Below are 55,798 nucleotides of genomic sequence, written 5' to 3'. Positions count from 1 at the left end.
GGCTTCGACCCCAGGCTCCAGTTCGTCCACGAGGCCGACGTCGTGCGCTCCATCGCCTACGTCCTCGACAACGAGGTCCCGGGCATCTTCAACGTCGCCGGCGACGGCCTGCTGCCGTGGAGCGAGGTGGCGGCCATCTGCGCCAAGCGCCGGGTGCCCATGCTCCCGGTGGGCACCTCTCTCGCCACCCTGCCACTGAAGGTGCTCGGCGGCGCCGACTTCAACCCCGAGACCATCGACCTGCTCAAGTACGGCCGAGGCATCGACAACCGCCGGCTCGTCAGCACGGGGTTCCGGTACAACTACACCTCGGCCGGGACCGTCGCCGCCTTCGCCGAGGCCATGCGCCTGCGCAACACCATCGGCGAGCACGAGCCGGGTTACCGCTACGAGAGCGACGTCGAGCAGTTCTTCCGCCACTCCCCCGCGGTCGTCCGCGAGCACCCGTAGCCACCCACCAGCAAGGCGCCCCATGACCTACCTCCAGGTCGAGGTGACCGACGGCGTCGCCGTCCTCACCCTCGACGACCCGCCCCGGCGCAACGCCCTCAACCTCACCCTCGTGGACGAGATCGTCCAGGCCCTCGACGACGTCGAGGCGCGCCACGACGTCGGGGCGGTGGTGGTCACCGGCGCCGCGCCCGCCTTCTGCGCCGGCGCCGACCTGTCGGATCTCGGCGACTCGCAGCGTGAGGGCCTCAACCGCATCTACCAGGGGTTCCTGCGCTTCTCGCGCTCCCCGCTGCCCACCATCGCCGCGGTCAACGGGGCGGCCGTCGGCGCCGGCATGAACCTCGCCCTGTGCTGCGACGTGCGCCTGGCCGGCGCCTCGGCCCGCTTCGACACCCGGTTCCTCCAGCTCGGCATCCACCCCGGCGGCGGTCACACGTGGATGCTGCGCCGGGCCGTCGGCGCGCAGGCGGCCGCGGCCATGGTGCTGTGCGGCGAGGTGCTCGACGCCGCCGAGGCCGAGCGCGTCGGCCTGGTGTGGCGAGCGGTCGCCGACGACGAGCTCCTGCCCACCGCCCGGGCCATGGGGGCCAAGGCCGCCGCCGTGCCCCACGACTTGCTGCGCCGCACCAAGGCCACCCTTGCGGACATGGCCACCGTCGACGACCACGACGCCGCCGTGGCCCGCGAGCTCGAGACGCAGGTGTGGTCCATCGGCCAACCCGAGTTCAAGGCCCGCCTCGAGCAGCTCCAGGCCAGGATCAGCTCCAAGCCCCAGCCGTAGCGCTCGCCGGTCGGGACTCAGTCGATCCAGGCGGCGAGCAGCTCCTCGCGGCGTTCGACCCACTCCTCGCGGGTGATCGCGTAGCGGACGTGATCCTCCCAGACGCCGTTGATCTCGAGGTAGCGCACGGCGATGCCCTCGTCGCGCAGGTCGAGCTTCGCCACCACGCGCCGGCTGGCGGTGTTCCGCGGGATGATGGCGATCTGGATGCGGTGCAGGTGCAGGTCCTCGAACACGAACTTGGCCAGCGCCACCACGGCCTCGGGGACGTAGCTGTTGCCGGCGTGGCGCTCGTCGATCCAGTAGCCGACGTACGCGCTCTGGAACGGGCCCCGCTGCACCGCGTTGAGGTTGATCTCCCCCGCGAACTCCCCGTCGACGAAGATGCCGAAGCCGTAGCCGGTTCCGAGCTGGCGCTCGCGCTCGCGGGCGCTGCACCGCACCAGGAACGCGTCGCGGTCACGGGTGGTGTCGGGCTGGCCGGGGAGGCGCTGCGGCTCCCACTTCGTGAGCCACTCCACGTTGCGCTGACGGACCTCACGCCACGCCGCGAAGTCGTTGGCCCGCAGCGGGCGCAGGACGATGCGCCGCCCGATGAGCGTGGTCACCTCGGCTGCTCGGGCGCGCGCCCTGCCGCCATCAGCGCGACGCACCGCGGCGTTGCCGGCGGGTCGGCTTGTCGACGGTCACGACCTGCAGCCCGCCCAGCATCGAGCTCAAGAGGTTGAAGATGATCACCGCGACCACGTTGAACGCGGTGCCGGCGACGACGAGGACGAGTGCGATCCCCCACACGCCCGAGAGCATCTGGCTCGGGACGAGCTCGAAGTTCCGGTACCCCGTGTCCTCGACGAAGCTCTCGAAGGAGTCCACCGACCCCGTGCCCACGAGCATCGCCCACAAGAGCACGAGCAGGCCGACCCCGGTGGCGATGGTGGCGAGGTAGAAGGGCAGGGAGACCTTGGCCACGGACCAGGGGTCGATGCTGTAGACGACGGCGCGGTGGTGCTCGAGGGCGCGGTCCTGGCGGCTCATCGTCCTCACAATAAGCTGAGGACGAGCCCGTCGAGGATGTCGGCCTCCGACACGTGGCACTCGTCGAAGCCGAAACGGCGCATGATGGCCACCAGGACGCAGCAGCCGCCGACGATGACGTCGGCCCGCTGCGCCTCCATGCCGGGATTCAGCTTTCGCTGCTCGACCGTCTCGGTGGCCAGCGTGCGGAACACGTCCTCGGCCGCGGCGCGGGTCAGCACGAAGTGGTGGATCTTCTCCGGGTCGTAGGCCGGGAGGCCCTGCTCGACCGCGGCGACGGTGGTGACGGTGCCCGCGAGCCCGACGAAGCGCCGGACGTCGCGGACCTGGGGGATCTCGCGCTCGAGGTCGTCGAGGTGGGCGTCGACCACCGACAGGGCCGCGCTCAGCTCGGCGGCCCGCGGCGGGTCGTGGTGCAGGAACTTCTCGGTGAGGCGCACGCAGCCCATGTCGAGCGACAGGACGCCTTCGACCGAGGTCGTGCCCACCACGAACTCGGTCGAGCCGCCGCCGATGTCGGCGACGAGGAACGGCCCGTCGGCGGGATCGAGGTCGGCGGTCGCCCCTCGGAACGAGAGCTCGCCCTCTTCGTGACCCGCCAGTAGCTCGGGACGGGTGCCCACGATGGTCTCGGCGGCGTCGAAGAAGACGTCGCGGTTCGTGGCGTCACGCGCCGCCGACGTCGCGGTGATCCGGACCCGCTCGACGCCGTGGCGGTCCATCGCCACCCGATACCGGCGCAGCGTGTCCAGGGTGCGCTCGATGGCTGCGGGGTCGAGCGCACCGGTGGCGTCCACCCCCTTGCCGAGGCGGGTGATCTCCATGAGGCGCTCGACCGGACGGCCCTCGTCGTCGGCGACCAGCAGGCGGGTGGAGTTCGTCCCGCAGTCGATGCCCGCGTTCATCCTCACACTGACTCCTCCTGCGTCGGAGCGCCTTCGGCATGCGGTTCATCGTCGAGCGGCTTCGCTCCGCTCCGCCACGGCGCCCCTGTCGTCGTGCTGCTCTCGGCGTCGGGCAGGTGGTCGGCCACCCAGCGGCCGACGGGGTCGTCGCCGCCGGCGAGGTGCCAGGCGTAGTGGGCGTGGAGGCACTTGACCCCCTGGCGGGTGCCACCGACGCCCCCGTAGGGCCGCGGCCCGTCGTGATCGGCGGGCAGTGCGGCGTCCCGCTCAGCGGCGTACCGGGCATGGGCGTCGGCGAGCGCGTCCGCGTCCACCTCCCGTTCGGCACGACGCACGCCTCCGTCGGCCTCCAGGCGACCGACGAGCGTGCGCACCCGGGCCCCGACGAGCCAGTAGCGAGTCGGCATCGGGGTCGCGTCGTCGAGCAGCGGAGCGTTGCGGATCACCACCGGGCCGCCCTCCCCGTCGACCACCACGACCTCGTAGGCGCCCTGGGGCTCCCGCCCGAGCAGGTCGGCCACGGAGGGGGCCGGGTGCTCGTCGGTCAGCTCCATCGTTCGAGGTCCTCCGGGGTGTCGATGTCGACGGGATCGCCGGGGCACGGTACCTCCACGACCAGCTCGGGACGAGATCGCAGGAGCACCCGGGCCCCCTCGTCCCCAGCATCAGGCAGCAGGGGCCAGACCGCTCGGAGCAGACGTACGGGCGGGCGCCGGGAGCCGGCGAACGTCGCCGTGGCGATCGCCGCCTCCGCGGGCGCCGCCGCCACTCGCCGCCACGCCTCCGTCGGCACCAGCGGCTGGTCGGCCAGGCCGACCACCACGGCCTCGTGGCCGGCCGCGTCTGCCGCGGCGATGGCGACGCCCAGCGAGGAGGCCTGCCCGGCGGCCGGGTCGGGGTTGCGCAGCGCCCGTGCGCCGGCGGGCCGGAGGTCGGCGAGGTCGTCGTCCCCCACCACCACGAGGAGCTCGTCGAGGCCGGACCCAGCGGCCGACTCGAACGCCCACTGCACCAGGGGCCGGCCCCGGAACGACACCCGCAGCTTGCCGGGGAAGCGCCGACCGAGCCCGGCGGCCAGCACCACCGCCGCGGTGGTCAACGGCTGCCGGTGAAGGGCCTGGTGCGCACGGTGACCCCGCCCAGCACCGCTCGCGTCTCGACCCGCACGACGGGGACGCCGGGTCGCAGCGGGGCCTTCTTGACCCGGTAGTCGCGGCTGCCGAACACGGCGAAGCCGCCGAGGTCGACGTGGACGCCCTCGGGAACGAGGATCTCGATGCCGCCGACGATGGCCCAGGCCCGGATGACGAGGTCCTGTTCGACCACGGCGTCGCACAGGTCGATCTGGGCGCTGCCGAACACCGCCACCGCGTCGAACGACTGCGCCGGCCGCCACCGGCCGCACTGGCGCGCCCCGCTGAAGACCCCGATGGCGCTGGTGCGCTCCGTCAGCGCGGGCGCCGCGATGAGCGCCGGCAGGTCGGCGGTGGGCCGCGTGACCTCGGACCAGGTGCGGGCGGCGTAGACCTCGCCGACCCGCTCGGCGAACTCGTCGAGGGTGAGGCGACCGTCCGCCGTGCACTGGCGCAGGCGCTCGATCTCGTGCTGGCGTTCGACGTCGCCGATCAGCTCGTCGGGCGCGGGCATGCGCCAAGGGTACGGTCTCCCGCATGGATCTCGGACTGCAGGGCCGGGTCGCGGCCGTGGCCGCGGCGTCGACGGGGCTGGGCCTCGCCAGTGCCCGCGCCCTCGCCGCCGAAGGGGCCCGCGTGGCCATCTGCGGCCGTCACGCCGACCGCCTCGAGGCTGCGGCGGCGAACATCGCCGACGGGGTCGGTGGCGAGGTGCTCACCGTCGTGGCCGACGTGAGCGTCCCCGAGGACGCTGCCCGTTTCGTGGCCGAGGCCGCAGGGGGCCTCGGGCCGGTGGACATCCTCGTGGCCAACGCCGGCGGGCCTCCCGGCGGCACCTTCGCCTCCACCGAGCTCTCGGGCTACGAGGAGGCCCTGCGCCTCAACCTGCTCTCGACCGTCGCCCTGTGCCAGGCCGCCGTGCCGGGCATGCAGGAGCGCGGTTGGGGCCGGGTCGTGGCCATCACGTCGGTCGGTGTCCGCCAGCCCATCGGGCGCCTCATCGCCTCCAGCACGGCCCGGGCCGGTGCCACCGCCTTCCTCAAGGTGCTCGCCACCGAGGTCGCCGGCGACGGGGTCACCGTCAACTCGGTCCAGCCGGGGATGCACGCCACCGACCGGCTCACCCACCTCGGTACGGCCCTCGACGATCTCGCCCGACAGATCCCTGTCGGTTTCGTGGGCGACCCCGGCGACTTCGGCGCCATCGTCGCCTTCCTCTGCTCCGAGCAGGCGAAGTTCATCACCGGATCCGCCCTGCCCATCGAAGGCGGCGCCGTCGGCGCCCTGCAGTGAAAGGCCCCCGATGATCCGACACATCGTCCTTCTGCGCTGGACGCCCGAGTCCACCCCGGATCAGCACCGGGCCGTCCTCGACGAGCTCACCGCGCTGCCCACCGCGATCCCCGAGATCCACAGGTACCGCCTGGGTGAGGACCTCGGCCTGGCCGACGGCAACGCCAGCCTCTCGGTCATCGCCGACTTCGCGTCCGTCGCCGACTACGAAACCTACCGCGACCACCCCGAACACCAGCGGGTGATCGCCGAGCGCATCAAGCCCATCCTCGCCGGCCGCTCCGCCCTGCAGTACGAGTACGACCCCGCCGACGAGGCCTGATTCCGCACGAGTCGCCCGTCCGTCAGCCGGTGGCGAGCTCCCGGAGCTGCGGGGCGAGGTCGTCGTAGACGCAGCCCGCGATGGCGTCCGCCCCCCGCTCGTTGTGGTGGACGTCATCCCAGTAGACCTCGGCGTCGAGCGCGTCGAGGCAGTCGGCGACGTCGTGCACGGCCGGATCGAGCAGCGCCCGCACCTGGTCGTAGAGGGCACGGTCGTCGGAGACGTCGCCCAGGTTCGCGTAGGTGATGACGTCGTCGTCGACCGGCAGATCACGGGTGTAGAGGTTGGGCTGGAAGTAGGTGACGATGGGCACGCCGTACGAACCGGCGATCCGGTGGCTGAATTGGACCCCCTGGTTGTAGATCCGGGCGGCGTTCTCCGGTGACGGCACCTGGTTCACCGGGCGGTCGTCCGGCAGGAAGCGGGCGCCGGCGTCGATGAGCGCCTGCTGGACCTCCGAGCCGAACTGGGTCCAGAGGTGCTGGGGCTGGCCCGGGTACACGTAGTTGCCGACATCGTTCTTGCCGTCGTAGAAGACGATCAGGTCGGGCGGCGGGCGCGTGGTCAGGAGCTCCGTGAGCCACTCGGCCTCCTGCCAATTGGTGTAGGCGACCACCCCGAAGTTGCGTGCGTCGATCGGGATCCCGTCGGCCTCGGCGCGTTCGACGATGCCGGACACGATCGTGTGGTCGTCACGCTGGCCGTAACCGAACATGGTCGAGCCGCCGAAGAACCAGACCTCGAGCGGGTCGGCGCCGAGGTTCGCGGGGACGTAGGACGCCCGCGCCCCCTCGTGGACGTTCACGTACTGGCTGGTGTACTCGGTGGGGCCCCGCCACCCGAGCACGGCGTCGTACCGTGCCTGGGTACCCCCCTGGTCACGCTGCAGGTCGCTCTGCCATGGGGCATCGGCGAAGGCCCCCGGGTACGGTCCCGACGCGAGGAGGCCGCCTGACGTCGCCGGCGGCGTCGCCGCCGTCGGCCGGAGCCTGACCACCGCCCCCCACGCCACCATCGCCACCAGCACGACCGGGACGACCACCACCACCAGACCGTGCACTGCGGTCCACCCACGACGCCGGGGCTCGAGGGCGAAGAGCCGCCGGTCGAGCTTCCTGGGAGCCCGGCGAACGGTATGAGCGTCCCACTGGCCGCGCTGGGACGGGGCCGGTTGCAGCGCGTCCCAGCGCAACACCCGCCCCACGAGCCAGACGGGCAGGATCAGGAGGAGGGTGAGCATGCCGAGCAGCACCACGGTGAGGACGACTCCCACCCAATGGGAGACGGCGTGGAGCACACGACCCGCCCGGCGATCGAACGCCGGCGACCGGTGGCGCGCGACCGTGAGGCCGACGGCCAGGACGGCGACCACGACCGCAGGCACCACGAATCCACGCCACGCGAAGAAGGCGACGACCACCGCGGCGGCCCCGAGGCCCACCCACGCCGACGGCTGTCGGCGCTCCGCGGGGGATGCGCCCCGCTCCGCCCACTCCTGTGCCCGCTCCACCGGTGCCCAAACTAGACGGTCCCGCCTTGCGGTGGGCCGCGGCTCAGCCTTCGGCGGCCTCGTCGAGGGCGCGTCGGACCAGCACGCGGGCGAGGTGCTCTCGGAACTCGGAGCTGGCGTTGAGGTCAGCGGGCGCCTCGGTGCCCTCTGCGGCCAACGCCGCCGCTTCCGCGGCGTCGGCCCCACCGGCGAGTGCACCTTCGACACCCGTGGCCCGTAGGGGCGTGGCGCCCATGTTCACCAGGGCCACCCCGGGACCGCGGCCGCCGCCGGGCTCGCCCGCCTGGGCGGCCACGCCGACGATGGCCCAGTCACAGGCCCGCTGGGTGAACTTCTGGAACGACCAGCCGAGGCCGGCGAGGCGCGGCACCCGCACCTCGGTGAGGAGCTCGTCCTCGCCCACCGCGGTCTCGAGGAAGCCGGTGAACAGCTCGGCCGCGGGAATCGAGCGCTCGCCGGACGGGCCGGTGACGATGACCCGGGCGCCGAGGGCGAGCAGCACCGCGGGCAGGTCGGAGGCGGGATCGCCGTGGACCAGGGAGCCGCCGATGGTGCCACGGTGGCGCACCTGCGGGTCGCCGACCTGGCCGGCGGCGTGGGCGAGCAGCGGCACCTCCCGAGCGAGCAGCTCGCTGGTGTTGACCGTGTGGTGCCGGGTGAGGGCGCCGATGGCGATCTCGTCGCCGTCCTCGCGGATGAAGGCGAGGTCGGGGAGGCGGGCGATGTCGACGAGCACGGCGGGCGTGGCCAGGCGCAGCTTCATCAGGGGCAGCAGCGAGTGGCCCCCGGCGATGAGCTTGGCCTCGTCGCCGTGCTCGGCCAGGAGGCCCAGGGCGTGGTCGACGCTGGTGGCCCGCTCGTAGTCGAAGGCGACGGGGATCACGACCCCACCTCCGTGGCGCCGGTGGTGGCGCCGCTGAGGGTGGGCGCCGTGGTCGAGCCGGGCCGGACCGTGTCGAGGATGGCCACCGACTGACCCGAGGCGGACAGCACCGCCTTGACGATGTTGTGGTAGCCGGTGCAGCGGCACAGGTTGCCCTCGAGACCCTCACGCACCTCGCGCTCGGTCGGCTGCGGGTTCTCGGCCAGCAGCGAGACCGCGGCCAGCACCATGCCCGGGGTGCAGTAGCCGCACTGGAGGCCGTGTTGCTCGCGGAACGCCACCTGCACGGGGTGCAGGTCGTCGCCCGCCGCGAGGCCCTCGATGCTCGTGACGTCGGCACCCTCTGCCTGCACGGCCAGGACCGTGCACGACTTCACGGACTCGCCGTCGACCAGGACCGTGCAGGCACCGCACGACGAGGTGTCGCACCCGATGTTCGTCCCGGTGAGCCCGAGCACCTCTCGGAGGTACTGGACCAGCAAGAGGCGGGGCTCCACGTCGTGGCTCGCGACCACGCCGTTCACGGTCATCGTCACCTGCATGGGCAGATCCTGTCAGGTCGGCAGCCGCTCAGCGGACCAGACGCCGGAATCCGCTCAGCGCCCAGGTGCCGAAGACGACCAGGCCGGCACCGATGGCCACCAACCCGGGCCACACGTCGTCCCACGTGATCTGTCCCACGAAGCCGGCCCGTGCCATGTCGATGATGTAGGTCAGCGGGTTGAGGCGGGCCACGCGGGGCAACCAGCCCTCCTGGAGATCGATCGGGGTCTGACCGACGGAGAGGAACATCGTCACGAAGATGCCCACCTGGATCAGCGCGCTCGACTTCTGGTTCTTCACCCGGTACACGACCCCCAGACCCCAGAGCCCGGCGATCAGCGCGAACCCCTCGGCGGCCACGAAGAGGGTGACGAGGCCGAGGAGACCGTCGGTGAGCCGGGCGCCGGCGGCGAAGCCCACCACCGACACCGTGACCACCGGGAGCAGCACGCGCACGGCCGCCGCCATCATCGGGCCGAGCACGAGGCCGGCCCGGTGGGTGGGCGCCATCAGGAGACGGTCGTAGAAGCCGTTCTCGAGGTCGCGAGCCACCCCGAAGCAGATCCCCATGCCGGCGAAGGCGGCCCCCTGCATGATGGCCCAGGGCATGAACCAGTTCAGCGGGTTGTCGGTGGGGAACCCCGGGATCTCGGTGAGCGCGCTGAAGGCACCGCTGAAGGCCACGATGAAGAACAACGGCATCGCGATGGTCGGCACCACCGCCGAGGGCGTCCGCGCGATGTTGACCAGGCTGCGCTGCGCGAGCCCGCGTGCGACCGACAGCACGTGGCCGCCGGGCGCACTGGTCGTCGGCGCCGCGACAGTGGTCATCGGTCGCGCTCCAGGCGCTTCTGCATCTGGCGGACGGCGACGGCGATGGTGACCACCGAGATGGCGGCGGGCACGGCCACCGCCTCGAAGGCGTCCGACCAGTCGAAGCCGAAGATCACGAGGCGGCGGGCGGCGTCGATCATCCACGAGAGCGGGTTGTGCAGGGCCATCCACTGGAACCAGCCGTCCATCAGCTCAGCCGGGAAGAAGGCGGAGCTCATGAACAAGAGGATGAAGATCAGGGGGAAGGCGGCGTCGACGGTCTCCTGGCTGCCGGTGCGGATGCCCACCGCGGCGGTCACGCCGCCCACCATCAAGGTGACGGCCACCGCCATGGCCATGAGGGCCAGCACCGCGAGCGGGCCGCCTTCCACCCGGGCCCCGAAGACGGCGAAGATGACCACGAAGACCACGGTCTGGCAGGCCCCGAGGAGAGCCCCACCGGCGAGGCGCCCGACGAGGATCGCTGGGCGGGCCACCGGCGACGCGAGGAGCCGCTCGAAGAATCCGTTCTCGATGTCGAGGGCGAGGTCGGAGCCCCCGGACACCGCCCCGAACATCACTCCCTGGACGATGGTGGCGGGCAGGAGGAACTGGAGGACCGAATCGACCGGCGGGAACCCGGGGAGGTTGACAGCGCGCGCCATGGCCGAGTTGTTCACCGCAGCGATGAGCAGGGGGAAAATGAGCGACGGCAGCCACATCTCGGGCTGTCGGGCGGTCGAGCGCGCCGAGCGGGCCGCCAGGGCGAAGGCCTGGGCGACCGGGCGCAGGTCCCGGTCGTCGCCGGCTCGGCCGGTGGCGCTCGTGGCGACGGCCATGGTCAGGCCGCGGGCTCGTCGGCCCCGTCGGCGCCGACGTCGGGATCAGCGGCGTCGCCGGCACCCTCGAGGCGGCGCCCGGTGGCCTCGGCGAACACGTCGTCGAGGCTGGGCGCGTTCAGCTCCATGTGCTCGATGACCACCGCCGCCTCGTCGAGCGCTCGGACGACGGCGGTCATCTCACCGGCTCCGCCTTCGAGACCGATGGCGATGACCCCTGCCCGATCGGGCCGCTCTGGCCCGAAGGGCACGAGCGCAGCTCGCGCCGCGGCCTCCTGGTCGTCGCGGACCTCGAGGCGCAGGGTGGGCGCTCCGACGGCGGCCTTGAGCGCACTGGGCTCGCCCTCGCGCACGATGCGACCGCCGTCGATGATGGCGATGCGGGCGGCGAGCTGGTCGGCCTCTTCCAGGTACTGGGTGGTGAGGAACACGGTGGTGCCGTGCTCCTGGTTGAGCCGGCGCAGCTCGTCCCAGAGGTTGAGGCGGCTGCTGGGGTCGAGACCCGTGGTGGGCTCGTCGAGGAAGAGCACCTCGGGCTCGTGCAGGAGCGACAGGGCCAGGTCGAGGCGCCGGCGCATGCCTCCGGAGTACTTGCCCACCCGGCGGCCGGCAGCGGCGGTGAGCCCGACCCGCTCGAGCAGCTCCGCGGAGCGGGCCTCGGCGCGCGCCCGGGGCAGGCCGTAGAGCACGGCCTGGAGGCGCAGCAGCTCACGCCCGGTCATGAGGGGGTCGATGGCGGCGTCCTGGAGCGCCACACCGATGGCCCGCCGCACCTGGGCGGCCTCGGCGACGACGTCGAAGCCCGCCACCCGGGCGGTGCCGGCGGACGGCGCCAGCAAGGTGGTGAGCATGCGCACGGTGGTCGACTTGCCGGCGCCGTTCGGCCCGAGGAACGCGAAGACCTCACCCGGCTCGACCCGCAGATCGACGCCGGCCACGGCCTCGATCTCGCCGAACCGGCGCACCAGCCCCACCGCCTCCACCGGGATGGTCATGTGGTCCCCCTGAGTCGGTTCAGCGCGATGCCGCGAACAGCCGGGAGTAGGGCCATCCGGAGGGCACCTCGACCGGCGACGGCGCCGCCGGCAACAGGGTGACGACCTCCTCGCCCGGGCGGGTCATGGCGTAGTCCTCCCGGGCCCGCTCCTCGATCTCCTCGTCGGTCTGGAGATCGTCGATCTGGCCTTGGAGCTCGGAGATCTCGGCGTCGAGGGCGGAGAGATCCGACTCGGCGCGGGCCGTGGCGGACTGCTGGCGGAAGTAGGTCCGCGCCGGGAAGGCACCGAGGAAGGCGACGCCGGCCACCACCGCCGCCACCACGCCCATCCAGAACAGGCGGCGGCGCCGACGGGTGCGGTCGACGGTGGCGGGGGTGTCGTCGACGGGGTTGCGCCCGCCCTTGCCCTGCGCCTGTCGACGCACGGCCGCGGCCTCGTCGCGCGCGCGGCGCTCCTTCCGCGGCGCCATCAGCCGCTGCCCCTCGACAGCGCGTCGCCACCCCAGAACGCCGCGGCCTCGCCGAGGTCCTCCTCGATGCGCAGCAGCTGGTTGTACTTCGCCACGCGATCGCTGCGCGCCGGGGCGCCGGTCTTGATCTGGCCGCAGTTGGTGGCCACCGCGAGGTCGGCGATGGTGGTGTCCTCGGTCTCGCCCGAGCGGTGGGACATGACCGCGGTGTAGGCGCTGCGGTTGGCGAGGGCCACCGCCTCGAGGGTCTCGGTGAGCGACCCGATCTGGTTGACCTTGATCAGGATCGAGTTGGCCACGCCGGTGTCGATGCCGCGCTGGAGGCGCTCGGTGTTGGTCACGAAGAGGTCGTCGCCCACGAGCTGGACGCGGTCGCCGACGGCCTGGGTGAGCGCAGCCCAACCGTCCCAGTCCTCCTCGGCCATGCCGTCCTCGATCGACACGATCGGGTAGCGGCTCACCCAGTCGGCCCAGAACTCGGCCATCTCGCCACCCGAGAGGGTGCGACCCTCGCCCGAGAGCACGTACGAGCCGTCCTGGAAGAACTCGGAGGACGCGGGGTCGAGCGCGATGGCGATCTGGTCGCCCGGCGTGTACCCCGCCTGCTCGATGGCCGCGATGAGCACCTGCACGGCTTCTTCGTTGGAGGCGAGGTCCGGGGCGAACCCGCCCTCGTCGCCGACCGCGGTGGACAGGCCGCGCTCGTGGAGGACCTTCTTGAGCACGTGGTAGGTCTCGGTGCCCCAACGCAGCGCCTCGGTGAACGAGGCGGCGCCGACGGGCATGAGCATGAACTCCTGGAGGTCCACGTTGTTGTCGGCGTGGGCACCGCCGTTGAGGACGTTCATCATCGGCACCGGCAGGACGTGGGCGTTCGCGCCGCCCACGTAGCGGTAGAGCGGGAGCGCGAGCTCGTCGGCGCCGGCCTTGGCTGCGGCCAGTGACACGCCGAGGATGGCGTTGGCGCCGAAGTTGCCCTTGTTGGGCGTGCCGTCACCATCGATCATCCGGCGGTCCAGCTCGCGCTGGTCGAGGCCCTCGAGGCCCACGACCAGCTCGCGGATGGGGCCGTTCACGTTGGCGACGGCCTTGCTCACACCCTTGCCGGCGTAGCGGTCGCCACCGTCGCGCAGCTCGACCGCCTCGAACTGCCCGGTCGAGGCGCCGGAGGGCACGATGGCCCGGCCCCGGGCCCCGGACTCGAGGAGGACCTCCACCTCGACCGTCGGGTTCCCACGCGAATCCAGGACCTCACGGCCCACGACCTGTTCGATGGCGCTCACGTCCCGTGAGCCTAGTGGGGCTGATGTTGCTCTTGTGACCAATGTGGTGCAGCACTCCGAGCCCGGCGCCTTGAAATCTCGGAGTTCTCCTCCGAGATTTCAAGTCATCAAGTGAGATGTACTCCAAATCTCGCTGACGGACCTCTCGGCCGCTGTCAGCCGGCGAACTTGCCCTTCGCCATGCGTTCGGCCTCCATCAGCTCGAGTTCGTGCGCGCCCGAAACGACGATGCGCGGGTCGGGGACGAAGTCCAGGTCGGCGGACCGCTCGGCGTAGGGGGCGGCGTTGAGGATCACCCGCATGGCGTTGAGGCGGGCGAGGTGCTTGTTCTCCGAGCGGATGATGGTCCAGGGGGCGTCCGCGGTGGAGGTGCGCTTCAGCATCTTGTACTTGGCGTCGGTGAAGTCGTCCCAGTGCTCCTGGGCCTGGACGTCGATCTCACTGAGCTTCCACTGGCGCAGGGGGTCGTCCCGCCGGCGCTCGAACCGCCTCGCCTGCTCTTCCTTGTCCACGCTGAAGTAGAGCTTCACGAGGATGGTGCCCTGACGCACGAGGTCCTTCTCGAAGCCGACGACGCCCCGCATGAAGTTCTTGTACTCGAGGTCGGTGCAGAACCCGAAGACGGGCTCGACCATGGCCCGGTTGTACCAACTGCGGTCGAACAGGACCATCTCGCCGCCCGTGGGGAACTGGGCGACGTACCGCTGGAAGTACCACTGGGTGCGCTGCTCTTCGGTGGGCTTGCCGAGGGCCACCACCCGGTAGTGCTTCTCGTTCATGTAGCGGGTGACCCGGCGGATGGTGCCGCCCTTGCCGGCCGCGTCCCGGCCCTCGAAGAGCACGATCATGCGCTGATGGCTGGCCTCGAGATGGCGCTGGAGCTTGAGGAGCTCGACCTGGAACGGCTTCAGCTGCTCCTCCTGGCGTCGGCGGCGGACCGCGCCCTTCTCCTCCTTGCGCAGACGCTGGAGCTGGAGCTGCTCGGCCTCGTAGCGCTCGACCAGCAGGGACACGGGCACCTGCTCGCCGGCGACGGTGACGAGAGGTTCCGCGGCTTCCGACGCGGGTCCGGCGTCGGCCACATCGGTGGCGTCGTCGTCGGACGGGACGCCGTCGGCGCCGGTGCCGTTGGTGGTGTCGAGGGACATGGGGTTCCTTTCCGCCCTGCGGTTGCGGGCGAGGCTACCGGTCGGGGGTGGTGACGAGGACGGGCACCTCGACGACCGGGGGAACGCCCCACCCCGGCTCGTAGGCGAAGACGTCGCGTGCCGAACGGGCACCGGCGGCGGCGTCGACGAGCTCGAGGCAGTCGAGGTCGACGTAGGCGGGATGGGTGCGGCCACAGGCCCGGGCCAGGCGCAGCACCTCGTGGCGGAGGGCGCGCAGGTAGTTGGCGCAGCGCACCGATTTGAGGTCCGGGTCGAGACCGCGCTCCAGCCAGGGGGTCTGCGTGGCCACCCCGGCCGGGCAGCGGCCGGTGTGGCAGCGCTGGGCCTGGATGCAGCCGATGGAGAGCATGGCCTCGCGCCCCACGTTGACGAGGTCGCACCCGAGTGCCATCGCCATCAGCGCGGTGGCGGGCAGGCCCAGCTTGCCGGCGCCGATGAACACCACGTCGTCGGCCAGTCCCGCCTCGGCGAACGTCCGGTACACCCGGGGGAAGCCGATGCGGAACGGGAGCGACACGTGGTCGGCGAACACCAACGGCGCCGCGCCGGAGCCGCCCTCGCCACCGTCGATGGTGATGAAGTCGGGCCCCTCCTCCCGCTCGGCCATGCGGGACGCGAGCTCGTCCCAGAACGCCTGCTCCCCCACTGCGGACTTGATGCCGACGGGGAGCCCGGTGGCGCCGGCGATGCGCTCGACGAAGTCGATCAGGCCGTCGACGTCGGCGAATTCGCGGTGGTAGGGCGGGCTGATGCAGTCCTCACCAGCGGGGACGCCACGCATCTCCGCGATCTCGTCGGTGACCTTCTCGCCCGGCACGACGCCGCCGAGGCCCGCCTTGGCCCCTTGCGAGAGCTTGATCTCGATGGCCCGGACGGGTGACCGATCGACCTGGGCCACGAGCCGATCGAGGTCGAACCCGCCGCGCTCGTCACGGCACCCGAAGTAGCCGGTCCCGATCTGCCAGATCAGCTCGCCCCCGTGTTCGTGGTGGCGGGACACGCCACCCTCGCCGGTGTTGTGCAAGCAGCCGGCGATCGCCGCACCCCGGTTGAGTGCCTCGATGGCGGCACCGCTGAGCGACCCGAAGCTCATGGCCGAGATGTTGACGATCGAGCGGGGGCGGAACGCGCGCGGGCGATCGTGGGCGGCGCCCAGGACCTTGGCGCAGGCCACCTCGACGTCGTGGGGCGCGGGCGCGGCGTGGGCGGGGAAGGCGGCGTGCTTGACGATGAGGTACTCGGGCGTGGTCTCGAGGTCGTTGTCGGTGCCGAAGCCCGTGAGGCTGTTCTCCTGCTTCGACGACGTGTAGACCCAGCGTCGCTGATCCCGGGTGAAGGGCCGCTCCTGGTCGTTGTCGGTGACGATGTACTGGCGCAGCTCCGGACCGACGGCCTCGAGCAGGAAGCGGAGGTGGCCCACCACCGGGAAGTTGCGCAGGATGGCGTGGCGGCGCTGGAGCAGGTCGTAGGCGGCGAGGCCGCCGAGGCCGGCGGCGCCGAGTGCTGCGAGTCGACCGGCACGCGTGCTCACAAAGGCGACGGTAGGTCGCCGTCACCAGCTGTTCACAGGGTCCAAGGTCACCACGCACCGGGCCGACCGTCGGTCACGAAGGACGGTCCGGCGGCGGCACCTCCGCGTTCCGGGTACTCCCCTGGGTTCTCCACGACACACGGGAGTACCCGGAACGAAGGGCCGGTGCGGGATGTCGAACCCACCCGTCGGTCACGACGTGCCGGCGGGCGTGTGACACTGCGGGCCATGGCCGACGCAGGGGACGAGACCGTGGCAGACGACCGGTACGACGTGGTGGTGATCGGCGCCGGCTACGGCGGCGCCACGGCGGCTGCGCTGCTCGCCCACGCCGGCCGTCGGGTCGCTCTCGTCGAGCGGACGCCACGGGCGGGCGGCAAGACCCAGACCCTCGATCGCAAGGGCTACCGCTACGAGATGTTCGGCGCCGTCGGCATCCCCGCGGTCGACTCCCGCTTCCACGAGCTCGTCGACCTCCTGGGCCTCGACGTCGAGCTGCTCATCCCCGAAGGCGAGCAGGCGGCCGTGCGCTACCGGTCCCCCGACGGGGAGTGGCGCCTGCTGCGCAGTGCCCTGCGCCAGAGCGGCGCACCTGAGGAGCTCGAGAACCTGAAGCGGGTGTTCGGCGCCACCGACGAGGACGTGGCCGCCCTCGGCGAGTTCTACCTGGGCATGCTCGCGCTCACCGACGACGAAGTGGCCGCCCTCGACGAGGTCGGGATGGCGGACTTCATGGCCCCCTACGGACTGGCGCCGGGGCTGCAGTCGCAGATCTTCGCCACCCTCAACATGCTCTTCGTGGTCGCGGTCGACCGCCTCGCGGCGTCCGAGGCGGTGCTCGTGCTGCGCAACATGGTCCTCGGCGGCGCCGGACGGTTCCACAAGGGCGGCTACGGGCGGGTGGCCGAGGCCTGCGCCGACCTCGTCACCGCGCGGGGCGGGCGCTACCTGACGAGCACCCGGGTGCGGCGGATCGTGACCGATGGCGGGCGCGCGGTCGGCGTCGAGACCGACGAGGGCGTCATCCGGGCCCACGCCGTGGTCTCCAACGCCGGCATCCAGCCCACCGTCCTCGGCCTGGCCGGGGCCGACCACTTCCCCGCCGACTACGTCGAGCGGGTGCGTGGCCTGGAGCCGAGCTGGTCGATCGCCGGGATCCGCTACGTGTTCGACACCCGCGTGTTCGACGCCGCCCTCACGCCGGTGTTCTCGGACCAGAGCTGGCTCGACCAGGCCCGCTTCGACGCCATGTGCGCCGGCGAGTGGCCCGACGTGCCCCTCATCGCCATCGACGTCGCCTCGGAGTTCGACCCCTCGCTGGTGGCCGAGCCCGGCCACCAGGTGGCCAACATCCAGGTGTTCGTGCCGCCCGACCCGGGGGACGGGCGAGGCGCCGAGGTCACCGCCGAGGCCGTGCGCCGGGCCCAGGCGGTCCTCGACGAGCTGTACCCCGACCTGCGGGCCCACACCATCCGCACCGAGCCCTACGGCCCCCGCCAGATCTCCCGCATGACCCGGGACTCGGTCGTCCCCGGCGCCGGCGGCGAGGCCGTCGGCCTGGCCCAGGTCGTCGGCCAGGTGGGCCGCTCGAAGCCCGACGCCCGCACCCCCCTGCCGGGCCTCTACCTCGTGGGCTGCGACGCCGGCGGCCGCGGCTCGGGCACCCACCAGGCCGTCGACTCCGGCTTCAACGTCGCCGCCTTGGTCGACGCCGACCTCCCCTGACCCACCTCTCCTGACCCACGTTCGTTGGAGGAAATAACCCCCGCAGAGCGGGGGTATTTCCTCCAACGAGATCATCTGGTAGACCACGGGCACTTCCTCCTCTCACCCGTCTCCGAACGTGGAGGAAGTCATGCTCGACAGCACCGTCGCGGAGCTCGCCGCGACCCAGTACGGCGTGTTCGCCCGGTTCCAGCTCCTCAGCCTGGGCATCTCGGACAAGCAGATCGAACGGTTCCTGAAGTCCGGCGTCTGGATCAGACTGGCGCCGGGTGTCTACGGATACCCCGGGCACCGCACCACATGGGACCGCCGCCTGTGGGTGGCGTACCTCGCCGCCGGTGAGCGGGCGAGCGTGTCACACCACTCGGCAGCGGCCGACTTCCGGGTCCCGGGCTTTCCGCGACGGGATCTGCACCTCACCGTTCCGCACCCCGATCATCAGCGAGTCAAGGGTGCGACCGTGCATCAGAGTCGGGTCTTGCCCGCCCATCACATCATCGTGCTCAACGGGCGGCGCACGACGACCCTCGCCCGCACCTTGGTGGATCTGGCGCCGCACGTCAGCCTGGCGCGGCTGGATCACGCCTACGAGCACGCCATCGTCACCGAGCGGCTCACGTACTCCAAGATGGCCCGCACCTTCCGAGAGCTCGCCGCGCCGAGCCGCAAGGGCATGAACAAGCTCGCCCACGTCTTGGACGAGCGCGGTCCCGGCTACGTCGCGCCGGCATCGGAGCTCGAGCGCATGCTGCACGAGGTCGTCGGCCTCGCCGGGCTGCCACCACTCGTCCGCCAGCACCCGCTCCCCGGCCATCACGGGGTCGAGGGCTGCGTCGACGGTGCCCATCCGGAAGCTCGCCTGATCATGGAAGCGGACGGCCGGCGTTGGCACACCCGGCTCGCCAACCTCGCCCGCGACCTGGCGCGGGACAAGCAGGCGGCCCGAGTGGGGTGGGACACGCTCCGATTCATCTTCGTGGAGCTCACCGATGACCGCACCGAATCCGCGGCCACCATGCGCGACGTCTACGACGAGCGTCTCGACCTTCTTCGGAGGAAATAGCCCCCGTATACGGGGGCTATTTCCTCCAACAGATGGTCGCCGGGGTCAGCCGGTGAATGCCGGGGCGACCGGGACCGGCGTGGTGGGGGTGGGAGCGAAGGTGACCGCAGCGACGGCGACGTGGGCGCCGTCGCTCATCACGATGCTGCACGGCGTGAGCCGGCAGTCGATCGCCTCGTCGGCGAAGTCGAACTCAGCGCCCAAGCGGACATTCGCACGGGCTTCACCGGCGGCGTCCACCGGAACCGCCTCTATGAACCCGACCCGGCATGGTCCCCGGGGAGCTGCCACCCCTCGGCACTGCGAGAAGTTCCAACGGCCGTCGGGATCGAAGCCGGTTCCCTCGAAGTGTACGAACTGGCCGTCGCGGAGGTTGGTCGACGGGGTCACCGTCAGCGTCACCGGCGCAATCGGGCCGTCGGCGGCGAACGCGAGGGTCGCGGCCGCAAGCACCGGTCGTGAAGCGAAGTCCCCCTCGCCGCTCAGCACCACGATCGCACAGCTCGCCGACGGTGCGCGGCAGTCGTACGACTGACCGTCGACCTCCTCGATGACCGCTTGCACGACGCCGTTCTCCGAGATCGACCCGCCGGCGTCGGAGCGAACCCCGTCCAGCCCCGGGTCGGCCACCCCGGCCCTTGCACACCGGCCCTCGGCGGGCACGGCGGCGTTCGAGCACTGCCACACCTCGAACTCGGTGTTCGGGGTCAGCCCACTGACCTCGACCGCCACCACCTGCTCATCCACGAGACCAGTGTTTGGGGCAACCGTGATGTCGGCGGACGCCTCGGCCGCCGGCGCCGATGCGATCGTCGTTGGTGGCGCCTGCGCGGCGGCGGGCACTGTCGCGACGCCGAGGATGAGCGCCGTCACGAGAGGGATGACCCGGGCCTTCACTACGCCGCCAGATTACGCGTCGAGACGATGGAGGTGAGGCGAAGCGCCCGACGCCGACGCCCGCCGACTGCTGCGCGCACGCTCTTCTGCGCGGCGACCGTCATCCGACCCGAAGGGATCCACGGCGCGAACTCGGCCTTCCGCTCCAGGATCAGCGGACCCACCGGGCCGAGTCGGCTCGCCCCGGCCCACCGCCGGGGTCAGCGGTGGGCGGCGAGGTGGAGGGCGGAGAGGATGGCGTTGCGGAGGTCCCGGGGGTCGATGACCTCGTCGACGCCCATCGACGAAGCCATGCGCCACACGCCGGCGGCCTGCGCCGCCTCGACCCGGGCCTGCTCGTCGGCGTCGAGGCCGGCGCTGGCGCCGCCCGGGCCGGCGGGCATCGAGCTCATGGTGACGTTGGGGAACGCGAACGTGGTGGTCTGGTGGTCGAAGGGGTTGTGGCCCATGACCGTGGACCCGAACCCGAAGGCCTTGCGCAGGGTGACGTGGATCTTGGGGCCGGTGAGGCGGCGCTCGGCCTGGAACATGCGGCCCGCCCACTTGAGGATGCCGTCACGCTCGGCCTGGGTGCCGGCCAGCACGCCGGGGTTGTCGGCGAGAAACACGACGGGGAGCCCGAAGGCACCGACCGAGGTGAGGAAGTCGGCACCCTTGATGGCCGCGTCGCGGTCGATGGTGCCCGCCCGCACGGACGGGTCATTGGCCACCAGCGCCACCGACCGACCGCCGATCCGGGCGAGGGCGCACACCAGCGAGCGCCCGTAGCCGGGCTGTATCTCGAAGAGGCTGCCGGCGTCGACCAGGCGCTCCAGGACGTCGACCATCCGGTAGGGCCGACGGTCGCTGACGGGCACCACGGACAGCAGGTCGTCGAGGCGTCGGGGCCCGGTGTCCGCGCCGGCGTCCGCGCCGGCGCCCCCCTCACCGTCGCCGGTGCCTTGCGGCCCGGTCACGACGGGCACCGCGCCGCCGGCGTGGGACGGCAGGTAGGACAGGTAGCGGCGGGCCAGCATCAGCGCCTCGGCGTCGGTGCCCACCACCCGGTGCACGGTGCCCGCCGGCTCGCAGACCGCCGGGCCGCCCAGCTCCTCCTTGGTCACGTCCTCGCCGATGGCCGCCTTCACCAACGGCGGTCCCCCGGTGAACAGTGCCCCGTGGGCGGTCATCACCACGAAGTCGCTCAGCGGCGCGGCGAGCGCGCCGTGCCCGGCGGAAGCGCCGAGCACCAGGCAGACCATGGGCACCCGACCGGACAGGTCGGCCAGCGCCAGCAGGTCGCCGGGCGTTCGAGCCGGCGCCTCACCGGCGGTCAGACGATGGCCGGCGCCGTCGAGGAGGAACACCAGCGGCACCCGCTCCTGCGCCGCCAGCTGCACCACCCGGTAACGCTTGGCCGCCGAGTCCCGGCCGATCGAGCCGCCCTGCACCGTGAAGTCCTCGGCCGCGGCCAGCACGACCCGCCCGTCGACGTCACCGAAGCCGGCCACCAGCGCGTCGCCGGGCAGGTCGGGGCCGCCGACGAGGGTCCCCAGCTCGACGAAGGTGCCGGGATCGAACAGGGCGTCGAGCCGGGCCCGGGCGTCCAGCTTGCCCCGGGCCGCCATCAGCCGCTCGACCCGCTCGGCGCCGCCCATCGCGTGCGCGGCGGCCCGGCGGCGCTCGAGCTCGGCCAGCGCCGGCGCCCACTCCGCAGGCACGCCGGTGTCACGGTCCGTGCCGGCCGCCCCGAGCGGCGTCGCCGATGCATCGCCGGTGCCCACGCCCACGTCCTCGTTCACGCCGCTCCCCCACGGGTCTCCTGGTGGGCCCCCACCCTATGGGGCCAGGTCAGCGAGGAATCCGGGGCGCACGCCGGCGGAGGTGCCGAGCCGGATCGCTCCCCCGTGGACCCACCGGCCCGGAAAATGGGGCGAGGGGGCGCTCAGGCGCCCAGCTCGGCCTTGGCCGTCGTCCACCAGCGGTCGAGGGTGGCGGCGTCGGCGGCGTTGAGGTCGATGCCTTCGGCGTCGGCCAGTCGCTCGACGACGCGGAAGCGCGCCTGGAACCTGTCGGCGGCACCCCGCAGCGCGGACTCAGGATCGATGTTCAGGTGGTGCGCCAGGCCGGTGGCGGCGTAGAGGATGTCGCCCACCTCGTGCGCCGATGGATCCTCGCGGGCCTCGGCCACCTCGGCCTCGACGTCGGCGAAGGCGGCATCGAGCGAGGGGTACGCGAACCCCGAGTTGTCGGCCCGCTTCTGCACCTTGGCGGCGTAGAGGAGCGCCGGCAGGGCCGCCGGGATGCCGTCCATCACGCTGTCGCGACCCTTCTCGGCCTTCTTGATCTGCTCCCAGTTGCGCATGACGTCACCGGCGCCCTCGACCTCGACGTCGCCGAAGACATGGGGGTGGCGCAGGCGGAGCTTGTCGTGGATACCCCGGGCCACGTCGGCGAGGGTGAACTGGCCCTCCTCGGTGGCGAGGGTGGCGTGGAAGAACACCTGGAAGAGCAGGTCACCCAGCTCCTCCTCGAGGTGCTCGAAGCCGGTGCCCGCCTCGACGTCGACGCCGTCGATGGCCTCGATGGTCTCGTAGGTCTCCTCGATCAGATGGCGACCGAGGCTGGCGTGGGTCTGCTCCGCGTCCCACGGGCACTCCTGGCGCAGCGTGATGACCAGCTCCTTGAAGCGCTGGAGCTCGGCCGCCACCGGGGCGGCCAGCTCGGGGATCCACAGCGACGTGAGGTGGTCGGCGTCGACCTCCCGGTCGAGGTCGTCCCACGCCACCTCGGCGACCCGCTCGTCGGGCAGGCCGAGGCGCTGGAGCACCACGACCCGCTCGGGGGCGTCGTCCTCCACCGCCAGCTTGATGTCCGAGAGCACCGAGCGGCGATCGCATTGGGCCACCAGCAGCGGCCCCCGCTCCCCCGCGGCCTCGACCGCGAAGCGCTGGCCGTCGACCAGGCGCGCGCCGGCGGCCACCGGGTCGATGCGCAGGCGCGCCCAGGCCAGATCCACGAACGAAAGCGCCGGCAGCAACTCCACTTCGACGTCGTGCGCCGGGTCTCCCGCCGCCTCGAGGAGCAGCTCGACCGTGCGCTCGGCCACCACCGGGGAGCCGGGCACCGCGTACAGCACCCGGTGGTGCTCGGCCACGGCCGCCAGCAGCGCGTCGGCGATGGTGCGGTAGACCTCGTCGAGGGTGTCCGCCCCGTCGTACACGGCGTCGAACGACGCGGCCTCCCCCACCACGGGCGCCGCCGGATGGCGGGTGGTGCGCAGGTAGCGGTGCGGGGTGGCCTCGATGGCCGCGAGCGTGCCCGCGGTCACCAGGTCCGGGCCGGCGGGGCCGAGCCCGACGACGACGAGGTGGTCCGTCAACCCCCGGGGACGGTGGAGGGGGTGGCCGCCGGGTCGACCGTGGGCAGCGCCACCGTGGTGGTGGGCGACTCGGGGCCCTCGGGCGGGACGACGGTCTGGGTCTCGGGGTCCCAGCTGCCGTAGCGGGGGTTCACCTCGACGTCGGCGTTGGCCAGGGCGTCGGGCAGGAAGGTGTTGAGCGGGTCGTCGGCCGGCGTCTCGAGCTGGGTGCGGATCTGCTCCTCCACGTCCTCGAAGGGCTGCACGCCCTTCGAGCTCACGAGGATGAGGTGGAAGCCGAACTCGGTCTCGACCGGGCCCGTGACCTCGCCCACGGTGGCCTCGTCGATGGCGGTCTCGAACTCGGGCACGAAGGTGCCCGGCGCCTGGCAGCCGAGATCGCCGCCCTGGGCGCCCGAGCCGGTGTCGGTGGAGTTCTCCTCGGCCAGGGTGGCGAAGTCGGCCCCGCCCTCGAGCTGGGCCAGCAGGTCGTTGGCGGTGGCCTCGTCCTCGACCAAAATGTGGCTGGCGCAGTTCTGGGTGAACTGGTCCTGGTTGTCGTCGTAGTAGGCCTGCACGTCGGCGTCGGTGACGCCCGCCTCCTCCTGCGCCTCGGCCGCGAGTGCCTCCGAAAGCGCCACCGCCTGGGCGTTGAAGGTGATCTCGAAGTCTCGGAACTCCTCGGAGAAGGTGTCGAAGAAGGCCTGCCCGGCGGCGGGGTCCGCCGTGGTCTGGGTGGGGTCGGTCGGCTGCGGGGCCAGCTGGGAGGCGAACTGCGCCTCGGCGGCGTCGCGGTCCTCCTGGGTGATCTCGAGGCCGCGCTCCTCGAACTCGTCGTTGATGATGATGGAGACCACCCGCTCCTGGAGCACCTGGGCCGTGAAGGCGGTGCTCACCGTCTCCTCACTGGCGTCCTCGCCGAACACGGCGGTGTAGAACTGCGAGTCGGGGTTCTGCTTGGCGTAATCGACGAGGTCGTCGATCTCGTCCTCGATCACCTGCTGGCTCACCTCGGTGCCGTTCACGGTGAGCGCGGTGCCGCCGGTGTCGGAGTCGGAGCAGGCCGAGAGGGCGGCGGCGAGCAGCACCACGAGCGCGACGGCAGAGAGTCGGAGGGTTCGGGTCACAGGGCGATCATCCTAGGGGGCGGGGTCCCCCGCCCAAAGGTCAGGCCGGATCACAGCTGGGCCGGTCCAGTTGGACAATCAGCGGGCGTGACCTGGTGACGTGGCGAGCGGAGCGGAGCCGCACGGTCGGCGAACCGGATGGCGAAGCCGCTCCGACGGAGGAGGAGCCAGTGTCAGGGGCCGATGTCAGGCACGAGTTGGCGGAGCAGGGCGACGAGGTGGTCGACGAGGTCGGTGGCGGTGTTGACCGGTACCTGGAGCTGGCCGATCTCCTCCTTGTAGACCGCCTTGGGTGAGAGGCGCTTGAGGCGGATCTGCTGGCTGGTCTTCAGGGCCAACGGAGCGAAGCGGGCCAGGAAGGCCGGCCCGCCGAACGACGGGCCCTTGGTCACGGCGATCTCACGCAGTCCGAGCCGGGCGCACTCGGCCCGGAGACGGGCCACGCCGAGGAGCGCCTCGGCGGTCTCGGGGAGGGGGCCGTAGCGGTCCTGCCACTCGGCCCGGATGTCGTCGACCTCGGCCTCGGTGGTGACCGCGGCGAGCCGCCGGTACGCCTCGAGCCGCAGCTCCTCCTTGGGCACGTAGTCGACCGGCACGTTGGCGTCGAAGGGCAGGTCGATCTTGACCTCGGCAGGCTCGACGGGTGTCTCGCCCTTCAGCTCGGCGACCGCCTCCGTGACCATCTGGCAGTAGAGGTCGTAGCCGACCGCGGCGATGTGGCCGGACTGGCCCACGCCGAGCAGGTTGCCGGCGCCGCGGATCTCGAGGTCACGCATGGCGATCTTGAAGCCCGAGCCCAGCTCGGTGGCCTCGCCGATGGTCTTGAGGCGCTCGTAGGCCTCCTCGGTGAGGGCCCGGTCCTGCGGGGTGAACAGGTAGGCGTACGCCCGCTGGCCCGAGCGCCCGACCCGGCCGCGCAGCTGGTGGAGCTGGCCCAGCCCGAGCAGGTCGGCGCGGTCGACCACGAGGGTGTTCACGGTGGGCATGTCGATGCCGGACTCGATGATGGTGGTGCAGACGAGGACGTCGAAGCGGCCCTCCCAGAAGTCGATGACCACCCGTTCCAGGGTGCCTTCGTCCATCTGCCCGTGGGCCACCGCCACCCGGGCCTCGGGCACGAGATCGCGCAGGTTGGCGGCCACCGCCTCGATGTCCTTCACCCGGTTGTGCACGAAGAACACCTGCCCGTCGCGCAGCAGCTCGCGGCGGATGGCCTCGGACACCGCCCGTTCGTCGTACTCGCCGACGTAGGTGAGGATGGGCTGGCGCTCGGCGGGGGCGGTGTTGAGCAGCGTGAGGTCGCGGATGCCGGTCAGGCTCATCTCCAGGGTGCGCGGGATGGGCGTCGCCGTGAGGGTGAGGACGTCGACGTCGGCCTTCAGCGTCTTCATCGCCTCCTTGTGGGTGACGCCGAAGCGCTGCTCCTCGTCCACCACGAGCAGTCCCAGCTTCTTGAACGAGATGTCCTCGGAGAGCAGGCGGTGGGTGCCGATGATGACGTCGACCGACCCGTCCTCGAGCCCCTTGGTGACCGCTCGTGCCTGGGCGTTGGTGAGGAACCTGCTGAGCACCTCGACCCGGACCGGGTAGGGCGCAAAGCGCTCGCTGAAGGTCTGGAAGTGCTGCTGGGCCAGCAGCGTGGTGGGGACGAGCACCGCCGCCTGGTGACCGTCCTGGACCGCCTTGAACACGGCCCGGATGGCGACCTCGGTCTTGCCGAAGCCCACGTCGCCGCACACCAGGCGGTCCATGGGCACCGTCTCCTCCATGTCCGCCTTCACCTCGCTGATCGCGGTCAGCTGATCGGGCGTCTCACGGAAGGGGAAGGCGTCCTCGAGCTCGCGCTGCCACGGCGTGTCGGGGCCGAAGGCGATGCCCGGGCTGTTGACCCGGGTCTGGTAGAGCACGACCAGCTCCTGGGCGATCTCGGCCACCGCCGAGCGCACCTTGGACTTGGTCTTCTGCCAGTCCGAGCCGTTGAGGCGGCTGAGGGTGGGCGTCTCGCCGCCGGTGTAGTGGCGCACGGCGTCGATCTGGTCGGACGGCACGTACAGCTTGTCGCCACCCCGGTACTCGAGCAGCAGGTAGTCGCGCTCGTGGCCGGCGATGGCCCGCTTGACCATGCCGCCGTAGCGGGCCACGCCGTGCTGGTGGTGCACGACGTGGTCGCCCACGGCGAGGTCGTCGAAGAAGCCCCGGGCGTCGCGCTGGCGGGCCCGGGGCGGCCGATGCGCCCGGCGCCGGCCGGTCACGTCGCTCTCGGCCAGGACCGCGAGCTTCAGCGACGGGAGCACGAAGCCCCGCTCGAGCGGGGCCACGACGAGGTGCCCTCCGCGGCCGGTCAGGTCGAGCGGTGCGGCGGCGGCCAGTCGAGGCTGCGAGGCCTCGAGGCGATCGGCGACGTGCACGCCGTGCTCGGAGAGCAGCTGACCCACCCGCGCGCCCGAGCCGGCCCCGTCGGCGGCGACGACGAGGCGGAAGCCGTCGGCCAGCAGGTCCGCCAACTGCTTGACCAGCCGGGCGCCGTCGCCCACGACGGGATCCCAGCCGTGGGCGGCCACCCGCACCACGTCGGGGCCCTCAGGGGCGTTGGTCACCGACCACGCCGGCACCTCCGTGTGGGCCAGCAGTCGGTCGAAGGGCAGGTGCAGCTGCGGCAGTTCCCGATCCCCCGCCCCCCAGGTCTGGGCCAGGGTCGCAGCGAGATCGGCCTCCTCGGCGAGCAGGTCGGCGGCGCGGTCGCGCAGGCGGGAGGGCTCCACCAGGAGCAGCTGGGCATCGTCCGGGAGCAGGTCGGGCAGCAGGTGCTCGTCCTCGACCAACCAGGCGAGCCAGGACTCCATGCCGTCGAAGGTCTCGCCCGCGGCGAGGCGCTCCCACTGCTCGCGTCCCCACGGCTCGGATCCGACCAGGGCCTCGGCCCGGGCCCGCACCTCCTCGGTGGGCTGGAGCTCGCGGCACCCGAAGATCTCGACCTCGGCGAGGTCGACCGTGGCCCGCTGGTCGGCCACCGAGAACTCGGTGAGGCGGTCGACCTCGTCGCCCCAGAGGTCGATGCGCACGGGGGTGTCGGCGGTGGAGGGGAACACGTCGATGATCGAGCCCCGGACGGCCAGCTCGCCGCGGTGCTCCACCTGGTACTCGCGGCGGTACCCCGAGCGCACGAGTCGTTCGACCAGGTCGGTGGCGTCGACCGCCTCGCCGCGCCGCACGACCACGGGCTCGACGTCCTCGACGTGGGGGCCGAGGCGCTGCACCAGGGCCCGGACGGGGGCGACGAGCACGCGCGGCAACCGCTCGGGGTGGCGCAGGCGCCACATGCCCCGGAGGCGGTGGCCCATGGTCTCGACGCTCGGGCTGACCCGTTCGAACGGCAGGGTCTCCCAGGCCGGGAAGAGGTCGACGTCGTCCTCGCCGAGGAACGTGGTCAGGTCGCGGGCCAGGCGCTCGGCGTCACCCGAGGTGGGCACCGCCACCACGATGGGTGAACGACGGGAGACCTCGGCGAGGCCGGCGATGGTGAAGGCCCGGGCCGGCTCGGGAACGGCGAGGACCGCCGACGAGCGCCCCAGCAACTGCAGCACCGCCGGCTCGTCGCGCAGCAGCGGGGGCAGGGACGCGAGGCTCACCCGTCGAGTCTAGGAACGGCGACCGGATCCGACGCCCTCCGGACGGGCTCTCGTGGAGGTCCGTCCGGAAGGGGTCGCCGGCGGGTGGTCAGCCCTCGGACTGCTCGCTGCCGAAGCGATCGGGGAAGGCCTCGGCCAGGTAGTCGGCGTCGAGGCTGGCGACCGCGGCCGGGCGGTCGATGTCGAAGGTGTCGTTGAGCTGGGCCACGGTGACGTGGTCGATCAGGGCCCACACCGTCTCGGCGGGCGTGTCCTCGGGAAGGCACCCGTTCTCGCCCAACTCGACGAGGGGGACCTCCTCCGGGTCGAGGCCCAGGGCGGACACGAAGGCGGAGAGGCCGCCCTCGGCCTGGATGAGCGGGCACGGGTCGACGAACACCGCGTGGCCGCTGTCGGCGATCTCGATGAGACGCTTCGGGGCGTCGAGCCACTCGTAGGTCTGCTCCACCCGATCCATCTCGATCACGGTGTCGCCCTCCGCGGCGATGATCAGCGACGGGACCGGCGGCGGCGAGGTGTCCTCGAGGAGCCCGGCGGTGTCGAACTCGAACTCACACTCGCCGTCCTCGTTCTCGCTGACGCTGGCGTACTGCCCGGTGTCCGTGCCCGGTTCGAGCGGTGTTCCCGGGGCCTGGCCGATCCAGAGATCGACCCGGGGGTCGTAGGCCAGCGTGCCCGAGGCGCTGCCGCCGGCGCTGTGGCCTTCGGCGGCGACCTGCTCGGTGTCCGCCACGCCCGAGAGCGGCGAGGCCCCCTCGGCGGACTCGTCTGCCAGCAGGTCCAGCGCCTCGGTGAGCTGATCGCTGTCGAGGAACTGCTCGCTCTCGTCGCGCGGCTCGCACTCCTGCTCGCCGCCACCACCGCCACCGCCGCCATCGGTGGCGCCGGAGAGCGCGGCGACGACCCCACGCTCGGGATGATCGACCGACGCGACGACGTAGCCCCAGGACGCCACATGGCTGTTGTGCATGTTGGCGAAGCGCAGGTTGCCGGCGGCGCCGTGGCTGTGCATCACGACGGGGAACGGGCCGTCCGCGCTGGCGGGCACGTCGACGTAGGTGTCGGGCGGCACCACCTCGCCCGAGAGAGCCCCAGGCAACAGGCTGACGATCTGCGGGCCGAAGATGTCCTCGCCCGCGTAGCTGTAGGGCGTGGCGTCGTCGGCCACGGCGTCGCGGTCGACCGGGTAGAACACCGCGACCTGGTGGTCGCCGTCGAGCTGGAGGTCGACCTCGCCCACGGCATAAGGGCCCCGGGTGGCGTAGTCGACGGGATCGGCCGCCTCGATCGTCGTCGTGGTGGCGTCGCCCCCGGCCGCGTCGTCACCGCCGCCGCCATCGTCGCTGCTGCACGACACGGCGCCCACGCCGAGCGCCGCCACCGCGACCACCATCACCAACGTTCTGCGCACCGCTCCCCCTTCCGTCGCAGGCCGGTGCCCGCGTCCGCCCATCATCTCAGACGAGCGTCGGCGCACCAGGGTCGGGGCCGGGACGCGGATCGGACGCGCGCGCCGCCCCGCTCTGCGAACATGGAACCCATGGGTTGCTGCCTCGTCGTCATCGCCAGCTGGTTGTCCCCGCGCCTGGCGCTGTTCCTGCTCTGGCTCTTCGGCGACCGCCTGTCGTTCGCCTTCGAGTCGTGGTGGATGGGCTTCTTCGGGTTCCTGGTGCTCCCGTGGACGACCCTCTTCTACGCCTTGGCGTACGCGCCCATCGGGGGCGTGCAGGGCATCGGTTGGCTCTTCGTCGCCACCGGCCTCGTCTTCGACATCATGTCGTGGGGCGGCGGCGGCAAGCAGTACAACGACCGCAGCAACGCCTGATCCACCCTGGGCCCCGCCCCGTGGGTGAGGGGTGGGGCTCAGCCCTGGGTGTTGAACCGGTTCATGGCCGCCTCGACACCGTCGTCGAGGATGGCCTCCACCGCGTCGGCGGCGACCTGCACGGCGAGGTCGAGCTCGATCCGATCGGCCTTGGGCACCCGCTTGAGCACGTGGGCGGCGCCCTGCTCCTTGCTCGGCGGCTTGCCCACGCCGATGCGGACCCGCACGAAGTCGTCGCTGTGCAGATGGGCCTTGATGGACCGCAACCCGTTGTGCCCGGCCAGACCGCCGCCGACCTTGAGCTTGAGGCGACCCACCGGCAGGTCGAGCTCGTCGTGGACGACGACGAGGGCATGCAGGTCGTCCTCGACCCCGTACCGGCGCACGAGCGGGGCCACCGCTTGGCCCGACTCGTTCATGTAGGTGAGCGGGACGGCAAGAGCGAGACGCTTGGCGCCCACGCGCACCTCGTCGGCGGTGGCGTGCTCCTTGCTGCGGCGTAGCCGGGCGCCATGGCGCTCGGCGAGGAGCGCGACGACCTCTGCACCGACGTTGTGGCGGCTGCGCTCGTACTCGGCCCCGGGGTTGCCGAGGCCCACGACCAGCAGATCGGCGGGGGTGCCCCGCCGGCGATCAGCCCGCGTCGCCGCCGGCGTCGTCGCCGGAGCCTTCGCCGGACGCCTCGGCGGCGCCCTCGCCTTCGCCCTCCTCGCCCTCGCCGGCTTCCTCGGCGGCGGCATCCATGGAGGCACGGGTCATCTCGCCGAGCACGACGGGATCCTCTTCGTCGACCTCGGTGCGCACGCCCGACGGGAGGGCCAGGTCGGCCACGCGGATCGAGCCGCCGACCTCGAGCTCGGAGATGTCGGCGACGATCTGATCGGGGATGGACCCGGGCTTGGCGATGATGGTGAGGCTGAACAGCGCCTGGGTGACGGTGCCGTTCTCGCGCTCGACGAGGGTGGCCTCGCCCTCGAGGACGACGGGCACCTCGACCTCGATGTCGGCGTCACGGTCGATGAGGATGAAGTCGACGTGGGTGACGGTGCGCTTCACGGGGTTGCGCTGGAGCTCCTTGACGATGCTGAGGTGCTCCTCGCCGTCGATGTCGAGGTTGATGAGGGCGTTGAGGCCGGCATCGGTGGTGAGGCACTGGCGCAGCGACCGCCAGTCGACGGTGACCGCCTTGGGATCGCTGCCGAGCCCGTAGACGACGCCCGGGATCTTGCCCTCGGCACGCAGGCGGTTCGACGGCCGGCTCCCGGTGGCTCGGCCGGTCTCGGCGGTGAGGGTGAGTTCGGCCATGCGACGGTGCTCCTGCTGCGGCTCGGTGGAAAGGGCTGGGACGCGCGACGAAGGGGCGTCCCGGGACGGCAGACCAGCCTACCGGTGCCGGGCCGCTCCCTCACAACCCGAGGGCGGTCTCGACGTTGCGCTGCCGAGCAGTGCAGCGCCACCGACGAATCGGATCCCGAAGGGGCGCCGAGGGACGAGGCGCAGGGAGTAGGACCTTCGGCCCTAGCCGCTGGGTGTCACCATCGGGTTTGGTGGCGGGATGAGCGAGACCGACGAAGAACTCAACGACCGCAACTTCACCAAGGCCATCGCCGTCGGTGTGGCCGTGGGGATCCCGCTCCTCGCCGTGATCGCCTTCGCGGCCTTCCGGGCGGCCCAGCCCGAGGCGTCGGACGGGGCCCTGGCCTGGCTGGCCGTCTGGACCGGCCTGTGGGCGGGCGTGTTCGTCGGCGGCACCATCGCCGTGTGGAACCTGATGCGCCACCTCGAGCACTGAGCCCGTCGGGGGGCCCGGCGGGGGCGACGACTCCCGTCAGTGCTGGTTGGCGCCGCCGAAGATCTCGCTGACCGAGGTGTCCTCGAACACCGCCCCGAGGGCGTCGGCGATGATCTTGGCGATCGACACCACCTCGATCTTGTCGATCTGCTTGTCCGCGGGCAGCGGGAGGGTGTTGGTCACGACCACCTTCTCGATGGCCGAGCCCGAGATGCGCTCGATGGCGGGGCCCGAGAAGAGGCCGTGGGTGGCAGCGGCCAACACGTGGCCCGCGCCCTGCTCGGCCACCGCGTTCGCGGCGGCCACGAGGGTGCCGCCGGTGTCGATCATGTCGTCGATGAGGACGCACGTGCGCCCTTCGACGTCGCCGACCACCTCGCCCGCTTCGACCGCGTTCTTCACGCCCTTCACGTGACGCTTGTGCACGATGGCGAGGTCGGCGCCCAGGACGTTGGCGTAGCGCTCGGCGACCTTGGCCCGCCCGGCGTCGGGTGAGACCACCGTGACGTCGCCCTCGAGGTTGGACGACATCCAGTCCACCAGTACGGGCATGGCCGTGAGGTGGTCGACCGGGCCGTCGAAGAAACCCTGGATCTGGCCGGAGTGCAGGTCGACGCTGACGAGGCGCGTGGCGCCGGCGGTCATGAAGAGGTTGGCGACGAGCTTGGCCGTGATGGGCTCACGGCCCTCGGCCTTGCGGTCCTGGCGGCCGTAGCCGTAGAAGGGGCACACCACGGTGATGCGCTTGGCGGAGGCCCGCCGGGCGGCGTCCACCATGATCAGCTGCTGCATGATCGCGTCGTTCACCGAGAACGCGCCGTTGGTGCAGTGGCTCTGGAGGATGAACACGTCGCTCCCCCGCACCGACTCGCCGAAGCGGCAGTGCAGCTCGCCGTTGGCGAACTCGGCCAGGTTCGTGTCGCAGAGCTTCTCGCCGAGCTGGTCGGCGATCTCCTCGGCCAAGGGGAGGTTGGTCTCACCGGAGACGAGGTGGAACCGCTTGGTCGAGACCTGTTCCAACATGGGTGCTCCGCCTCAGTCGTGGGCTTCGGTGACGGCGTTGTCGCCGAAGCGGCCAGTGTAGAAGGCACCGGTCCGGGCGCCAGACGGCACCTGGGCACCGGCCTCGAGGACCGCGAAGGGCCCGACCACCGCATCGTCGCCCACCTCGGCCTCGCGCCCCACGGTCTGCTCGACCACGCAATCGGCGCCGATGACGCAGTCCACGAGCCGGGTGTCGGGTCCGAGCTCGGTCCCTCGACCCACCACGGTCCGACCCTGCAGGAGCGTGCCCGGGAACAAGGTGACGTCGGGAGCCAGCTCGACCGTGGCGTCGATGTAGGTGCGGTCCGGGTCGACCATGGTCACACCGCGGGCCAACCAGCTCGCCGCCGTCCGCCGCCGCAGCTCGCTCTCGGCGGCGGCGAGTTGTGCCCGGTCGTTCACGCCGGCGATCTCGCCCGGGTCGTCGGCGACCACCGACGCCACCGGATAGCCCGCGTCGTGCAGCACCTCGATGACGTCGGTGAGGTAGTACTCCCCCTGGGCGTTGTCCTCGGGGCTGAGGCGGCGGAGGGCCGGGGCGAGGACGCTGCGCCGGAAGCAGTAGATCGACGTGTTGATCTCGTCGATGGCGCGCTGGTCCTCGTCGGCGTCCACGTCCTCGACGATCTGGCGTACGCCGCCGTCCTTGCCTCGCACGACGCGGCCGTAGCCCGCGGGGTCGTCGACGCGGGCGCTGAGCAGGGTGGCGGCGGCACCGCTCTCGCGGTGCTCGTCCACGAGCGCGGCGATGGTGGCGGGGCGGAGCAGCGGAGTGTCGCCCGGCAGGACGAGGACGTCGCCGCCGTCGAGATCGCCGTCGACCTCGTCGTCGAGGCCGGTCAGGCCGACGCTCACCGCATCGCCGGTGCCCGCCTGGACGCGCTGCTCGACGTGGTCGATGACGAGGTCGGGGCCGTCCTCCTGGAGCATCTTGGTCACCCGCTCGGCGCCGTGGCCCACCACGACGACGGCTCGCTCGACCGGGCAGTCGGAGAGGGCGTCGAGGACGTAGAGCAGCATCGGGCGGCCGCAGAGGATGTGCAGCGGCTTCGGACGCTGCGAGCGCATGCGCTTGCCCTCGCCGGCGGCCAGGATGATGGCGGAGAGGGGCGAGGCGGCCACGAGCCCTTTCTAGCCGCGCCGGACGGTGCCGGGCGCACCCGGCGCACTACCCTCGCCTCGTCGTCTCCGACGCGGGAGGTCCGAGCGTGCGACGCGCCATTGGGGTGCTGTGCTGTGGGTTGGCCCTGGCGGCCGCGGCATGCAGCAGCACCAACGACCGCCCGGACACGGACACCACCACCACGTCGGTCGGCGACGCCGCCGACACCACCACGACCACCGGTGGCGGCCCCTTCGACGGTGCCACCACGACCACCGCGGCGCCGGGCGAGGGCGCCGACACCACCGACGCCCCGGCCGAGGCGCCGACGACCCCCACGGGCAGCGGGAGCGCGGCCCCCACGTCCCCGGTCCCCGCCGAGCGGCCGAGCGACGTCGCGGACGCCCTCGACGGGCAGTGCACCGACTACGCCGACGTCGGCGCCGCCCTCCAGCAACCGGGCACCACCGCCGAGGGCACCTGCCTGTTCGGTGGCGAGGTCGTGAACGTCTACCTGTTCGCGGACGTGGCCGCCCAGCAGGCGTTCGTGGACGAGGGCGCGTTCTTCGACTGCGGGTTCATCGTGGCCTTCGGAGGCGGCGGCGCCACCTGGTTCGTGGCGGGCGAGGGCTGGATCGCCCGACCGGGCACCGAAAGGGTGGCCCGGGACCTCGCGGCCGCGCTCGACGGCGAGCTCGCCACGTACACCTGCGAGGCGTGAGCCCGGCACCCACCTGCGCGCGGGCGGTTACGCTCGTGCCCGATCCAAAGCCAGGGAGGCCCCGATGACCGGACCGTTGCGCAGCACCCTCGTCGCCCTCGCCGCCGGCGCCCTCCTGCTCACCGGGTGTGGCAGCGACGGCGGTGACGACGAGGCCGCCACCACCACGGCACCCGCGGAGACCACGACCACCGTCGACGCGAACGCCGAGTTCGCGAGCGCGTTCAACGACGCGTGCGCCGCCGGCGACGCGGCCGCCACCGCGGCCAGCGCGGACTTCGATGCGGCCATCACCGCCCTCGGCGAGGCCACGCAGGCCCAGGACGACGCCGCCTACGCCACCGCCCTCGACGAGGCCGAGACCGCGGTCGAAGGCATCATCGCCGCGCTCGAGGACTTCGACACGACGGTGGCCGGGCTCGACGTGCCCACCGATCTCACGCAGCCCGTGAACGACTACCTCGAGGCCATGGGCACCCAGCTCGCCCTGGCGGAGCAGCTCCGCCTCGCCATCGTGGCCGACGACGGCGACGCCTTCAACGAGACGGGCGAGCAGATCCAACAGGCGGAGGCCGCCACCGACCCCGTCCGCACCGAGGCGGCCGAGACGATCGGTGCCCCCGACTGCGTGCCCGACGACGCCGAGGGCGCCACCACGGACACGACCACCGGCAAGTAGCCGGCGGGCGGGGGCGTCCGAGCTCCCCGCCCTCGGACGCCAGCGTTCGAGGCCAGGCCGCGCCCCGCCGCGGGGCGGGACACCTGTCGCTCGCGCCAGGTGGGTAGGGGCCGGTCAACACCGTCTGTGGAAGGAGTCGACATGGCCAAGGACCACGGCCCGAGCGTCAAGGACGACGAGCAGTACGAGGCGCTGCGCAAGGAGGGGGCCAGCAAGGAGAAGGCGGCCCGCATCGCCAACGCCTCGGCGGGCAGCTCGCGCTCGGAGGTCGGCCGGCGTGGCGGGAAGGGCGAGGACTACGACGACCGCACCCGCGACGAGCTCTACCGGCGCGCCAAGGAAGTCGGCGTGGAAGGGCGCTCGCACATGTCGAAGTCCGAGCTCATCGACGCCCTGCGCAACCACTGAGCCACGACGCGGCGGCGCCGGCGTCGTCAGCAGCCCGAGGCGAGGAACGCGTCGGCGACCTCGACCACGTAGTCGACGTCGTCGTCGTCGAGGCCGTGGTTGCTGGGCAGCACCACCCCCCACTCCATGACCCGGTCGGCGTTGGGAAGGCCCTCGTCCGGCCGTCGGTGGGCGATCCCCTTGAAGCCGGGCTGGCGCAGGACGTTCCCGGTCCACACCATGCGGGTGTCGACACCGTGGCCCTCCATGTGGGCCTGGAAGTCGCTCCGGCGCACCCCCGACTCGGGACGGAGCAGCAGCGGGAACATGTGCCAGGCCGTGTCGAGCCCGTCGAGCGTCCTCGGCAGGGTGAACACCTCGGGGTGGCGGGCGAAGCCCTCGCACAGCCGGGCGAAGTTTCGCTGACGCCGGGCCAGGTTCTGCGGGAGCTTCCGCAGCTGCACCTCCCCGAATGCCGCGCTCAGCTCGGACGGCTCGAAGTTCCACCCGACCTCGTCGAAGATGAACAGGTTGTCGTACTCCAGGTCGCCGTCGATCTCGCTGAAGAACCGCGATCCGCTCCCCCGCCCCGAGCCGAACAGCTGGACCTCGGAGCGGCGCCCCCACCGGCGCAACAGCAGCGCGCGGTCGGCGAGGTCGGGATCGTCGAGGCACACCATGCCCCCCGTCCCCGCCGCGGTGATGATGTGCGACAGCGCGAAGCTCGTCAGCGAGATGTCGGCGCGGGTGCCGGTCGGCGAGCCCCGCAACCGCGAGCCGAGGGCGTCACACGAGTCGTGCACCACCTGGAGACCATGGGCGTCGGCGACGGCGCGGATGATGTCCCAGTCGGGCGCGTTGCCGATGAGGTCGGGGGCGAGGATCGCCTTGGTACGCGGCCCGACCATGGCCTCGAGTCGGGCGGCGTCGAGGTTGTAGGTGTCGGGCTCGACATCGACGAAGACCGGCACGAGACCCGAGCGCACCAGCGGGGCGATGTCGGTCGAAAACGTGAGGGGGGAGGTGAGGACCTCGTCCCCGGGCTGCAGGCCCAGCAGTTCGACCGCCAGGTACAGCGCCGAGGAGCCCGAGTTGACCATGATCCCGCGGGACTTCCCGAAGAGCGCGGCCACGCCCTGCTCGAAGCCGCGGACGTGACGGCCGATGCGCAGCGCGGTCGGGCCGCCCCGGAGGACCTCGAGGACCGCCTCGATCTCCTCCTCGTCGTGGACCGAGCCGGCGTAGTCGATGCGGCGGCGCGGGCCGCCCTCGGTCGTCGTCACTTGCCCAGCAGGTCCAGGCTCACGTGGGTCCCCCCGCTCGTCTCCGGAGGGCAGTCGCACAGCACGAGGGTGCCGGCCACCATGTCCTCCATGGTCTCGTAGAGGTCGGCGGCCAGCTCGCCGCCCACCAGGGTGTCCGCCCCCTCCGAGTGCACGGCGTTGCGTGGCTCGACGGTGTTGACCCGGACGCCGGTGCCCCACAGCTCCTCGGCGAGGGCGTTGGTGAGGCGGTTGAGGGCCGCCTTCGAGGCGCCGTAGATCCCGATGGTGGACCCGAGGGCCGACGCGGCGAACGGGGTCGGACGCGGTCGGGCGCTCCCGGAGGACACGTTGACGATCCAACCCTCTCCCGCGGCGAGCATGGCCGGGAGCGCCGCCTGGGCGAGGTCGAGGGGAGCGTGGACGTTGACCTCGAAGATGAGACGGCGGCGCTTCAACGGGAAGTCGGCCAGCGGCTGGTAGATGGCGGCGGCGGCGTTGTTCACGAGGATCTCGACGGGTCCGCCCAGGCCGGCGGCGGCGTCCGTGACGATGCCCGCTCGATCGTCGACGTCGGTGAGGTCGGCCACGAGGGGGACGGCCCGCCGGCCCTGGGCCTCGATGGCCGAGGCGGTCTCGCGAAGTGAGCCGGGCAGCGTCGCATGGGCGTCGAGGGTGCGTGCCGTGATGGCGACGTCGGCGCCCTGCCGGGCGAGCTCGACGGCCAGCGCGGCGCCGATGCCACGACTGGCGCCGGTGACGAGCGCTCGTCGCCCGGCGAAGCGTCCGGGGTCACTCATGGCCGGTGGAAGCCGGGGCTGGTGGCGTCCGCCGGGATGGCCTCCAATGGCACGTCGATCTCGGCGACCGTCGGCCCGTGCTGGGCGGCGATCGGCGCGAGGGCGTCGAGGTCGAACCCGTACAGCTCGGCGGCGTTGCCGGCGAGCACCTGCTGGAGCTCGGCGTGGTCGGTGCCGGCGAAGGCCTTGCGCAGCAGCTCACGGGTGTAGGGATAGGACGCCTCGTAATGGGGGTAGTCGCTCCCCCAGAGGTAGTGGTCCAAGCCGATCTCGTGGCGGGTGTCGGCCTCGACCCGGCTCGGGAAGCTGGCGCCCACCCACACGTTGCGGTGGAAGTACTCGCTCGGGGACAGGGGCAGGATCTCGTCCTCGCTGTACTTCAGCTCGCCGATGCGGCCCAGCTTCATGTGCTCGTAGATGCCGTCGAGCTGGGCGAGGGTCTGGGGGATCCACGACGAGCCCTGCTCGGTGAGCACGAGGCGCAGGTCCGGGAAGCGCTCGAAGGCACCGCCGAGCAGCAGGTGGGTGAGGGTGCGCCGCGAGAAGAAGGACTGCTCGGCGATCCACACCGCCCCGGCGGCGAGGTGGTCGCCGTAGTCGGGCGACCCGCTGCCGGTGTGGCTGTTGACGACCACGCCCAGGTCCTGGCAGGCGGCCCAGAGGGGGTCGTACTTCGTGGAGAAGAGCGGGTCGAGGAACTTGGCGTCGGGGGGCACCGAGGGCAACAGGATGCCCCCCCGCAGGCCGTTCTCGGCGGCGAAGCGCACGTCCTCGATGGCGTCGTCGACGTCGTTGACGAAGATCTGCGCCACGCCCGCCCGACGCTCGGGGAAGCGGCTGCAGAAGTCCGCCAGCCAGCGGTTGTGGGCCCGGATGCCGGCCAGGCGGGCGGGATACTCGTCCGCGGTCGGCGGGTAGGCCACCACCGCGCCGGTCGGGAAGAAGGGCGGGACGGTGTTCGGGAAGACCACCTCGGCCACCACGCCGTCCTCCTCCTGCTCGGAGATGCGGCGCTCGTCGTCCCAGTTGCGGCTGCGACCCGAGCCCTGGAGGTCCCGGAACGGGTTCGCGTAATCACCCCGCCAGGCATCGAACTCGTCGCGCCACGAAGGGTCGAGGAACTCGCGGTACGACTCCATGTTCCCGCCGGCGTGGCAGTCGGCGGAGATCACGGTGTAGCGATCGGTCGTGGTTGCGGCGGTCATGGCGTCCCCCGTGGGTCGGCGATGGGCAGAGTGTAGCGAAATAGTTGATTGAGTCAAGTTCCTTGCTGCGCTACCGTCACGCCGTGCCCGCCAGCGAGCCTCTCGACGACCTGCAGACCTCGTTGCTGCGGCTCGGTCGCCTGCTCGCGAGCCGCCAAGCCGCCACCCGGCTGGTCGAGGTCGCCGGCATCCAGGTGTCCCAGCAGGGCGTCGCCCTGCTGCGGGCGCTGCGCCGGGAAGGGCGCGTGCCTGCCGCCGAGCTCGCCGCCGCCGCGGGCATGGATCTGGGCGCGGTGAGCCGACAGGTCCGCCTCCTCGAGCAGGACGACCTCGTCTCGCGCTCCGCGGACCCCGACGACGGGCGGGTCGTGCTGCTCGAGCTCACCGGCAAGGGACAGGCCACCGCCGAGCGGCTCCACGCCATCGGCGCCCGTCACCTCGAGGCGGCCCTGGCCGACTGGTCCGAGGTCGAGCGCACCGCCCTCGCCGCCTCCCTCGACCGTCTCGTCGACGACCTCAGGGCCACGCCCCTGGGCGGGGGCGCCGGCACCTGATCCCCTCCGAGGGGTGACCGGCCGACCCACCTTCCGGCGCGCGGTACGCTCACTCGCCGTTTCGACCCCTTTGGGAGGTGCCCATGTCCCGTCTCACGCGCATCGCGGCCGTCGCCGTGTGCCTGCTCGTGCTGTTCGGCTGCAGCAGCAGCGACGACTCGTCCTCCAGTTCGAGCGAGACCACCGCATCGAGCGGCGGGGGGTCGGCCGGTGGCGACTTCGCCGACGAGCTCAACAGCGTCTGCGCGGAGGGCAAGCAGGCCGTGGACGCGGCCGCCGGCGACCTGACCTCCGCCCTCGACGAGGTGCGGGCGGCGACCAGCGCCGACGAGTTCCAGGCCGCCGTGGCCGACCTGCAGTCCGCGGCCGAGGCCGCCGGCACGGCCCTCACGGACTTCGCCTCCTCCATCGAGGCCCTCGACATCCCGGCCGACGCCGCCGACGCCGTGGACTCCTACACCCAGGCGCTCCAGCAGCAGGTCGACGTCGCTCAGCAGATCGCCGACTCCGACACGACCAGCGTGGCCGCGATCGACGAGACCCTCACCAGCGTTCAGGAGGACGACGGCGCCGCCCGCCAGGCGCTCAGCCAGGCCGCCGACGAGCTGGGGGCCGGGTCCTGCGCCCCGTCCACGCCCAACACCGCGTCGACGGGCGCCGGGGCCACCACGACGACCGCCGCGAACTGACCCATACGCAGGACGGCGGCCGGCGCCCCAGGCGCCGGCCGCCGTTTCGCGTCCGAGGTGCGGTGCTGGCGGGGGAGGGCTCGAACCGCCGACCTCCTGCGTCACGGTCAGGGGGTGTCGGTCACCACGGGGTGTGCGAGCGGGACGACGTTGTACCGCTCGCGAATCGACGCGAGGCTCTCGTGAGCGATCGCCAGGTGGTCGAGCTGGCTGAGGTCGACCGTGCACTGCCGGCCCCGATCGAGACCTTCGCCGAGCAGGTCGCCGACCCCGGGTCGGCTCAGGGTCGAGAACTTGGCGCGGATGTCTCCGTGGCTGAGCACCCCGGACTCGTGGATCGACAGCGTCAGGAGGAACTCCAGCCAGTTGTGACGGCTCGGGTTCGCGGCCGCCAGGAACCCGCTCCGAGCGATCTCACCCGGTGCGGTCGGTTCGTAGCCCGTGATCACGTGGTTCATGTCGTGGTTCACGTAATGGGCGGGCAAGTGGACGTCGTCGCCGGGCAGTACGAATCCGTTGCGTTCGTAGAACGCGAGGTACGCGCGGCCAAGCGATCCGTCCGGCGAGTCCGCCAGGGCCCGTAGCCGGTTGGCGAGCGTGGGATCGGGCGCGTCGAGCCGAAGGTAGCGGTCGCGAAGCGAGCGCTCGGAGAGCTCCGGCAGGACCTCGGCGTAGAGCCGCTCGATGTCGCCGGCGACGGCCTCACACCCTCGCTCGAGCTCGGTCCGCGTCGTCTCCAAGGCGATGCCCGTGACGCCGAGCGCCGCGGCGAAGTCCTCGACGCGATCGACCTGCGCGGCCGACTGTGGATGCCGGCACAGTTCGAGCACCATCGCCAGCTCGCAGAACCGCAGCCGCTGGTCGTCGTCGGGCAGCCGGCCCCGAAGGTCTTCAGGCCGCAGCGGCACCAACGTGTCGAGGTCGAGATCGGGCCGTTTCCACACATGGGTGACGAACGAGCGGAGGACGGCGAGCTGCTCGTCGGTGGCGCCGTCGTCGACGTCGACCGCCCCGAGGAGACCGGCGACGACCGCATCCGCGAGCTCAGGGGCGAACGGATCCGAGGACATGGCGACGACCGTACCGGGGCCGCACACCGCGCTGGCGGCAACGTGCGGACTGGCTGGCGGGGGAGGGCTCGAACCTCCAACCTCCTGATCCAAAGTCAGGCGTTCTGCCGGTTGAACTACCCGCCACGGGTGTCGGCTCCGACGGTACCCGCTGGGGCCGGGCTCGCTCGCGTCGGTTCGCAATCCCGGGGGCAGGGCCGATACCCTGCTCGGCGCCATGGGATCTCTCATCAAGAAGCGCCGCAAGCGCATGCGCAAGAAGAAGCACAAGAAGATGCTGAAGCGCACGCGCTTCCAGCGCCGCGCCGCAGGCAAGTAGTCCCCCTCCCCCGCTGACGGGGGCGTTCCTCGCGCCCGTTCAGCGCTCGGTGGTCCGGGCGACGACACGGCCGTCGCCCGCGAAGGCACCTTCGACGAACCAGGTCGAACCGCTGCCCGCCAGGCGTGGCCGTTGCCCCGTCGCGGCCTCGAGCCGGTCCCGCCACTCGGCGAGGCGGGGCTCCACGGCCAGCGCCGCCGGCTCCAGGTCGTTGCCGTGCTCGCCGGTCGGTCCACCCAGCGTGTCCCACGCCCGGTAGACGGCCGGCGTCGAGCAGAACAGCGGCGGGGTGAGCAGGGTGTAGGTCCGGGCCTCGAACGGCAGCGGGTCGACCACCTCGCCGATGCCGCGCACGCGGGCCCGACCACCCACCACGCAGAAGGCGACGTCGGCCCCGACGCGGGCGGCCATCTCGAGGTCCTCGACCCCGGCCCAGCGGAACACCGCGGCGGCGTCGGCCGACCCGCCCCCGAGGCCCGCTCCCGCGGGGATGTGCTTGTCGAGGCGCACGTGAGCGGTGCGCCCCACGGCCCGCAGCGCTCGCCGCACCAGGTTGTCCTCGTCGGCGGGCGCCGCCGGCTCCCCCACCACCTCGAGCCCGTCACCCGGTGCGAAGGTGAGGGTGTCGTGAAGGTCGAGACTGACCATCTCGGCGTCGATGAGGTGCAGCCCGTCCTCGCGCACACCCGTCACGCGCAACGACACCGTCAGCTTGGCGCGGGCCTCGACCACCACCTCGGACACGGCCGCCACCCTAGGAGGAGGGCGCGAGGGCGCCGGCCAGCCGGCCCCAGGCCAGGACGTCGAGGTCCTCCGCCCGGGACTCCGGCGCGACGCCCGCCCGCTCGAAGTCCTCGGGGGTGACGAGGCCCGACAGCGAGCGGCGGAGCATCTTGCGGCGCTGGCCGAAGCCCGCTCGGACGAGGGCGAAGAGGCGCTCGGGGTCCGCGTCGGTCGCCGGCGCCGGGCGGCGCACGATGCGCACCAAGGCCGACTCGACGTTGGGTCGGGGCAGGAACACGTTGGGGCTCACCCGCGCCACCACCTCGGCCGTCGCCCAGTAGGCGACCTTGACCGACGGGATGCCGTAGGTCTTGCCCCCAGGCGGCGCCGCGAGCCGCTCGGCGGCCTCGCGTTGCACCATGACGAGCATGCGGTCGACGGCTGGGACGAAGTCGAGCAGGTCGGCCACGAGCGGCGTGGCGATGTTGTAGGGGAGGTTGGCCACCAGCGACCAGTGCTCGTGGCCGCCGAGGAGGTCGTCCCAGTCGACCTCGCGGGCGTCGGCCTCCACGATGCGCACCGACGTCCCGGCCAGCACCTCCCGTAGGACGGGCACGAGGTGCCTGTCCATCTCGATGGCGGTGACCTCGGCCCCGGCCTCGGTCAGCGCCGTGGTGAGCGACCCGAGCCCGGCGCCGATCTCCACCACCGGGTCGCCCGGCCCGACCGCGGCGAGGTCCACGACCTTGCGGATGGTGTTGGGGTCCACCACGAAGTTCTGGCCGAGGGCCCGGCTGGGGGCCAGGCCGTGCGCCTCGAGGAGGGCCACCACGTCGCGCCGGGTCAGCACGGGCGGAGTCTACGGACGGTGGTGCGGGGGCGGCTTACAGCAGGCCCAGGCTGCGGGCGCAGTGGGGCCACGGCGAGTAGCCGCTGCGGGCCACCAGGTGCACCGCGGCGTACTTCTGCTCGGCGTACGTGTAGTCCCGCGGGTCACCGGTGAACCCGAGGCCCTGCCAGGTGGCAAGGGAAAACTGGAACGCGCCGTAGTAGCCCGCCGGGTTGTAGGCGTCGGGGTTGCCGCCGGACTCGCAGCGGGCGATGGCGTCGAGGTTGGCGCTCACGCTGCCGGCGGGGGCGGGCGGAGGAGGAGGTTGTGGCGCCGGGGCGGGTGCGGCCGTCGTGGGCGGGGCAGGCGCCGGCGCGGCGGCGGGCGTCGGTGCCGCTTCGGGCTCCGGCTCGGGCTCGGGCGCCTCGGTGGTGGGAGGCGGCGCGGTCGTGGTGGTGGTCGTGGGCGGCGCCACCACCGCCACGCCCTTGGGGTCGTCGAGGCGGCGGGGCTCGGGCACGGCCTCGCGGCCGAGCACCGGGGCCGTGGTCGCCGGCGCCTCGGTGAGAACCTCGGTGGCGCCCAGCTGGTCGGCGAGATCCTGGCTGGGCAGGGTGCCGGCGAGGGCGAGGGCGGCGACGGGGAGCAGGAGGACGACCGCCGAGGCACCCAGAAGGCGGGCGCGCTGGCGGGGTCGTTGCGGGGTCATCGTCCCCTCGTCGACCGTCAGGTCCCGCCCATGGCTCCGTCGTCGTCGCATATCGGTCCGCGAAACGTAACACAACCGCAACGCGCGCCGCCCACTTCGCGCCCCGAGCGAGTCGCGCGGCACGCAGCGTGTGGGTCAGGGAGTGAGGCGGTAGAACCGCTCGGCGTTGTCCCAGGACGCCTCGGCGACGGCCTCGACCGTCACCCCTTTCGCCGCCGCGACGGCCTCCCCGACGTGCACGAGCAACGCCGGGCGGTTGGGGCGCCCCCGATGCGGCACCGGCGCGAGGTACGGGGAGTCGGTCTCGACCAGGAGCCGGTCGAGGGGGCACACCACGGCCGCGGCCCGGAGGTCGTCGGCGGTCTTGAAGGTGACGATGCCGCTGAAGGACAGGTGGGCCCCGCGCTCGAGCGACGCCTCGGCCTCGTCGGGCCCGCCGGTGAAGCAGTGCATGACCGTGCGTTCCGGCACACCGGTGTCGTCGAGGATGGCGAAGGTGTCCTCCCATGCCTCCCGGGTGTGGATCACGAGCGGCAGCCCGTGCTCGTGGGCCAACGCGACCTGGGCAGCGAAGGCCTCACGCTGGGCGGGGCGGGGCGAGTGGTCGTAGTGGTAGTCGAGGCCGCACTCCCCCACCGCGACGACGCCGGGCCGGTCCAGGACCTCGACCAGGCCGTCGAGCCCGCCGGCGGCGTCGTGGGGATGCACGCCGGCGGTGGACCACACCCCGTCGAGCGCGGCCGACCGCTCGGCCGCAGCGCGGGAGCTGGCGACGTCGGTGCCGACGTCCACGAGCCGCTCCACCCCCGCGGCGCGGGCCTCGTCGACGACCGCGCGGGCCTCGTCGAGGTCGGCCGGCAGGTGGCAGTGGTTGTCGGTCCAGCGCACCGCCGGCTCAGGCCTTGATGCGCGGGAACAGCGGGGCGCCCGTCTCGATGGCGGCACCGCCCGGGTACTGACCCCACCCCGCCGCCTCGGGGAGGCGCTGGTCCTCGGGCGCTCCGGGCAGCCCGAGCCGACGCCACACCTCGGCAGCTGCGTGGGGCACGGCGGGGCTGGCCAGGACGGCGACGATGCGCAGGGCCTCGAGGGCGTCGCCCAGGACGGCGTCGACCTCGGGCCCCGGGTCGGCCTTCCACGGCTCGGCGGCCTCGAGCAGGGCGTTGGCCTCGCGGATGATCCGCCAGGTGGCGTCGAGGGCCACCGACGGGGCGAAGCGGTCCCAGGCCTCGGCGGTGGCATCGTAGGCGGCGTCGACGACCGGGGCGAGGGGGCTGTCGGGGCGTGGCGCGGGCGCCACGCCGCCGCACTTCTTGCCCACCACCGTGGCCACCCGCGACAGCAGGTTGCCGAGGTTGTTGGCGAGGTCGCTGTTGTAGCGCCCCACCATGGCCTCGTAGGAGAAGTCGCCGTCGGGGCCGAAGGGGTTCTCGCGGAGGAAGTGGTAGCGGAAGCCGTCCACCCCGAAGTCGGCCACGAGGTCGGCCGGGAAGATCTGGTTGAGGGACGTCTTCGACATCTTCTCGCCGCCGATGAGCAGGAAGCCGTGCACCTGCACCTGCTTCGGCGGCGCCTCGCCCGCGGCCATCAGCAGCGCCGGCCAGTAGACGGTGTGGAACCGCAGGATGTCCTTGCCGATCACGTGGTGCACCTCGGGCCACCATGCGTCGAACCGCTCGCGGTCGTCGCCGTAGCCGACCGCGGTGGCGTAGTTGATGAGCGCGTCGTACCAGACGTAGAAGACGTGCTCGGGGTCCCACGGCACGGGGATGCCCCAGTCGATGGAGGTGCGGCTGATGGAGATGTCCCGCAGCCCCTGGCGCACGATCCCGACGGCCTCGTTGCGCTTGCCCTCGGGCAGGACCACGTCGGCGCCGGCGTACCACTCGAGCAGGCGATCCTCGAACTTCGAGAGCTGGAAGAACCAGTTCTCCTCGCGGAGGGTCTCGACGGGGCGCTTGTGGATCGGGCACAGCCCGTCCACGAGATCCTCTTCGGCGTAGTAGGCCTCACACGACACGCAGTAGAGGCCCTCGTACACGTCCTTGTGGATGTAGCCGTTGTCGTAGGCGGCCTGCATCAGCTTGGTCACCGACGCGGCGTGGCGGGCCTCCGTGGTGCGGATGAAGTCGTCGTTGCTGATGTCGAGGAGCTCCCACGCCTCACGGAAGCGGGCGCTGGTGGCGTCGGCGTGCTCGATCGGGGCGAGCCCCCGCTCCTCCGCCGCCCGCTGCACCTTCAGGCCGTGCTCGTCGGTGCCCGTGAGGAACCAGACGTCGTCGCCGAGGAGCCGATGCCAGCGGGCCACGGCGTCGGCGATGACCGTCGTGTAGGCGTGGCCGATGTGAGGGACGTCGTTGACGTAGTAGATCGGCGTCGTGACGTAGAACCGGGGCACCCGCTCAGGCTACCGAGGGGCGCCAACCCGGCCCGACGGGCTTTCGACGGCGTGTGGCCTTCGCCGCCTCCCACTCTGGTGCCGGCGGCTCGTCGGGCGCCGGCAGCCGGTCAGGCGCCGCTGACCTCGCGGAGGTGGGCCACGCCCGCGCCTCCCGGTCCTGCGGCCTCGTCGTCGGGCCCGAGCTCGTCGATGCCCCGCCGCTCCCGCAGGTCGACGACGGCGTCGACGGCCCGCTGCAGCTGGTTGCGACGGGTGCCGGCGAGGTCGGCGAAGGCCCGCTGGCTGCCGTCGAGGTGGCGGCCGACCTTGTCCAGCTGCTCGGAGAACTTCTCCCACTGCCGGGTGAAGGTGCCGAGGCACTCGAGGATCTCGTTCGAGGCTCGCTCGAGGCGGAAGTGGTCGACGGCCTGGCGCACCACCGCCAGCACCGCGAACAGCGTCGAGGGCGAGCAAAGGACCACGCGCTGGGAGAGCGCGTGGTCGAGCACGTCGGGATCCTGCTCGTGCATGAAGGCGTAGACCGACTCGTTCGGGATGAACAGGAGCAGGTACCCCGGGGTTGAGCGGGGATCGGCGTAGTCGCGGACCGTGAGCTCCTTCACCCGGTCGCGGACGTCACGCAGGAACTGGCGGCGGTGCGCCTCGCGGTCCGTGTCGGACTCGGCCTCGAGGTAGCGCAGGTAGGCCGAGGCGGGGAACTTCACGTCCATGTGGAGCTGGTCGCCGTCGGGCAGCAGGAAGGTGAAGTCGGGGATGGTCCCGGCGCCGACGGCCTTGCGCTTCGTGTAGTTCACGCCCTCGACGAACCCCGCCCGGCGCAGGACGTCGTCGGCCATGCGCTCGCCCCACTGCCCCCGCGACTGGGGGCTGGCCAGGGCCTGGCGCAGCGCGCCGGTGACGTCGGCCAGGTCGGCGCTGCGCCGGGCGGCCTCTTCGAGCTGGGCGTCGAGACGGCCCTGCTGGTCCGCCCGCTCGCGCTGGAGGGCGGCCACGAGGTCGCGCACCTGGGCCAGCTCGCCGGCCATGCCCGCCACCTGCTGGCTGATGACCTGACCGGTGTGGTCGAGCTCGCGGTTGCCGGCCGCCAGCTGGTCGCCCAGCTTGTCGCCCGCGAGGGCGTAGACGGTGTCGACCGCCGCCCGCACCGTGGCGTCCCGCGACGCCTCGGCCTGGCGATCGAGCACCGACCGCACGACGACCGCCACCACCACGGCGGTGACGGCGACGAGCACGAGGGCGGCGACGAGGGGAAGGACCATGCCCAGAGTGTGCACACCCGGTCTGACAGTTATCGGGGATGCGGCGGCGCGCCGGGGCCCATGGGATCAGGTGACGTAGCGCGCCAGCGTGACCTGAGCGACCGAGGTGCCCGAACCGCCGGCCAGGACGAGCTTGCCGTCCGCCTGCAGCGCAGCGGCGAACGCGATGTCCGCACCCGGCGTGAGGTCCTGGATGAACGTCCCATTCACACCGAAGTCGGTGTCGAGGACGCCGTTCTCCCGGACGCGGGCGGCGGCGAACGCGCCGCCGCCCACCGCGCTGACCCCGGCCAACACGATGGCGCCGTCGGACTGCACGACGACGTCGTAGACATCGTCCTCGGCGTCGTCGACGACGTCCACGAGGGTGCGGCCGTCACCGGCGAAGGACGGGTCGGCCGCGCCGCTGCGGAGGAACCGCGCCACGCCGAAGGCCGGGGAGGTCCCGCTCGAACCCACGCCGCCGACGACGAGGCGACCATCGGACTGCAGCACCAGCGAGGTCGCGATGGCCAGCCGCCCGCCGAAGGTCGCGCTCACGCGGCCCCGGTCGCCGAAGGCCGTGTCGAGCGATCCGTCGGAGCGGTAGCGGGCGAGCGCGATCCTCGGAAGCGTCCCGAGCGAACCTCCGGCAGCGAAGATGCGCCCGTCCGACGCGATCCCGATGGCGTAGGCCCAGTCCTGGCCCCTGGTGAAGTCGGTGACGGTCCGGCCGTCGCCGCTGAAGGTCGGGTCGAGCGTGCCGTTGCGCCGAAGGCGGGCCAACCCGAACTGGCCCCCCTTGCCGCCCACGATCCCCGCCACGACGATGCGCCCGTCGGGCTGGACCGCGAGGTCGTAGGCGATCTCGGTCCCCGGCCCGAAGTCGACGGTGGCCTTCCCGTCCCCGCTGAAGGTGCGGTCGAGGGTCCCGTCGGCCAGGTAGCGGACCACGACCATGGCGCCGCTCGACCCGGAGCCGGCGTGGCCGGCGACCACGATCTTGCCGTCGAGCTGCACCGCCACGCCCTCGGCCCAGTCGTTCGCGGCGGTGACGTTGGTCTCCACGCCGCCGTCGCCGCCGAAGGTGGGATCGAGCTCACCCTTGGGGTCGTGGCGCATCACGGCGATGCGCCCGCCGATCCCGGAGGCGCTGCCGGCGGAGACGATCCGCCCATCCGGTTGGATCGCGACGTCGGTCGCGAACACCGACGGGACGAGCGCCGACTGCACCACACCGTCGCCGCCGAACGACGGGTCGAGCACGCCGGACGGAGGGATGCTGACGGCGCGTAACCGGGCGATGAAGGTCCACGAGCGGGTCTCGACGTGGGTGAAAGAGCCGCCCAGGACGATCTTGGCGTCGGGTGCGACCGCCACCCCGAGGACGGGCGCGTCGACCAGCGGGTTGGCCAGCGTGGCGTCGAGCTCGCCGTTCGGGAGCAGCCGGGCGGCATTGCGGCGGAGCTCGCCACCGACGAGCCGGAAGTCACCCCCGATCACGATGCCCCCGTCACCCTGGAGCGCGACGTCCTCGACCCGGGCTGGATTGCTCGGGGGGCCGGCGGAGACAGCGGGATTGGTGAAGCTCGTGTCGAGCGCGCCGTCCTCGAGGAGGCGCGCGACGTCGGCTCTCGACGAGCCCCCGACGCTCGCGAAGTCACCGCTGATCACGATCCGCCCGTCTTCCTGCAGTGCGAGGTCCTCGACCCCGGCTGAAGACGACACGACCGCCGGCACGAACGTGGGGTCGATGGCGCCCGTGTCCAGGAGCCGCACGATGGAGGGGTGGGACTCGCCGGCGACGGTCGCGAAGTCGCCGACGGCGACCACCCGACCCTCCTCGTCGACCGCGACCTCGCGCACCCCTCGCAGGTCGTCCAGGCGCTCCACGCCGAACTCAGGGTCGCTGAAGGTGGGGTCGAGCTCTCCGGTGAGGTCGAGGCGGGCCACACCGTGGTGGTTCAGGTTGTTGACGGTGTAGAAGTCGCCTCCGATCAAGATGCGACCGTCGCCCAGATCCACCACGGAGTTGACGGACCCCTCGATCTCGGGGTCCTTGAACGAGGGGTCCAACCTCCCGTCGGGAAACAGCATCGCCAGGCCCTGACGGCGACCTCCCTGCGCGTTGCGGAACGTGCCCGCGAGGAGCACACGACCGTCCTCGAGCACCTCGATGTCGTTGACGTAGGTCACGCGGGAGGGATCGAACGTCGGGTCGCGGCGGCCGTCGGGCAGGAGCCGGATGACGTTCTCCCGGCTCAGCGACGACAACTCGAAGTCGCCGGCGGCGAGGATCCTGCCGTCGTCCTGGACGGCGACGGTGTCGACACGGTTCCCGAAGAGCGTCAATGGAGAGAAGTCACGGTCGTTCGTGACCTCGGGGCTCGGCGCACTGCTCGCTGACGGCACCGATGCCTCGGTACCGGGTTCCGCCGGTGAACCAGGCCACCGGCTCGACGGTTCGAGTGCCGGACCTTCGAGGACCGATGGCGGTGTCGTCTGCGGGGACGCCGTGGCCGCGAAGGAGGCGGTCGCGGGGTCGACGCCGGTGACCAGCAGCGAGCCCGCGCACAGCACGCCGGCGACCGCCAGTGAGGACAACCTGGTGCAAACCCGCATCGAGCCTCCCGCTCCCCCACGCCGTGGGACGCCGGATCCTCGCATGGGGCGTCGGGGTCCAACAATGGACAGAGCTGTCTAGCGAACTGGGCTGCGGGTCAGGCGGCGCCGGCCGGTCGGCGGACGACCGCCACGGTGGCCTGGGGGTCGTCGGGGACGAAGTAGAGGGTGACGCCGTCGACGGGCTCGGCGGCCGTGTCGCGGACGACCTCGATCATCGACCCGCCATCAGGCTCGGGGTCGAAGACCTCCTTCAGACCGAGGGCGATGCCGGCCAGGACGGCGCCGCCGGCGAGCGAGCCCCGCCACCGGGCCGCGGTCGGCGCATCGTCGGCGGCGGTGCCAGGATCCTCGCGCTCGGGCTCGACGCCCGCGTCGAGTGCGGCCAGGGTCTCCTCGTCGTAGACGTCCTCGAGCGCCGGCGGCGCGTCCCACGGCCACTGGGCGGAGGACCACGACGGGGACGTCGTCACGGGAGCGCCACCGCGAGGTCGTAGGCGCGGCGCTTCGCCACGCCGAGAGCCGCCGCGACGTTCGCCGCCGCGTCCCGCTTGGAGGCGCCGCCGGCGAGCTCGGCCTCGAGCGCGGCGACGATGTCGGCGTCCTCGGCCGGCGCCGCCGCGGGAGCGCCGGCCACCACCAGCACGAACTCGCCTCGAGGCGGATGCTCCTCCGCCCAGGCATGGGCACCTTCGAGCGAGCCCCGCCAGAGCTCCTCGTGGAGCTTGGTCAGCTCGCGGGCGATGGTCACCCGGCGCGCGGGCCCGAGGGCCTCGGCCAGGTCGGCCAGGGTGCGCACCACCCGATGGGGCGCCTCGTAGAAGACCATGGTGCGGGGCTCGGACGCCAGGGCGACCAGGCGCTCACGGCGACCCGAGCCCTTGCGCGGCAGGAACCCTTCGAAGCAGAACCGGCCCGCGGGCAGCCCGCTCGCCACCAAGGCGGCGATGGCCGCCGACGGGCCGGGCACCACCTCGACGACGTGGCCGGCGTTGGCCGCGGCCGCCACCAGGCGCTCGCCGGGGTCGGAGATGCCCGGGGTGCCGGCATCGGTGACGACGGCGACGCGCCGTCCGGCGTCGAGCAGATCCAACACGGTGCGCACCTGGGTGGGCTCGGTGTGGTCGTTCACCACGAGCAGGCGGGGCGCCCGCACGCCGGCGTGCTCGAGGAGGCGGCCGGTGCGACGGGTGTCCTCGCAGGCGACGACGTCGGCCGAGGCCAGCGCCTCGACGGCGCGGGGCGCGAGATCGCCCAGGTTGCCGATGGGCGTGGCCACCAGGATGAGGGCGCCACGCCCCGGCCCGCTACCGTCAGCGCCCGCCATGTCCACCACCGTCCAGATCGTCGGCGCCCTGCTCGTGCTCGCCGGCTTCGCCGCCGCGCAGCTGGGGCGCTGGTCGACCGAGAGCATCCCGTACCTCGTCACCAACCTGGTGGGGGCGTCCCTGCTGGCCGTCACGGCGGTGGCCAGCGCGCAGTGGGGCTTCCTCCTTCTGAACGCGACGTGGGCGGCGGTGGCGCTCGTCGGCCTCGTCGGCGCGCTGCGGCGCCACGGCGGTCCTCCCCAGCACGAGCACCCGCCCCTCCCGCCCACCTGAGCGCCGACGGCGGATGGATCGGAGCGACTCGCCGGTCGGTGTCCGGACTTCGACCCCCTCCGGCCCGCGGCGAGGGGGCGGCGCCGACTCCGTCCAACGGCGAGAATCGAGGAAGTGAGCCGGTCCCGTGTCCGCGCTCGGCGACGACGAGCACCCTCGTCCCGTCGCGGCCGCGCCCACGGCGGGGGCAGTACGGAGACCAGCCGCGATCGCCGGCACCGTCGTCACGGTCACGCCCGCACCTCCAGCTGCACGCCGGGGGCGACGCCCCAGCGCTCGAAGGAGCCGGCCTCGGCCTCGATGACGCACCGCGCCTTCAGGCACGGGCGCCCGATCCGGTTGGGCGCCATGTGGGCGGTGCGCAGGACGACGAGGTCGGCGTCGCAGTACGCCACGTCGATCGGGAAGCGCATGCGCACGGTGTGCACGGCCCGCGCCGGGCGCAGCAAGAGGGCGCCGTCGATGCCGTCGCGACCCAGCAGGCCGCGGCTGCGCAGCCGCGCGGTGTCGGCGACGTCGAGGCTGGCCAACACCTTGTCGTCGCGCAGCAGCCAGGGCACGCGGTGACTCTGGCCCCTCCGCCGCCGATGTGCAACGCGCAGGTGGGCCACGATGTCGTCGGCAGCGACGACCGGCGCCGCCAGGGAGGCACCGACATGGGACGACTCGCAGGCGCAGGGCCCGAGGGGGAGCGCTCGGATGGCGCTTCGTTCGACCAGGCAGACCCGCCGGCGGCGCGGGCCGACGGCGGGCGGTCCGGCGGCGGTCGCCTCGAGGGTCGGGTGGCCCTCGTCGTCGGCGCCGGCCAGACCGAGGGCGAGACCGTGGGCAACGGCCGGGCGGTGGCCCTCACGTTCGCCCGGGAGGGCGCCCTGCTCGTGCTCGCCGACCGAGACGCCGCCAGCCTCGCCGAGACCGCCCGGCTCACGGGCACCGATCCGGTCCAGGTGGTGGTCGACATCGCCGCCGACGACGGGCCGGACCGGGTCGTGGCCGCGGCCATCGAGGCCCACGGCCGCCTCGACGTCCTGCACAACAACGTCGGCATCGGCGCCGGCGACGCGCCGCCGCACCACCTGACCGACGAGGCCTACGACCGCATCATGGACGTCAGCCTCCGAGCCATGTGGCGCACCTGCCGGGCCGCCGTCCCTGAGCTGCGCCGGAGCGGGAACGGGGCCATCGTCAACATCTCCTCGCTGGCCGCGGTCGCGTCCGCCGGCGGCCTCACCGCCTACAAGCTGGCGAAGGCCGGCGTGAACGCCCTCACCCAGAACCTCGCCATGACCAACGCCAAGTACGGGGTGCGGGCCAACGCCATCATGCCGGGCTTCATCGACACGCCGATGGCCGTCGACGCGGTGGCCCGGATGGGCGACGGTGACCGCGCCCCCATCGCCGCCGCCCGGGCCGCGGCGGTGCCGATCGGCCGGCAGGGCACGGCCTGGGACGTGGCCAACGCCGCACTCTTCCTCGCGTCCGACGAGTCGGCGTTCATCACCGGCGTCGTCTTGGCGGTCGACGGCGGCCAGTCCGCCCGCGTGGGCTGACGGCCGGCGGCGCGGCCGGCGCGAGACGCCCCGACCCTTCGGCCGCGAGAAGCGAGATGGAGGACCCGACGGCTCGTCGCCGCGTGCCCGGTGAGAGGTCGGCGCACCCCATTCTGCGATGACGGCCTGCCCGCCCACGCCGCCGCCTCAGACGTTGAAGCGGAACTCCATGACGTCGCCGTCCTCCACGACGTACTCCTTGCCCTCGACACGGAGCTTGCCGATGTCTCGGGCCTGGTGCCAGCCGCCGGCCTCGAGCAGCTCGTCCCAGTGAATGACCTCGGCCCGGATGAAGCCCCGCTGGAAGTCGGTGTGGATCACGCCGGCGCACTCGGGGGCCTTCGACCCGGCCCGGAACGTCCACGCCCGGGACTCCTTCTCGCCGGTGGTGAAGAACGTGCGCAGGCCGAGCGCGTTGTAGGCGGCCCGCACGAAGCGGGGCAGGGCCCCTTCGCCGAGCCCGAGCGCCTCGAGCATCTCGGTGCGCTCGTCGGGGTCGAGCAGCGCCGCCTCGGCCTCGAGCTGCACACAGGCTCCGAACACGGGGGCGTCGTCGCCCAGCTCGGCGATGACGGGCGCCACGACGTCCTCGATGTGCTCGAGCTGCTCCTCGTCGACGTTGACCACGGCCAGCACGGGCTTGTTGGTGAGCAACCAGTAGGAGTGCAGCAGCTCGCGGTCGGCCGCCTTCACGTCGCTGCGGTAGAGAGGGGTGCCCTCCGCCAGCACGGCGTGGACCGCGTCGAGGGCGCGGACCTCGTCGACCAGTGACTTGTCGAGCTTCGAGGCCTTGCGCTTCCGCTCGATCTGCGCCTCGACGGTCTCGAGGTCGGCGAGGGTGAGCTCGAGCTCGACGATGCGGAGGTGCTCGAGCGGGTCGGTCGGGCCGGGCACGTCGGCGTCGGCGAAGGCCCGCAGCACGTAGACGATTGCGTCGACCTCGCGGATGCCGCCCAGGAAGCGGTTGCCCAGACCCTCGCCCTTGCTGGCGCCCTCGACCAGGCCGCCGATGTCGGTGAACTGCACGGCGGCGCTGATCACGTTCTTCGACTGGCTCATCTCGGCGAGCTTGTCGAGGCGCTCGTCGAAGACCTTGGCCACGCCCACGTTGGGGTCGGTGGTGGCGAACGCGTACGGGGCGGCGAGGGCGCCGCCGCCGGCGAGGGCGTTGTAGAGCGACGACTTCCCCGCGTTGGGAAGGCCGACGAACCCGAATCTCTCCATCCTCGGACCGTACCGGCCGCCGGTAGGGTCGACCCCAATGGACCAAGCGACCGTGGCGATGCCGACGCCTGACCGTGCAGCCGTCGTAGCCACGGACGGGCATTCGTCGACCAACCGTGCCAGCGATGCCGCCGACCCGGTCAGGACAGCAGACGCAACCGGTGGCGGCGCCCGACCGACCGCCGGCGCGGCCGCAGGGGCCGGTGCGTCCGCTCGCCCGACCACCCGTGCGGCGACCGAGGTCCTCGTCGCCGGTGGGAGCGGTCGACCGACAGACCGTGCGGCCGGCGAACACTCGGGAATCGGCGGGTTGACCACCGCGCCCGGGGTGACGTCGTGACCGAGCCGCTGGCGCCGGCCGAGGCGCTCGACCGCATCGTCTACCTGCTCGACCGGGGCCTCCAGCCGTCGCAGAAGGTGCGGGCCTTCCAGAAGGCGGCCGACATCGTGCGTGAGCTGGGCGACGACGAGATCGCCCGACGGGCCGCCGCCGGCACCCTCACCGAGCTCGACGGCATCGGCGACTCCACCGGCACCGCCATCGCCGAGGCGGCGAAGGGCCTCGTGCCCGAGTACCAGCGCAAGCTCGAGGAGTCCACGGTCGTCCCCCTCGGAGCGGGCCGTGACATCCGGGAGGCGCTGCGAGGGGACTGCCACCTGCACTCGCACTGGTCCGACGGCGGGGCGCCCATCGCCGACATGGCCGCTACGGCTCAGGCCCTCGGCCACGAGTACCTCGTGATGACCGACCACTCCCCCCGCCTCACCGTGGCCCACGGGCTCAACCGGGACCGCCTGCTGGCCCAACTCGACGAGATCGAGGCCCTCAACGCCGAGCTGGCCCCGTTCCGCATCCTGACCGGCATCGAGGTCGACATCCTCGAGGACGGCACCCTCGACCAGGACGAAGACCTGCTCGCCCGCCTCGACGTCGTCGTGGCCTCGGTGCACTCCAAGCTGCGCATGGAACCCCAACTGATGACCCAGCGCATGGTGTTGGCCATGGCCAGCCCCCACACCGACATCCTGGGGCACTGCACGGGCCGCAAGGTGGTGGGCCGGGGACGGCCGCCCTCCGACTTCGACGCCGAGATCGTGTTCGCCGCGTGCGCCCGCTTCGACAAGGCCGTCGAGATCAACTGCCGCCCCGAGCGCCAGGACCCGCCCGACGACCTGCTCGACCTCGCCCTCGAGTGGGGCTGCAAGATCAGCATCGACACCGACGCCCACGCCCCCGGCCAGCTCGAGTGGCAGAACTTCGGCTGCGACAAGGCAGCGGCGCACGACATCGCCGTCGACGAGATCGTCAACACCTGGGCCGCCGACGACCTGCTGGCCTGGACCGCCTCCCACGCCGACGCCTGAAGCGGCGGCGGCGGGGTTGACCGAACGCCGGGCCGGCGGCGGCGGCGGTGACGTATGGCCGCCCATCGGTGGAAGGGTCTCGTTCTTTGGACCGTTGACCGCGCTGAGCGCGGTCAACGGTCCAAAGAATCCACCGTGCGCCGCAAGACCGGCCTGACGGCGACGGCCGCCTATGGCTTCGCCGCAGACAAGGTTCCGCCGTCGGTGATGCTCCTATGAATGGTCAAGAGGCTTGTTGGTCGAGCCAGGTGCGGTAGCGGTGTTCGAGCTCGCGGGGTCGGCGGGTGCCTCGTTCGAGTTCGCTGATGCGCGATGGGTGGGTGCCGAGCTCGGTTGCGGCGGTGGT

The 55,798-nt window shown here is 72.3% G+C and carries 57 protein-coding genes, 1 tRNA gene and 1 pseudogene (1 of these 59 cut by a window edge); 17 read left to right on the top strand and 42 right to left on the bottom strand.

The features are described 5' to 3' along the window. Positions 1-450, top strand: partial view of an NAD-dependent epimerase/dehydratase family protein gene (locus tag JNK12_19720; GenBank protein MBL8778177.1) — the end only. It extends 594 nt beyond the left edge of the window; the window shows 450 of its 1,044 coding nt (coding positions 595-1,044); its start codon lies off the left edge, out of view; it ends in the stop codon at positions 448-450. Between the two features lie 22 nt (positions 451-472). After that, positions 473-1,234 (top strand): enoyl-CoA hydratase, encoded by a 762-nt coding sequence (locus JNK12_19715; GenBank protein ID MBL8778176.1) that lies wholly within the window; start codon positions 473-475, stop codon positions 1,232-1,234. A 17-nt stretch (positions 1,235-1,251) separates the two neighbouring features. Here JNK12_19715 and JNK12_19710 read toward each other — a convergent pair whose 3' ends face one another. From JNK12_19710 to JNK12_19685, 6 genes are read right to left on the bottom strand one after another with little or no spacing between them, the layout of a single operon-like run. After that, positions 1,252-1,842, bottom strand: coding sequence for a GNAT family N-acetyltransferase (locus JNK12_19710; GenBank protein MBL8778175.1), 591 nt, complete (start codon positions 1,840-1,842; stop codon positions 1,252-1,254). A gap of 31 nt (positions 1,843-1,873) precedes the next feature. Beyond that, a complete protein-coding gene (locus JNK12_19705; GenBank protein ID MBL8778174.1) occupies positions 1,874-2,269 on the bottom strand; it encodes a DUF3566 domain-containing protein in 396 nt (131 codons plus the stop codon). A 5-nt stretch (positions 2,270-2,274) separates the two neighbouring features. Continuing rightward, positions 2,275-3,180 carry a Ppx/GppA family phosphatase gene (locus tag JNK12_19700; GenBank protein MBL8778173.1) on the bottom strand — a complete coding sequence of 302 codons (906 nt, stop codon included), beginning with the start codon at positions 3,178-3,180 and terminating at the stop codon, positions 2,275-2,277. Further along, positions 3,177-3,728, bottom strand: coding sequence for a DUF501 domain-containing protein (locus JNK12_19695; protein ID MBL8778172.1), 552 nt, complete (start codon positions 3,726-3,728; stop codon positions 3,177-3,179). Before JNK12_19695 ends, JNK12_19700 begins: the two co-directional genes overlap by 4 nt. After that, complete coding sequence (locus JNK12_19690; GenBank protein MBL8778171.1) at positions 3,719-4,273, bottom strand: NTP transferase domain-containing protein; 555 nt, start codon at positions 4,271-4,273, stop codon at positions 3,719-3,721. Before JNK12_19690 ends, JNK12_19695 begins: the two co-directional genes overlap by 10 nt. Next, positions 4,270-4,821, bottom strand: coding sequence for a DUF1707 and DUF2154 domain-containing protein (locus tag JNK12_19685; protein MBL8778170.1), 552 nt, complete (start codon positions 4,819-4,821; stop codon positions 4,270-4,272). The genes JNK12_19690 and JNK12_19685 overlap by 4 nt, the downstream gene beginning before the upstream one ends. 23 nt (positions 4,822-4,844) lie before the next feature. Between JNK12_19685 and JNK12_19680 the strand changes: the two genes are divergently transcribed. Beyond that, positions 4,845-5,600 carry an SDR family oxidoreductase gene (locus JNK12_19680; GenBank protein ID MBL8778169.1) on the top strand — a complete coding sequence of 252 codons (756 nt, stop codon included), beginning with the start codon at positions 4,845-4,847 and terminating at the stop codon, positions 5,598-5,600. 10 nt (positions 5,601-5,610) lie between these two features. Beyond that, positions 5,611-5,922 carry a Dabb family protein gene (locus JNK12_19675; protein MBL8778168.1) on the top strand — a complete coding sequence of 104 codons (312 nt, stop codon included), beginning with the start codon at positions 5,611-5,613 and terminating at the stop codon, positions 5,920-5,922. A gap of 22 nt (positions 5,923-5,944) precedes the next feature. Here JNK12_19675 and JNK12_19670 read toward each other — a convergent pair whose 3' ends face one another. From JNK12_19670 to JNK12_19625, 10 genes and pseudogenes are all read right to left on the bottom strand, one after another. Continuing rightward, complete coding sequence (locus JNK12_19670; protein ID MBL8778167.1) at positions 5,945-7,432, bottom strand: SGNH/GDSL hydrolase family protein; 1,488 nt, start codon at positions 7,430-7,432, stop codon at positions 5,945-5,947. A 43-nt stretch (positions 7,433-7,475) separates the two neighbouring features. Beyond that, the gene (locus tag JNK12_19665) at positions 7,476-8,315 is read right to left on the bottom strand and encodes a xanthine dehydrogenase family protein subunit M (protein MBL8778166.1); all 840 of its coding nucleotides are present in this window, start codon (positions 8,313-8,315) and stop codon (positions 7,476-7,478) included. Further along, positions 8,312-8,857, bottom strand: a complete 546-nt coding sequence (locus tag JNK12_19660) for a (2Fe-2S)-binding protein (GenBank protein ID MBL8778165.1) — start codon at positions 8,855-8,857, stop codon at positions 8,312-8,314. The genes JNK12_19665 and JNK12_19660 overlap by 4 nt, the downstream gene beginning before the upstream one ends. A gap of 28 nt (positions 8,858-8,885) precedes the next feature. Continuing rightward, positions 8,886-9,689, bottom strand: a complete 804-nt coding sequence (locus tag JNK12_19655) for an ABC transporter permease (protein MBL8778164.1) — start codon at positions 9,687-9,689, stop codon at positions 8,886-8,888. Next, entirely contained in the window at positions 9,686-10,510 is an 825-nt protein-coding gene (locus JNK12_19650; protein ID MBL8778163.1) for an ABC transporter permease, read from the bottom strand. Before JNK12_19650 ends, JNK12_19655 begins: the two co-directional genes overlap by 4 nt. A 2-nt stretch (positions 10,511-10,512) precedes the next feature. Beyond that, entirely contained in the window at positions 10,513-11,505 is a 993-nt protein-coding gene (locus JNK12_19645; GenBank protein ID MBL8778162.1) for an ATP-binding cassette domain-containing protein, read from the bottom strand. 19 nt (positions 11,506-11,524) lie between these two features. After that, complete coding sequence (locus JNK12_19640; GenBank protein MBL8778161.1) at positions 11,525-11,977, bottom strand: septum formation initiator family protein; 453 nt, start codon at positions 11,975-11,977, stop codon at positions 11,525-11,527. Next, positions 11,977-13,260 carry a phosphopyruvate hydratase gene (eno, locus tag JNK12_19635; GenBank protein MBL8778160.1) on the bottom strand — a complete coding sequence of 428 codons (1,284 nt, stop codon included), beginning with the start codon at positions 13,258-13,260 and terminating at the stop codon, positions 11,977-11,979. Before eno ends, JNK12_19640 begins: the two co-directional genes overlap by 1 nt. A gap of 155 nt (positions 13,261-13,415) precedes the next feature. After that, a pseudogene (ppk2, locus tag JNK12_19630) lies at positions 13,416-14,198 on the bottom strand (polyphosphate kinase 2). A gap of 244 nt (positions 14,199-14,442) precedes the next feature. Next, entirely contained in the window at positions 14,443-15,960 is a 1,518-nt protein-coding gene (locus JNK12_19625) for an FMN-binding glutamate synthase family protein (GenBank protein MBL8778159.1), read from the bottom strand. 228 nt (positions 15,961-16,188) lie between these two features. Between JNK12_19625 and JNK12_19620 the strand changes: the two genes are divergently transcribed. Then, entirely contained in the window at positions 16,189-17,685 is a 1,497-nt protein-coding gene (locus JNK12_19620; protein ID MBL8778158.1) for an NAD(P)/FAD-dependent oxidoreductase, read from the top strand. Between the two features lie 130 nt (positions 17,686-17,815). After that, positions 17,816-18,748: a type IV toxin-antitoxin system AbiEi family antitoxin domain-containing protein gene (locus tag JNK12_19615; protein MBL8778157.1), complete on the top strand. Its 933-nt coding sequence runs from the start codon at positions 17,816-17,818 to the stop codon at positions 18,746-18,748. A 45-nt stretch (positions 18,749-18,793) separates the two neighbouring features. Here the strand turns inward: JNK12_19615 and JNK12_19610 are convergent, their stop codons facing one another. From JNK12_19610 to JNK12_19585, 6 genes are all read right to left on the bottom strand, one after another. Further along, positions 18,794-19,495, bottom strand: coding sequence for a hypothetical protein (locus tag JNK12_19610; GenBank protein MBL8778156.1), 702 nt, complete (start codon positions 19,493-19,495; stop codon positions 18,794-18,796). Between the two features lie 350 nt (positions 19,496-19,845). Then, positions 19,846-21,426, bottom strand: coding sequence for a hypothetical protein (locus JNK12_19605; protein MBL8778155.1), 1,581 nt, complete (start codon positions 21,424-21,426; stop codon positions 19,846-19,848). A gap of 143 nt (positions 21,427-21,569) precedes the next feature. Continuing rightward, entirely contained in the window at positions 21,570-23,006 is a 1,437-nt protein-coding gene (mazG, locus tag JNK12_19600) for a nucleoside triphosphate pyrophosphohydrolase (GenBank protein MBL8778154.1), read from the bottom strand. Continuing rightward, positions 23,003-24,112 (bottom strand): peptidylprolyl isomerase, encoded by a 1,110-nt coding sequence (locus JNK12_19595; protein MBL8778153.1) that lies wholly within the window; start codon positions 24,110-24,112, stop codon positions 23,003-23,005. The genes mazG and JNK12_19595 overlap by 4 nt, the downstream gene beginning before the upstream one ends. Positions 24,113-24,285: 173 nt before the next feature. Further along, positions 24,286-27,741: a transcription-repair coupling factor gene (gene mfd, locus JNK12_19590; protein MBL8778152.1), complete on the bottom strand. Its 3,456-nt coding sequence runs from the start codon at positions 27,739-27,741 to the stop codon at positions 24,286-24,288. A gap of 88 nt (positions 27,742-27,829) precedes the next feature. Beyond that, positions 27,830-29,152 (bottom strand): hypothetical protein, encoded by a 1,323-nt coding sequence (locus tag JNK12_19585; protein ID MBL8778151.1) that lies wholly within the window; start codon positions 29,150-29,152, stop codon positions 27,830-27,832. Between the two features lie 129 nt (positions 29,153-29,281). Here JNK12_19585 and JNK12_19580 point away from each other — a divergent pair, with 129 nt between their 5' ends. Then, positions 29,282-29,566, top strand: coding sequence for a hypothetical protein (locus tag JNK12_19580; GenBank protein MBL8778150.1), 285 nt, complete (start codon positions 29,282-29,284; stop codon positions 29,564-29,566). 38 nt (positions 29,567-29,604) lie between these two features. Here JNK12_19580 and JNK12_19575 read toward each other — a convergent pair whose 3' ends face one another. Together JNK12_19575 and JNK12_19570 are read right to left on the bottom strand one after the other, a co-directional pair. Further along, positions 29,605-30,171, bottom strand: a complete 567-nt coding sequence (locus JNK12_19575) for an aminoacyl-tRNA hydrolase (GenBank protein MBL8778149.1) — start codon at positions 30,169-30,171, stop codon at positions 29,605-29,607. 28 nt (positions 30,172-30,199) lie between these two features. Further along, positions 30,200-30,871: a 50S ribosomal protein L25 gene (locus JNK12_19570; protein MBL8778148.1), complete on the bottom strand. Its 672-nt coding sequence runs from the start codon at positions 30,869-30,871 to the stop codon at positions 30,200-30,202. 250 nt (positions 30,872-31,121) lie between these two features. Here JNK12_19570 and JNK12_19565 point away from each other — a divergent pair, with 250 nt between their 5' ends. Beyond that, positions 31,122-31,358 (top strand): hypothetical protein, encoded by a 237-nt coding sequence (locus JNK12_19565; GenBank protein MBL8778147.1) that lies wholly within the window; start codon positions 31,122-31,124, stop codon positions 31,356-31,358. Positions 31,359-31,394: 36 nt separating this feature from the next. Here JNK12_19565 and JNK12_19560 read toward each other — a convergent pair whose 3' ends face one another. Both JNK12_19560 and JNK12_19555 read right to left on the bottom strand, forming a co-directional pair. Then, a complete protein-coding gene (locus JNK12_19560) occupies positions 31,395-32,381 on the bottom strand; it encodes a ribose-phosphate diphosphokinase (protein ID MBL8778146.1) in 987 nt (328 codons plus the stop codon). 12 nt (positions 32,382-32,393) lie between these two features. Beyond that, positions 32,394-33,524: a bifunctional N-acetylglucosamine-1-phosphate uridyltransferase/glucosamine-1-phosphate acetyltransferase gene (locus JNK12_19555; protein MBL8778145.1), complete on the bottom strand. Its 1,131-nt coding sequence runs from the start codon at positions 33,522-33,524 to the stop codon at positions 32,394-32,396. 86 nt (positions 33,525-33,610) lie between these two features. Between JNK12_19555 and JNK12_19550 the strand changes: the two genes are divergently transcribed. From JNK12_19550 to JNK12_19540, 3 genes are all read left to right on the top strand, one after another. Further along, the gene (locus JNK12_19550) at positions 33,611-34,225 is read left to right on the top strand and encodes a hypothetical protein (protein ID MBL8778144.1); all 615 of its coding nucleotides are present in this window, start codon (positions 33,611-33,613) and stop codon (positions 34,223-34,225) included. A gap of 64 nt (positions 34,226-34,289) precedes the next feature. Further along, the gene (locus JNK12_19545) at positions 34,290-34,904 is read left to right on the top strand and encodes a hypothetical protein (protein ID MBL8778143.1); all 615 of its coding nucleotides are present in this window, start codon (positions 34,290-34,292) and stop codon (positions 34,902-34,904) included. 141 nt (positions 34,905-35,045) lie between these two features. Next, complete coding sequence (locus tag JNK12_19540) at positions 35,046-35,312, top strand: Rho termination factor N-terminal domain-containing protein (GenBank protein ID MBL8778142.1); 267 nt, start codon at positions 35,046-35,048, stop codon at positions 35,310-35,312. A 26-nt stretch (positions 35,313-35,338) separates the two neighbouring features. On the opposite strand, the gene JNK12_19535 is transcribed toward JNK12_19540, so the two are convergent. The 3 genes from JNK12_19535 to JNK12_19525 are packed head-to-tail and all read right to left on the bottom strand — an operon-like array spanning position 35,339 to position 38,558. Further along, entirely contained in the window at positions 35,339-36,574 is a 1,236-nt protein-coding gene (locus JNK12_19535) for a DegT/DnrJ/EryC1/StrS family aminotransferase (GenBank protein MBL8778141.1), read from the bottom strand. Beyond that, complete coding sequence (locus JNK12_19530) at positions 36,571-37,353, bottom strand: SDR family NAD(P)-dependent oxidoreductase (protein MBL8778140.1); 783 nt, start codon at positions 37,351-37,353, stop codon at positions 36,571-36,573. Before JNK12_19530 ends, JNK12_19535 begins: the two co-directional genes overlap by 4 nt. Continuing rightward, entirely contained in the window at positions 37,350-38,558 is a 1,209-nt protein-coding gene (locus JNK12_19525; GenBank protein ID MBL8778139.1) for an amidohydrolase, read from the bottom strand. Before JNK12_19525 ends, JNK12_19530 begins: the two co-directional genes overlap by 4 nt. 83 nt (positions 38,559-38,641) lie before the next feature. Here JNK12_19525 and JNK12_19520 point away from each other — a divergent pair, with 83 nt between their 5' ends. Beyond that, a complete protein-coding gene (locus JNK12_19520) occupies positions 38,642-39,112 on the top strand; it encodes a MarR family transcriptional regulator (protein MBL8778138.1) in 471 nt (156 codons plus the stop codon). 83 nt (positions 39,113-39,195) lie between these two features. Beyond that, entirely contained in the window at positions 39,196-39,801 is a 606-nt protein-coding gene (locus JNK12_19515; GenBank protein MBL8778137.1) for a hypothetical protein, read from the top strand. A 107-nt stretch (positions 39,802-39,908) separates the two neighbouring features. Here the strand turns inward: JNK12_19515 and JNK12_19510 are convergent, their stop codons facing one another. Continuing rightward, positions 39,909-40,871, bottom strand: coding sequence for a hypothetical protein (locus JNK12_19510; protein ID MBL8778136.1), 963 nt, complete (start codon positions 40,869-40,871; stop codon positions 39,909-39,911). Between the two features lie 50 nt (positions 40,872-40,921). Next, positions 40,922-40,997 (bottom strand) — tRNA-Gln (locus JNK12_19505). Between the two features lie 91 nt (positions 40,998-41,088). Between JNK12_19505 and JNK12_19500 the strand changes: the two genes are divergently transcribed. Next, positions 41,089-41,190: an AURKAIP1/COX24 domain-containing protein gene (locus JNK12_19500; GenBank protein MBL8778135.1), complete on the top strand. Its 102-nt coding sequence runs from the start codon at positions 41,089-41,091 to the stop codon at positions 41,188-41,190. A 39-nt stretch (positions 41,191-41,229) separates the two neighbouring features. Here the strand turns inward: JNK12_19500 and JNK12_19495 are convergent, their stop codons facing one another. From JNK12_19495 to rsmI, 9 genes are all read right to left on the bottom strand, one after another. After that, positions 41,230-41,943, bottom strand: a complete 714-nt coding sequence (locus tag JNK12_19495; protein MBL8778134.1) for a 4-(cytidine 5'-diphospho)-2-C-methyl-D-erythritol kinase — start codon at positions 41,941-41,943, stop codon at positions 41,230-41,232. 1 nt (position 41,944) lies between these two features. Next, entirely contained in the window at positions 41,945-42,763 is an 819-nt protein-coding gene (gene rsmA / locus JNK12_19490) for a 16S rRNA (adenine(1518)-N(6)/adenine(1519)-N(6))-dimethyltransferase RsmA (protein ID MBL8778133.1), read from the bottom strand. Between the two features lie 34 nt (positions 42,764-42,797). Continuing rightward, positions 42,798-43,451, bottom strand: a complete 654-nt coding sequence (locus JNK12_19485; GenBank protein MBL8778132.1) for a transglycosylase family protein — start codon at positions 43,449-43,451, stop codon at positions 42,798-42,800. Positions 43,452-43,586: 135 nt separating this feature from the next. After that, complete coding sequence (locus JNK12_19480; protein MBL8778131.1) at positions 43,587-44,339, bottom strand: TatD family hydrolase; 753 nt, start codon at positions 44,337-44,339, stop codon at positions 43,587-43,589. Between the two features lie 7 nt (positions 44,340-44,346). Beyond that, complete coding sequence (gene metG, locus JNK12_19475; protein MBL8778130.1) at positions 44,347-45,849, bottom strand: methionine--tRNA ligase; 1,503 nt, start codon at positions 45,847-45,849, stop codon at positions 44,347-44,349. Positions 45,850-45,959: 110 nt separating this feature from the next. Beyond that, complete coding sequence (locus JNK12_19470) at positions 45,960-47,111, bottom strand: DNA recombination protein RmuC (GenBank protein ID MBL8778129.1); 1,152 nt, start codon at positions 47,109-47,111, stop codon at positions 45,960-45,962. A 66-nt stretch (positions 47,112-47,177) separates the two neighbouring features. Beyond that, a complete protein-coding gene (locus JNK12_19465) occupies positions 47,178-49,442 on the bottom strand; it encodes a hypothetical protein (GenBank protein ID MBL8778128.1) in 2,265 nt (754 codons plus the stop codon). Between the two features lie 368 nt (positions 49,443-49,810). Further along, the gene (locus tag JNK12_19460; GenBank protein ID MBL8778127.1) at positions 49,811-50,185 is read right to left on the bottom strand and encodes a hypothetical protein; all 375 of its coding nucleotides are present in this window, start codon (positions 50,183-50,185) and stop codon (positions 49,811-49,813) included. Continuing rightward, positions 50,182-51,039, bottom strand: a complete 858-nt coding sequence (gene rsmI / locus JNK12_19455; protein ID MBL8778126.1) for a 16S rRNA (cytidine(1402)-2'-O)-methyltransferase — start codon at positions 51,037-51,039, stop codon at positions 50,182-50,184. The genes JNK12_19460 and rsmI overlap by 4 nt, the downstream gene beginning before the upstream one ends. Between rsmI and JNK12_19450 the strand changes: the two genes are divergently transcribed. Next, positions 51,038-51,313, top strand: a complete 276-nt coding sequence (locus JNK12_19450; GenBank protein MBL8778125.1) for a hypothetical protein — start codon at positions 51,038-51,040, stop codon at positions 51,311-51,313. The two genes, rsmI and JNK12_19450, sit on opposite strands and share 2 nt — an antisense overlap. 230 nt (positions 51,314-51,543) lie before the next feature. On the opposite strand, the gene JNK12_19445 is transcribed toward JNK12_19450, so the two are convergent. Continuing rightward, a complete protein-coding gene (locus JNK12_19445) occupies positions 51,544-51,873 on the bottom strand; it encodes a DUF192 domain-containing protein (protein ID MBL8778124.1) in 330 nt (109 codons plus the stop codon). Between the two features lie 96 nt (positions 51,874-51,969). Here JNK12_19445 and JNK12_19440 point away from each other — a divergent pair, with 96 nt between their 5' ends. Beyond that, entirely contained in the window at positions 51,970-52,863 is an 894-nt protein-coding gene (locus tag JNK12_19440) for an SDR family oxidoreductase (GenBank protein MBL8778123.1), read from the top strand. Positions 52,864-53,010: 147 nt separating this feature from the next. Here JNK12_19440 and ychF read toward each other — a convergent pair whose 3' ends face one another. Further along, positions 53,011-54,087 (bottom strand): redox-regulated ATPase YchF, encoded by a 1,077-nt coding sequence (gene ychF / locus JNK12_19435; protein MBL8778122.1) that lies wholly within the window; start codon positions 54,085-54,087, stop codon positions 53,011-53,013. Positions 54,088-54,435: 348 nt separating this feature from the next. On the opposite strand from ychF, the gene JNK12_19430 reads away from it, so the two are divergent. Beyond that, positions 54,436-55,452 carry a PHP domain-containing protein gene (locus JNK12_19430; protein MBL8778121.1) on the top strand — a complete coding sequence of 339 codons (1,017 nt, stop codon included), beginning with the start codon at positions 54,436-54,438 and terminating at the stop codon, positions 55,450-55,452. Positions 55,453-55,798: the final 346 nt, after the last annotated feature.

This window comes from Acidimicrobiales bacterium (assembly GCA_016794585.1).
GTDB lineage: Bacteria > Actinomycetota > Acidimicrobiia > Acidimicrobiales > DATDAH01 > JAEUJM01.
This window is presented reverse-complemented; position numbering and strand designations above follow the sequence as displayed.

What these genes read in the sequence shown, in the direction of transcription:
- JNK12_19715 (MBL8778176.1), top strand. Translation starts at nt 473, where the DNA reads ATGACCTACCTCCAGGTCGAGGTGACCGACGGCGTCGCCGTCCTCACC.
- JNK12_19705 (MBL8778174.1), bottom strand. Translation starts at nt 2,269, where the DNA reads ATGAGCCGCCAGGACCGCGCCCTCGAGCACCACCGCGCCGTCGTCTAC.
- JNK12_19695 (MBL8778172.1), bottom strand. Translation starts at nt 3,728, where the DNA reads ATGGAGCTGACCGACGAGCACCCGGCCCCCTCCGTGGCCGACCTGCTC.
- JNK12_19685 (MBL8778170.1), bottom strand. Translation starts at nt 4,821, where the DNA reads ATGCCCGCGCCCGACGAGCTGATCGGCGACGTCGAACGCCAGCACGAG.
- JNK12_19680 (MBL8778169.1), top strand. Translation starts at nt 4,845, where the DNA reads ATGGATCTCGGACTGCAGGGCCGGGTCGCGGCCGTGGCCGCGGCGTCG.
- JNK12_19675 (MBL8778168.1), top strand. Translation starts at nt 5,611, where the DNA reads ATGATCCGACACATCGTCCTTCTGCGCTGGACGCCCGAGTCCACCCCG.
- JNK12_19660 (MBL8778165.1), bottom strand. Translation starts at nt 8,857, where the DNA reads ATGCAGGTGACGATGACCGTGAACGGCGTGGTCGCGAGCCACGACGTG.
- JNK12_19655 (MBL8778164.1), bottom strand. Translation starts at nt 9,689, where the DNA reads ATGACCACTGTCGCGGCGCCGACGACCAGTGCGCCCGGCGGCCACGTG.
- JNK12_19650 (MBL8778163.1), bottom strand. Translation starts at nt 10,510, where the DNA reads ATGGCCGTCGCCACGAGCGCCACCGGCCGAGCCGGCGACGACCGGGAC.
- JNK12_19645 (MBL8778162.1), bottom strand. Translation starts at nt 11,505, where the DNA reads ATGACCATCCCGGTGGAGGCGGTGGGGCTGGTGCGCCGGTTCGGCGAG.
- JNK12_19640 (MBL8778161.1), bottom strand. Translation starts at nt 11,977, where the DNA reads ATGGCGCCGCGGAAGGAGCGCCGCGCGCGCGACGAGGCCGCGGCCGTG.
- JNK12_19620 (MBL8778158.1), top strand. Translation starts at nt 16,189, where the DNA reads ATGGCCGACGCAGGGGACGAGACCGTGGCAGACGACCGGTACGACGTG.
- JNK12_19615 (MBL8778157.1), top strand. Translation starts at nt 17,816, where the DNA reads ATGCTCGACAGCACCGTCGCGGAGCTCGCCGCGACCCAGTACGGCGTG.
- JNK12_19580 (MBL8778150.1), top strand. Translation starts at nt 29,282, where the DNA reads ATGGGTTGCTGCCTCGTCGTCATCGCCAGCTGGTTGTCCCCGCGCCTG.
- JNK12_19570 (MBL8778148.1), bottom strand. Translation starts at nt 30,871, where the DNA reads ATGGCCGAACTCACCCTCACCGCCGAGACCGGCCGAGCCACCGGGAGC.
- JNK12_19565 (MBL8778147.1), top strand. Translation starts at nt 31,122, where the DNA reads ATGAGCGAGACCGACGAAGAACTCAACGACCGCAACTTCACCAAGGCC.
- JNK12_19560 (MBL8778146.1), bottom strand. Translation starts at nt 32,381, where the DNA reads ATGTTGGAACAGGTCTCGACCAAGCGGTTCCACCTCGTCTCCGGTGAG.
- JNK12_19545 (MBL8778143.1), top strand. Translation starts at nt 34,290, where the DNA reads ATGACCGGACCGTTGCGCAGCACCCTCGTCGCCCTCGCCGCCGGCGCC.
- JNK12_19540 (MBL8778142.1), top strand. Translation starts at nt 35,046, where the DNA reads ATGGCCAAGGACCACGGCCCGAGCGTCAAGGACGACGAGCAGTACGAG.
- JNK12_19530 (MBL8778140.1), bottom strand. Translation starts at nt 37,353, where the DNA reads ATGAGTGACCCCGGACGCTTCGCCGGGCGACGAGCGCTCGTCACCGGC.
- JNK12_19525 (MBL8778139.1), bottom strand. Translation starts at nt 38,558, where the DNA reads ATGACCGCCGCAACCACGACCGATCGCTACACCGTGATCTCCGCCGAC.
- JNK12_19515 (MBL8778137.1), top strand. Translation starts at nt 39,196, where the DNA reads ATGTCCCGTCTCACGCGCATCGCGGCCGTCGCCGTGTGCCTGCTCGTG.
- JNK12_19510 (MBL8778136.1), bottom strand. Translation starts at nt 40,871, where the DNA reads ATGTCCTCGGATCCGTTCGCCCCTGAGCTCGCGGATGCGGTCGTCGCC.
- JNK12_19500 (MBL8778135.1), top strand. Translation starts at nt 41,089, where the DNA reads ATGGGATCTCTCATCAAGAAGCGCCGCAAGCGCATGCGCAAGAAGAAG.
- JNK12_19485 (MBL8778132.1), bottom strand. Translation starts at nt 43,451, where the DNA reads ATGACCCCGCAACGACCCCGCCAGCGCGCCCGCCTTCTGGGTGCCTCG.
- JNK12_19470 (MBL8778129.1), bottom strand. Translation starts at nt 47,111, where the DNA reads ATGGTCCTTCCCCTCGTCGCCGCCCTCGTGCTCGTCGCCGTCACCGCC.
- JNK12_19450 (MBL8778125.1), top strand. Translation starts at nt 51,038, where the DNA reads ATGTCCACCACCGTCCAGATCGTCGGCGCCCTGCTCGTGCTCGCCGGC.
- rsmI (MBL8778126.1), bottom strand. Translation starts at nt 51,039, where the DNA reads ATGGCGGGCGCTGACGGTAGCGGGCCGGGGCGTGGCGCCCTCATCCTG.
- JNK12_19440 (MBL8778123.1), top strand. Translation starts at nt 51,970, where the DNA reads ATGGGACGACTCGCAGGCGCAGGGCCCGAGGGGGAGCGCTCGGATGGC.
- ychF (MBL8778122.1), bottom strand. Translation starts at nt 54,087, where the DNA reads ATGGAGAGATTCGGGTTCGTCGGCCTTCCCAACGCGGGGAAGTCGTCG.